Source organism: Arthrobacter sp. 05T47, assembly GCF_056395825.1.
Window position 1 is genome coordinate 1 of the sequence record NZ_JBFTKG010000041.1, and the last position, 57,671, is coordinate 57,671.

Annotated in this window: 45 protein-coding genes, 2 tRNA genes and 2 pseudogenes (1 of these 49 running past the window's edge); 41 read left to right on the forward strand and 8 right to left on the reverse strand. The window is 64.8% G+C overall.

Going from position 1 to position 57,671, the window contains the following annotated elements; genetic code table 11:
• Positions 1-261: pseudogene (locus tag AC1DEY_RS20000) on the reverse strand (hypothetical protein); the annotation flags it as partial.
• A 129-nt stretch (positions 262-390) separates the two neighbouring features.
• On the opposite strand from AC1DEY_RS20000, the gene AC1DEY_RS20005 reads away from it, so the two are divergent.
• From AC1DEY_RS20005 to AC1DEY_RS20080, 16 genes are all read left to right on the forward strand, one after another.
• Complete coding sequence (locus tag AC1DEY_RS20005) at positions 391-1,329, forward strand: LysR family transcriptional regulator (RefSeq protein WP_476869494.1); 939 nt, start codon at positions 391-393, stop codon at positions 1,327-1,329.
• Between the two features lie 129 nt (positions 1,330-1,458).
• Complete coding sequence (gene ilvD, locus AC1DEY_RS20010) at positions 1,459-3,180, forward strand: dihydroxy-acid dehydratase (protein ID WP_476869495.1); 1,722 nt, start codon at positions 1,459-1,461, stop codon at positions 3,178-3,180.
• Between the two features lie 454 nt (positions 3,181-3,634).
• Positions 3,635-5,533, forward strand: coding sequence for an acetolactate synthase large subunit (locus AC1DEY_RS20015; protein WP_476869496.1), 1,899 nt, complete (start codon positions 3,635-3,637; stop codon positions 5,531-5,533).
• Between the two features lie 2 nt (positions 5,534-5,535).
• Positions 5,536-6,048, forward strand: a complete 513-nt coding sequence (ilvN, locus tag AC1DEY_RS20020) for an acetolactate synthase small subunit (RefSeq protein ID WP_018773531.1) — start codon at positions 5,536-5,538, stop codon at positions 6,046-6,048.
• A 94-nt stretch (positions 6,049-6,142) separates the two neighbouring features.
• A complete protein-coding gene (gene ilvC / locus AC1DEY_RS20025) occupies positions 6,143-7,168 on the forward strand; it encodes a ketol-acid reductoisomerase (protein WP_441407575.1) in 1,026 nt (341 codons plus the stop codon).
• A 135-nt stretch (positions 7,169-7,303) separates the two neighbouring features.
• On the forward strand, positions 7,304-8,899 hold the full coding sequence (gene serA / locus AC1DEY_RS20030; protein WP_476869497.1) for a phosphoglycerate dehydrogenase: 1,596 nt from the start codon (positions 7,304-7,306) through the stop codon (positions 8,897-8,899).
• Positions 8,900-9,105: 206 nt separating this feature from the next.
• A complete protein-coding gene (locus tag AC1DEY_RS20035) occupies positions 9,106-11,892 on the forward strand; it encodes an ABC transporter permease (protein WP_476869498.1) in 2,787 nt (928 codons plus the stop codon).
• Positions 11,889-12,656 carry an ABC transporter ATP-binding protein gene (locus AC1DEY_RS20040; protein ID WP_414645550.1) on the forward strand — a complete coding sequence of 256 codons (768 nt, stop codon included), beginning with the start codon at positions 11,889-11,891 and terminating at the stop codon, positions 12,654-12,656. Before AC1DEY_RS20035 ends, AC1DEY_RS20040 begins: the two co-directional genes overlap by 4 nt.
• Positions 12,657-12,665: 9 nt before the next feature.
• Positions 12,666-14,225 (forward strand): methionine--tRNA ligase, encoded by a 1,560-nt coding sequence (gene metG, locus AC1DEY_RS20045; protein ID WP_476869499.1) that lies wholly within the window; start codon positions 12,666-12,668, stop codon positions 14,223-14,225.
• 137 nt (positions 14,226-14,362) lie between these two features.
• On the forward strand, positions 14,363-15,415 hold the full coding sequence (locus AC1DEY_RS20050) for a 3-isopropylmalate dehydrogenase (RefSeq protein ID WP_476869500.1): 1,053 nt from the start codon (positions 14,363-14,365) through the stop codon (positions 15,413-15,415).
• A gap of 164 nt (positions 15,416-15,579) precedes the next feature.
• Positions 15,580-16,692 carry a branched-chain amino acid aminotransferase gene (locus AC1DEY_RS20055; RefSeq protein WP_476869501.1) on the forward strand — a complete coding sequence of 371 codons (1,113 nt, stop codon included), beginning with the start codon at positions 15,580-15,582 and terminating at the stop codon, positions 16,690-16,692.
• 128 nt (positions 16,693-16,820) lie between these two features.
• Entirely contained in the window at positions 16,821-17,195 is a 375-nt protein-coding gene (locus tag AC1DEY_RS20060; protein WP_476869502.1) for a DUF1304 family protein, read from the forward strand.
• A 72-nt stretch (positions 17,196-17,267) separates the two neighbouring features.
• Positions 17,268-18,059 carry an MBL fold metallo-hydrolase gene (locus AC1DEY_RS20065; RefSeq protein WP_476869503.1) on the forward strand — a complete coding sequence of 264 codons (792 nt, stop codon included), beginning with the start codon at positions 17,268-17,270 and terminating at the stop codon, positions 18,057-18,059.
• A gap of 57 nt (positions 18,060-18,116) precedes the next feature.
• Positions 18,117-18,893 (forward strand): fumarylacetoacetate hydrolase family protein, encoded by a 777-nt coding sequence (locus AC1DEY_RS20070; RefSeq protein ID WP_476869504.1) that lies wholly within the window; start codon positions 18,117-18,119, stop codon positions 18,891-18,893.
• Between the two features lie 129 nt (positions 18,894-19,022).
• On the forward strand, positions 19,023-20,561 hold the full coding sequence (gene gltX, locus AC1DEY_RS20075) for a glutamate--tRNA ligase (protein ID WP_476869505.1): 1,539 nt from the start codon (positions 19,023-19,025) through the stop codon (positions 20,559-20,561).
• Positions 20,545-21,276, forward strand: coding sequence for an HAD family hydrolase (locus AC1DEY_RS20080; protein WP_476869506.1), 732 nt, complete (start codon positions 20,545-20,547; stop codon positions 21,274-21,276). The genes gltX and AC1DEY_RS20080 overlap by 17 nt, the downstream gene beginning before the upstream one ends.
• A gap of 28 nt (positions 21,277-21,304) precedes the next feature.
• On the opposite strand, the gene AC1DEY_RS20085 is transcribed toward AC1DEY_RS20080, so the two are convergent.
• Entirely contained in the window at positions 21,305-22,690 is a 1,386-nt protein-coding gene (locus AC1DEY_RS20085; RefSeq protein ID WP_476869507.1) for a hypothetical protein, read from the reverse strand.
• Positions 22,691-23,036: 346 nt separating this feature from the next.
• Here AC1DEY_RS20085 and AC1DEY_RS20090 point away from each other — a divergent pair.
• Positions 23,037-23,108: transfer RNA gene (locus AC1DEY_RS20090), tRNA-Gln, on the forward strand.
• A gap of 130 nt (positions 23,109-23,238) precedes the next feature.
• Positions 23,239-23,311, forward strand: a tRNA-Glu gene (locus tag AC1DEY_RS20095).
• A 92-nt stretch (positions 23,312-23,403) separates the two neighbouring features.
• Here AC1DEY_RS20095 and AC1DEY_RS20100 read toward each other — a convergent pair.
• Both AC1DEY_RS20100 and AC1DEY_RS20105 read right to left on the reverse strand, forming a co-directional pair.
• On the reverse strand, positions 23,404-23,940 hold the full coding sequence (locus AC1DEY_RS20100) for a DUF1697 domain-containing protein (protein ID WP_476869508.1): 537 nt from the start codon (positions 23,938-23,940) through the stop codon (positions 23,404-23,406).
• 47 nt (positions 23,941-23,987) lie between these two features.
• Positions 23,988-24,707, reverse strand: a complete 720-nt coding sequence (locus AC1DEY_RS20105; RefSeq protein WP_390204725.1) for an IclR family transcriptional regulator — start codon at positions 24,705-24,707, stop codon at positions 23,988-23,990.
• A gap of 133 nt (positions 24,708-24,840) precedes the next feature.
• Here AC1DEY_RS20105 and leuC point away from each other — a divergent pair, with 133 nt between their 5' ends.
• Both leuC and leuD read left to right on the forward strand, forming a co-directional pair.
• A complete protein-coding gene (leuC, locus tag AC1DEY_RS20110; protein ID WP_476869509.1) occupies positions 24,841-26,295 on the forward strand; it encodes a 3-isopropylmalate dehydratase large subunit in 1,455 nt (484 codons plus the stop codon).
• A 73-nt stretch (positions 26,296-26,368) separates the two neighbouring features.
• The gene (gene leuD / locus AC1DEY_RS20115; protein ID WP_476869510.1) at positions 26,369-26,971 is read left to right on the forward strand and encodes a 3-isopropylmalate dehydratase small subunit; all 603 of its coding nucleotides are present in this window, start codon (positions 26,369-26,371) and stop codon (positions 26,969-26,971) included.
• 139 nt (positions 26,972-27,110) lie between these two features.
• Here the strand turns inward: leuD and AC1DEY_RS20120 are convergent, their stop codons facing one another.
• On the reverse strand, positions 27,111-28,145 hold the full coding sequence (locus AC1DEY_RS20120) for an Lrp/AsnC family transcriptional regulator (protein ID WP_476869511.1): 1,035 nt from the start codon (positions 28,143-28,145) through the stop codon (positions 27,111-27,113).
• Positions 28,146-28,273: 128 nt separating this feature from the next.
• Between AC1DEY_RS20120 and AC1DEY_RS20125 the strand changes: the two genes are divergently transcribed.
• From AC1DEY_RS20125 to AC1DEY_RS20155, 7 genes and pseudogenes are all read left to right on the forward strand, one after another.
• Positions 28,274-29,218, forward strand: a complete 945-nt coding sequence (locus AC1DEY_RS20125) for an MFS transporter (protein ID WP_476869512.1) — start codon at positions 28,274-28,276, stop codon at positions 29,216-29,218.
• On the forward strand, positions 29,215-29,694 hold the full coding sequence (locus AC1DEY_RS20130; protein ID WP_476869513.1) for a hypothetical protein: 480 nt from the start codon (positions 29,215-29,217) through the stop codon (positions 29,692-29,694). The genes AC1DEY_RS20125 and AC1DEY_RS20130 overlap by 4 nt, the downstream gene beginning before the upstream one ends.
• Positions 29,695-29,904: 210 nt before the next feature.
• Positions 29,905-30,732 (forward strand): M20/M25/M40 family metallo-hydrolase, encoded by an 828-nt coding sequence (locus tag AC1DEY_RS20135; protein WP_476869514.1) that lies wholly within the window; start codon positions 29,905-29,907, stop codon positions 30,730-30,732.
• Positions 30,733-30,911: 179 nt separating this feature from the next.
• Entirely contained in the window at positions 30,912-32,237 is a 1,326-nt protein-coding gene (gene murA, locus AC1DEY_RS20140) for a UDP-N-acetylglucosamine 1-carboxyvinyltransferase (RefSeq protein WP_028278332.1), read from the forward strand.
• A 10-nt stretch (positions 32,238-32,247) separates the two neighbouring features.
• Positions 32,248-32,985 (forward strand): annotated as a pseudogene (locus AC1DEY_RS20145) (lysophospholipid acyltransferase family protein); the annotation flags it as partial.
• Between the two features lie 167 nt (positions 32,986-33,152).
• The gene (locus AC1DEY_RS20150; RefSeq protein WP_476869515.1) at positions 33,153-34,205 is read left to right on the forward strand and encodes an NAD(P)H-dependent glycerol-3-phosphate dehydrogenase; all 1,053 of its coding nucleotides are present in this window, start codon (positions 33,153-33,155) and stop codon (positions 34,203-34,205) included.
• 2 nt (positions 34,206-34,207) lie between these two features.
• On the forward strand, positions 34,208-35,353 hold the full coding sequence (locus tag AC1DEY_RS20155) for a D-alanine--D-alanine ligase family protein (RefSeq protein WP_476869516.1): 1,146 nt from the start codon (positions 34,208-34,210) through the stop codon (positions 35,351-35,353).
• Positions 35,354-35,360: 7 nt separating this feature from the next.
• Here AC1DEY_RS20155 and AC1DEY_RS20160 read toward each other — a convergent pair whose 3' ends face one another.
• Positions 35,361-35,861: a DUF3515 family protein gene (locus AC1DEY_RS20160; RefSeq protein ID WP_476869517.1), complete on the reverse strand. Its 501-nt coding sequence runs from the start codon at positions 35,859-35,861 to the stop codon at positions 35,361-35,363.
• 199 nt (positions 35,862-36,060) lie between these two features.
• Here AC1DEY_RS20160 and AC1DEY_RS20165 point away from each other — a divergent pair, with 199 nt between their 5' ends.
• The 14 genes from AC1DEY_RS20165 (at position 36,061) to AC1DEY_RS20230 (ending at position 55,271) form a co-directional block, all read left to right on the forward strand.
• Positions 36,061-36,711 carry a hypothetical protein gene (locus tag AC1DEY_RS20165; protein ID WP_476869518.1) on the forward strand — a complete coding sequence of 217 codons (651 nt, stop codon included), beginning with the start codon at positions 36,061-36,063 and terminating at the stop codon, positions 36,709-36,711.
• A gap of 5 nt (positions 36,712-36,716) precedes the next feature.
• Positions 36,717-37,976, forward strand: a complete 1,260-nt coding sequence (locus AC1DEY_RS20170; protein WP_476869519.1) for a glycosyltransferase family 4 protein — start codon at positions 36,717-36,719, stop codon at positions 37,974-37,976.
• Positions 37,976-39,712, forward strand: coding sequence for a glycosyltransferase family 4 protein (locus AC1DEY_RS20175; RefSeq protein WP_476869520.1), 1,737 nt, complete (start codon positions 37,976-37,978; stop codon positions 39,710-39,712). The genes AC1DEY_RS20170 and AC1DEY_RS20175 overlap by 1 nt, the downstream gene beginning before the upstream one ends.
• Positions 39,709-40,602 (forward strand): ABC transporter permease, encoded by an 894-nt coding sequence (locus tag AC1DEY_RS20180; RefSeq protein WP_476869521.1) that lies wholly within the window; start codon positions 39,709-39,711, stop codon positions 40,600-40,602. Before AC1DEY_RS20175 ends, AC1DEY_RS20180 begins: the two co-directional genes overlap by 4 nt.
• Complete coding sequence (locus AC1DEY_RS20185; protein ID WP_476869522.1) at positions 40,589-41,479, forward strand: ABC transporter ATP-binding protein; 891 nt, start codon at positions 40,589-40,591, stop codon at positions 41,477-41,479. Before AC1DEY_RS20180 ends, AC1DEY_RS20185 begins: the two co-directional genes overlap by 14 nt.
• Positions 41,480-41,545: 66 nt before the next feature.
• Positions 41,546-43,405, forward strand: coding sequence for a CgeB family protein (locus AC1DEY_RS20190; RefSeq protein ID WP_476869523.1), 1,860 nt, complete (start codon positions 41,546-41,548; stop codon positions 43,403-43,405).
• A 6-nt stretch (positions 43,406-43,411) separates the two neighbouring features.
• On the forward strand, positions 43,412-44,722 hold the full coding sequence (gene wecC / locus AC1DEY_RS20195; protein ID WP_476869524.1) for a UDP-N-acetyl-D-mannosamine dehydrogenase: 1,311 nt from the start codon (positions 43,412-43,414) through the stop codon (positions 44,720-44,722).
• A gap of 13 nt (positions 44,723-44,735) precedes the next feature.
• On the forward strand, positions 44,736-45,551 hold the full coding sequence (locus AC1DEY_RS20200; protein ID WP_476869525.1) for a hypothetical protein: 816 nt from the start codon (positions 44,736-44,738) through the stop codon (positions 45,549-45,551).
• A gap of 4 nt (positions 45,552-45,555) precedes the next feature.
• Positions 45,556-47,472: a glycosyltransferase family 2 protein gene (locus AC1DEY_RS20205; protein ID WP_476869526.1), complete on the forward strand. Its 1,917-nt coding sequence runs from the start codon at positions 45,556-45,558 to the stop codon at positions 47,470-47,472.
• A gap of 12 nt (positions 47,473-47,484) precedes the next feature.
• Entirely contained in the window at positions 47,485-49,779 is a 2,295-nt protein-coding gene (locus AC1DEY_RS20210) for a glycosyltransferase family 2 protein (RefSeq protein WP_476869527.1), read from the forward strand.
• Entirely contained in the window at positions 49,776-50,690 is a 915-nt protein-coding gene (locus AC1DEY_RS20215) for a hypothetical protein (RefSeq protein WP_476869528.1), read from the forward strand. The genes AC1DEY_RS20210 and AC1DEY_RS20215 overlap by 4 nt, the downstream gene beginning before the upstream one ends.
• A 658-nt stretch (positions 50,691-51,348) precedes the next feature.
• A complete protein-coding gene (locus AC1DEY_RS20220; protein ID WP_476869529.1) occupies positions 51,349-53,502 on the forward strand; it encodes a glycosyltransferase family 2 protein in 2,154 nt (717 codons plus the stop codon).
• A complete protein-coding gene (locus AC1DEY_RS20225) occupies positions 53,502-54,167 on the forward strand; it encodes a hypothetical protein (protein WP_476869530.1) in 666 nt (221 codons plus the stop codon). Before AC1DEY_RS20220 ends, AC1DEY_RS20225 begins: the two co-directional genes overlap by 1 nt.
• Positions 54,168-54,191: 24 nt before the next feature.
• Positions 54,192-55,271 carry a glycosyltransferase family 4 protein gene (locus AC1DEY_RS20230; RefSeq protein WP_476869531.1) on the forward strand — a complete coding sequence of 360 codons (1,080 nt, stop codon included), beginning with the start codon at positions 54,192-54,194 and terminating at the stop codon, positions 55,269-55,271.
• Between the two features lie 312 nt (positions 55,272-55,583).
• Here the strand turns inward: AC1DEY_RS20230 and AC1DEY_RS20235 are convergent, their stop codons facing one another.
• Positions 55,584-56,879 (reverse strand): glycosyltransferase family 4 protein, encoded by a 1,296-nt coding sequence (locus AC1DEY_RS20235; RefSeq protein ID WP_476869532.1) that lies wholly within the window; start codon positions 56,877-56,879, stop codon positions 55,584-55,586.
• 57 nt (positions 56,880-56,936) lie between these two features.
• A protein-coding gene (locus tag AC1DEY_RS20240) for a hypothetical protein (RefSeq protein ID WP_476869533.1) crosses the window boundary here: on the reverse strand, positions 56,937-57,671 show its 3' portion. It continues 171 nt past the right edge of the window; 735 of the gene's 906 nt are visible here — the last part of the coding sequence; its start codon lies off the right edge, out of view — the gene reads right to left on this strand; its stop codon occupies positions 56,937-56,939.

A 57,671-nucleotide genomic window follows, 5' to 3' on the forward strand; every position in this document is an offset into this window, starting at 1 on the left:
CTCCGGGGCAGCCGCAGCCGGCTCGGGCGCCTGCGCCGCAGCCGACGCCGCCATGGCAGCCGCGGGACCKGCCGCMGCCGTCGAACCGGCCACCGCTCCGGAATCGGCCGCCGCGGTCGGGCTGACCGCAGAGCCGGAAGCGGCACCGGTGCCTGCGGCGGATCCGGAGTCTGCGCCCGGGCGGCTCTTCTTGCGGTTCAACAGCCACCAAACCACAGCGACCACCACGATGATGACGACGAGCCAGACGATCCAGTCCATAGCAGAGCCTTTCAGTCCAAGTTCAGTCCGTATTCAGCCTATGAAGCATGGGTGCCGATGCTTGACGTTACGTCCGGGCGAAGCCGGCTGTCCAGCAATCAACCGTGCTCCGACGTGTAGCCTCGCCTCATGGATTTCAAGCGACTGCAGATTCTGCGCGAACTCGCAGACCGCGGCACGGTCGGGGCCACAGCGGAGGCCATGAAGGTCACGCCGTCGGCCGTATCGCAGCAGCTCAAGACCCTGCARGAAGAACTGGGTGTAGTYCTCGTGGAGAAGTCCGGCAGGGGAGTGCGGCTCACGGAGGCAGGACTGGCCATGGCGGGCGCCGCTGCCGACGTCTCGACGGCCATGGCGCGGGCCGAAGCGACGATCGACACGTACCGGCGCGGCTGGCAGACACGGGTGGTGGCGGCCTTCTTTCCCAGCGCCGCGGAGATGTTCCTTCCCGGCATGCTCCATCGGGTCAAGGAGGTCGAGGGGCTGAGGTTCGAAGCGCATTTCGAGGACCCSGGTGTTGCCGGATTCGCCGGGCTGACGGCTGACTACGACATCGTCCTGGCGCACAGTGTCGACGGTCCCGAAGTCTTCGGCGGCCAGGGCCTGACGGTGGTGCCGCTGCTGGACGAGCCGCTGGATGTGGCGTTGCCGGCCGGGCACGCTTTGGCCGGCAAGACCRCGCTGTGTGCCGAGGACGTCGTCGGCTTCCCGTGGATGGGTGTTCCCGAGGGCTTTCCCTTCGACACGGTGCTGCGCCAGATCGAGGTGCGGGCCGACTCGCAGGCCCTCCGTGCCCAGCAGTTCCCCGATCTGCGGGTGCTGGAAGCCCTGGTCAGCGCCGGCCACGGGCTGAGCCTGCTGCCGCGGTACACGGCGGTCAGCAACCAGGACCGGGGGTTCGTCCTGCGTCCGCTTGAAGGCGTGAAAGCGAGCCGCAGCATTGTTGCGCTGGCCCGTCCCGACGTCGCGGCCCGGACCACCATCCAGCAGGTCCTGGCGATGCTCCGGGCCGAAGCGCAGGGTGTCGCCGAAGCCCCTGAATTGCGTGACGCGGCTCACCAGGCCTGAGCCAACCGGCCCCCAAGGTTCATGATGTGAGACGAGAGTCCACTATTTGATCGACATATTCCCGGTTTTCCGCTTAACGCTCCCTTGCCGGGTCGTTTGCGTCTGTGGCGGAGCCCTAGACTTTGAGCCATGAGTCAGGACACCCAAAAAGCAACAGACACCAAGCCGGACATCAAGCCCCGCAGCCGGGTCGTTACCGATGGAATCCACGCCGCCCCCGCGCGCGGCATGTTCCGGGCGGTCGGCATGGGCGATGACGACTTYGCCAAGCCGCAGATCGGCGTCGCGAGCTCGTGGAACGAGATCACTCCCTGCAACCTTTCGCTGAACCGGCTCGCCCAGGGCGCCAAGGAAGGCGTCCACGCCGGCGGCGGGTTCCCCATGCAGTTCGGCACGATTTCCGTCTCCGACGGCATCTCCATGGGCCACGAGGGCATGCACTTCTCCCTGGTGTCCCGCGAAGTCATTGCCGACTCCGTCGAAACGGTCATGCAGGCCGAGCGGATCGACGGCTCGGTGCTCCTGGCCGGCTGCGACAAGTCCCTGCCCGGCATGCTGATGGCAGCCGCGCGCCTGGACCTCGCCAGCGTGTTCCTCTACGCCGGCTCCATCATGCCCGGCTGGGTCAAGCTTGAGGACGGCTCCGAAAAGGAAGTCACCCTCATCGACGCGTTCGAAGCCGTCGGTGCCTGCGCCGCCGGCAAGATGAGCCTCGAAGACCTGACCCGCATCGAAAAGGCCATCTGCCCCGGCGARGGYGCCTGCGGYGGCATGTACACCGCCAACACCATGGCCTGCATCGGCGAGGCGCTCGGCATGTCCCTGCCCGGCTCGGCCGCYCCGCCSTCGGCAGACCGCCGCCGCGATGAATTCGCCCGCAAGTCCGGCGARGCAGTGGTCAACCTGCTGCGCCTGGGCATCACCGCCCGCGACATCATGACCAAAAAGGCGTTCGAGAACGCCATCGCSGTGACCATGGCCTTCGGCGGYTCCACCAACGCCGTGCTGCACYTGCTCGCGATCGCCCGCGAAGCCGAAGTTGAGCTGACGCTCGATGACTTCAACCGGATCGGCGACAGGATCCCGCACCTGGGCGACCTGAAGCCCTTCGGCCGCTACGTCATGACCGACGTCGACAAGATCGGCGGCGTTCCGGTCATCATGCGCGCACTGCTCGACGCCGGCCTGCTGCACGGCGACTGCCTCACCGTCACGGGCAAGACGGTTGCCGAGAACCTCGCGGCGATCAACCCGCCGGATCTGGACGGCAAGATCCTGCGCGCGCTGGACAACCCGATCCACAAGACCGGCGGCATCACCATCCTCCACGGTTCCATGGCTCCCGAGGGCGCCGTCGTGAAGAGCGCAGGCTTCGACGCCGACGTCTTCGAAGGCACCGCCCGCGTCTTCGAACGCGAGCAGGGCGCCCTGGACGCGCTCGACAAGGGACAGATCAAGGCCGGCGACGTCGTCGTCATCCGCTACGAAGGGCCCAAGGGCGGCCCCGGCATGCGCGAGATGCTCGCCATCACCGGCGCCATCAAGGGCGCCGGCCTGGGCAAGGACGTCCTGCTGCTGACCGACGGACGGTTCTCCGGCGGAACCACCGGGCTGTGCATCGGCCACGTCGCGCCGGAAGCCGTCGACGGCGGACCCATCGCGTTCGTCAAGGACGGGGACCGGATCCGCGTGGACATCGCGGCCCGCACCTTCGACCTCCTGGTCGAKGAAGCCGAGCTCGAGGCCCGCAAGGTCGGCTGGGAGCCGCTCCCGGCCAAGTTCACCAAGGGCGTCCTGGCCAAGTACGCCAAGCTCGTCCACAGCGCCTCCACCGGCGCCTACTGCGGCTGATCCTCCGGCCTGGGTGACCAGGCTTAAYAAGGGAAGCTCCGAGGGSCCCCGAACGCACGGCGTCCGCGCCGGGCGTTCGGGGTAGGAGATTCCCGTCTGCCGCCAAGGCTGCAGGGCCAGGGGAAACCGGAGGACCAATCCGTGGACAACGCCGTCCAAATAGTGAGACAGTCGCCGGGCTCGTTGACACCTGTCTCACTCAGAGGGAAAACTGAACGCATGATCGAGATCGTTACCGCCGGCATCACTGAATGTGTCTCCGTCGTACTTACCAAGCGCGTGGCTCAATAGCCTCTCGGTAACGAACCGTCACGCGCAACCCCTCGAAGAGCCCTCCGGCTGAGGGGTTTTTTTATTTYCCGCAGCACCAGCAGTACCCAKCACCAGCAGTACCCAWYACCAGCAGTACCCAAGAAGTTCCACGATCACCGAAGATCCACAAAGGAAGAGTCCGATGAGCAAAGGATCGCCGATCAGCCCCTCGCTGATGGCCACCAAGTCCACTGGAGCCCACAAGGCTCCGGAACGCGTCGAKCGTCCGGCTGACGCCGGCGTCGACACTGCTGCCGTCTCTCCTGTCCTCGGACCGAACAACGTCGTACCCCCGACCGTTATGACCGGTTCGCAAGCAATTGTCCGCTCGCTCGAAGAACTCGGCGTCCAGGACATTTTCGGTTTGCCCGGTGGCGCGATCCTGCCCACCTATGACCCCTTGATGGCCTCCAAAATGAACCACGTTCTGGTCCGTCACGAACAGGGAGCCGGCCACGCCGCGCAAGGCTACGCCATGGTCACCGGACGGGTTGGCGTCTGCATCGCCACCTCGGGCCCGGGCGCCACCAACCTCGTTACCGCCATCATGGATGCCCACATGGACTCCGTGCCGATTGTGGCCATCACCGGCCAGGTCTCCAGCGGGGTGATCGGCACCGACGCMTTCCAGGAAGCGGACATCGTCGGRATCACCATGCCGATCACGAAGCACTCGTTCCTGGTCACMGACCCCAACGACATCCCGCACGTGATGGCCGAGGCCTTCCACCTGGCCTCCACCGGACGCCCGGGCCCGGTCCTCGTTGACGTCGCCAAGGACGCCCAGCAGGGCCAGATGACGTTCTCCTGGCCGCCGAAGGTCGACCTCCCGGGCTACCGGCCGGTGGTGCGCGGACACAGCAAGCAGGTCCGCGAGGCCGCCCGGCTCATTTCGGCCGCCAGCAAGCCCGTCCTGTACGTCGGCGGCGGAGTGGTCAAGGCGCACGCCTCGGCCGARCTGCGCGAACTGGCCGAGCTGACTGGCGCCCCCGTGGTGACCACCCTGATGGCCCGGGGCGTGTTCCCGGACTCGCACCCGCAGCACGTGGGCATGCCGGGCATGCACGGCACCGTTTCCGCCGTGACCGCCCTGCAGCAGTCCGACCTGCTGATCACCCTCGGCGCCCGGTTCGATGACCGCGTGACCGGCATCCTGAAGTCTTTCGCCCCGAACGCCAAGGTCATCCACGCGGACATCGACCCGGCGGAGATCTCCAAGAACCGCACGGCCGACGTTCCGATCGTCGGCTCGGTCAAGGAGATCATCCCCGAGCTGACCGAGGCCCTGCGCCTGCAGTTCGAAGCGTTCGGCACCCCGGACCTGACCCCCTGGTGGGCCTTCCTGAACAACCTCAAGGAAACCTACCCGCTTGGCTGGACCGAACCCGAAGACGGGCTCAGCGCCCCGCAGCGCGTCATCGAACGCATCGGCGCCCTGACCGGCCCCGAAGGCATTTACGTCGCCGGCGTCGGACAGCACCAGATGTGGGCTTCACAGTTCATCAAGTACGAACGCCCGCACGCCTGGCTCAACTCCGGCGGCGCCGGCACCATGGGCTACGCGGTCCCGGCGGCCATGGGCGCGAAGGTGGGCGAACCGGACCGCGTAGTCTGGGCGATCGACGGCGACGGCTGCTTCCAGATGACCAACCAGGAACTGGCGACCTGCGCGATCAACAAGATCCCCATCAAGGTCGCAATCATCAACAACTCCTCGCTGGGCATGGTCCGGCAGTGGCAGACCCTGTTCTACGAGGGCCGCTACTCCAATACCGACCTCAACACCGGGCACGACACCGTCCGCATCCCGGACTTCGTGAAGCTCGCGGACGCCTACGGCTGCGCTGCCTTCCGGTGCGAACGCGACGAGGACATTGACGCCACCATCCAGAAGGCACTGGAAATCAACGACCGCCCGGTGGTCATTGACTTCGTCGTGAGCCCGAACTCGATGGTGTGGCCGATGGTCCCCGCCGGGGTCAGCAACGACCAGATCCAGGTTGCCCGCAACATGACCCCGGAATGGGAAGAGGAGGACTGAACATGACCCGCCACACATTGTCCGTACTGGTCGAAGACAAGCCCGGTGTGCTGACCCGCGTTGCCAGCCTCTTCGCCCGCCGGGCCTTCAACATCAATTCCCTGGCCGTCGGCCCCACCGAGGTCCCGGGCATGTCCCGGATGACCGTGGTGGTCGACGCCGATGGCGAGCTGATCGAACAGGTCACGAAACAGCTGAACAAGCTGGTCAACGTGATCAAGATCGTCGAGCTCACCTCCGAATCTTCCGTACAGCGCGACCACATCCTGGTCAAGGTACGTGCGGATGCCGCGACACGTCTGCAGGTCACCCAGGCCGCAGACCTGTTCCGCGCTTCAGTGGTCGACGTCTCCACAGAGTCGGTGGTCATTGAGGCAACGGGCCACCCCGAGAAGCTCACGGCACTGCTCTCAGTGCTGGAGCCATTCGGCATCCGCGAAATCGTGCAGTCCGGCACCTTGGCCGTTGGACGGGGATCCCGCTCCATGAGTGACAGGGCCCTACGCTCCGCGTAAGCGGCGGCGTGAGGCGCGGGGCGGGACGCAAAACCCGCCCAGTACCGCAGCACCACAGACAACATCGAAAATCCACTCAAGAGGAGTTACGCAAGTGACTGAAATGTTTTACGACGACGACGCAGACCTGTCGATCATCCAGGGACGCAAGGTTGCCATTGTCGGCTACGGCTCCCAGGGCCACGCCCACGCGCTGAACCTGCGCGATTCCGGCGTCGAGGTTGCAATCGCGCTCAAGGAGGGCTCGAAGTCGATCGCCAAGGCCGAGGACGCCGGCTTCACCGTCAAGAACGTTGCCGACGCCGCCGAATGGGCCGACGTCATCATGATCCTCGCGCCGGACCAGTACCAGCGCTCGATCTACAACGACTCCATCAAGGACAAGCTGACCCCCGGCAAGGCCCTGGCCTTCGCCCACGGCTTCAACATCCGCTTCGGCTATATCGAGGCACCGGAGGGCGTTGACGTCATCCTGATCGCCCCGAAGGCTCCCGGCCACACCGTGCGCCGCGAGTTCGAGGCCGGCCGCGGCATCCCGGACATCATCGCCGTCGAGCAGGACGCTACCGGTTCCGCCTGGGAGCTGGCCAAGTCCTACGCCAAGGCCATTGGCGGCACCCGCGCCGGCGTCATCAAGACCACCTTCACCGAAGAGACCGAAACCGACCTCTTCGGCGAGCAGGCTGTCCTGTGCGGCGGCGTGTCCCAGCTGGTCCAGTACGGCTTCGAGACCCTGACCGAGGCCGGCTACCAGCCGCAGATCGCCTACTTCGAGGTGCTTCACGAGCTCAAGCTCATCGTTGACCTCATGTGGGAAGGCGGCATCGCCAAGCAGCGCTGGAGCGTCTCCGACACCGCAGAGTACGGCGACTACGTCTCCGGCCCGCGCGTCATCACCCCCGAGGTGAAGGAGAACATGCAGGCAGTCCTGAAGGACATCCAGGAGGGCGTCTTCGCCAAGCGCTTCATCGACGACCAGGACGCCGGCGCCCCCGAGTTCAAGGAACTGCGGGCCAAGGCAGAACAGCACCCCATCGAGGCCGTTGGCCGCGAGCTGCGGTCCCTGTTCGCCTGGCAGCAGCAGGACGTGGACTACGTCGAGGGCTCTGCAGCCCGCTAGTCAATGCCCGGCAGGGGAGCCGGACACCATTTCTGGGGTCCGGCTTCCCTGCTGTCCAGCACCACCCGCACCACCAGCATCACCCGATTCACCAAAATCCCCACCAGATACACAAGAGAGCTAAAGAGGTCACCGGTGACAAGCACCAAACCTGTCGTACTCCTCGCTGAGGAACTTTCGCCCGCCACCGTCGAGGCCCTCGGCCCGGACTTTGAAATCCGCCAGACAGACGGCTCCGACCGTTCCCAGCTGCTCTCCGCGATCGCCGACGTCGACGCGATCCTGGTCCGCTCCGCCACCCAGCTGGACGCCGAGGCCATCGCTGCCGCCAAGAACCTCAAGGTCATCGCCCGCGCCGGCGTGGGTCTGGACAACGTGGACATCAAGGCCGCCACGCAGGCCGGCGTCATGGTGGTCAACGCGCCGACCTCCAACATCGTCTCTGCCGCCGAACTGACCGTCGGACACATCCTGAGCCTCGCCCGCCACATCCCGCAGGCCAGCTCCGCCCTCAAGGACGGGGAGTGGAAGCGCTCCAAGTACACCGGCATCGAGCTCTTCGAGAAGAAGATCGGCATCATCGGACTCGGCCGGATCGGCGCCCTGGTCGCCGCCCGCCTCAAGGGCTTCGACACCAAGATCCTCGCGTACGATCCCTACATCACCTCCGCGCGGGCCGCCCAGCTCGGCGTCCAGCTGGTGACTCTCGACGAGCTCCTGGCACAGTCGGACTTCATCACCATCCACATGCCCAAGACCCCGGAAACCGTCGGCATGCTCGGCGCCGAGGCCTTCAAGAAGATGAAGAGCACGGCGTACGTCGTCAACGTCGCCCGCGGCGGCCTGGTGGACGAGGAAGCCCTTTACACCGCGCTGCAGGCCGGTGACATCGCCGGCGCCGGCATCGACGTGTTCCATAAGGAACCCAGCACCGACCTGCCGTTCTTCAAGCTCGACAACGTCGTGGTGACCCCGCACCTGGGCGCCTCCACCGACGAAGCCCAGGAGAAGGCCGGCGTTTCCGTCGCCAAGTCCGTCCGCCTGGCCCTGGCCGGCGAACTGGTCCCCGACGCCGTCAACGTCGCCGGCGGCGTCATCGCACCCGACGTCCGCCCCGGCATCCCGCTGATTGAAAAGCTGGGCCGCATCTTCACCGCATTGACCCACGCCTCTCTGACGCAGTTCGACGTCGAGGTGGCGGGCGAGATCTCCTCGCTCGATGTCAAGGTTCTGGAACTCGCGGCGCTCAAGGGGATTTTTGCCGACGTCGTGACCGAACAGGTCTCCTACGTCAACGCCCCGGTGATCGCAGAGCAGCGCGGCATCAACGTCCGGCTCATCACCACGCCGGACACCGAGTCCTACCGCAATGTCCTGACCCTGCGCGGAGCCCTCAGCGACGGCAGTCAGATCTCCGTCGCCGGCACCCTCACCGGCCCCAAGCAGATCCAGAAGCTCGTGGGCGTCAACGGCTACGAGGTGGAGATCCCGATCAGCGAACACCTCGTGGTGGTTGCCTACACGGACCGCCCCGGCGTGATCGGCACGATCGGCCACATCCTGGGCATGAACAACATCAACATCGCCGGCATGCAGGTGGCACGCCAGGCAGAGGGCGGCCAGGTGCTGGCCCTGCTGACCATCGACAGCTCCGTTCCGCAGCAGGTCCTTGACGCGATCAAGGCCGGGATCGGCGCTGACATGGTCCGCGAGGTTGACCTCGAGGACTAGAAGTCCTGCCCCCGGGGCCCCGGCGGCGGCATGACCGCCGCCGGCGGCCACGAGCGGGCGGCCGGTCTGCGTACAATGGCTAGGACCGAATTTCGGGTCTTGGCCGGCAGACCGGCCTTTACTTTTGCACGCCCGGCAGGGGACGCCTTCAATTCCGCAGGAAATGAACTGTGGCGTGCGCACGCAATCCAGCTTTCAGGAGCCCAATGAACGCCGTCCAGAGGTTCATCAGAAGCAGAGTGCTTTTGCTGACCGCGTCCATTTTGATCGTGGCCATGTGCCTGTCCGTGCTCGTCCAGGGTCAGTCCCAGGCGGCACTGAGCAGGACCGTGGACCAAAACTCCCGGGGGCTCTATGACGTCCTGGTCCAGGCCAAGGCGGGGGATAACGGCGGCCTGATGCAGCCGGACATCGCCACCGGCCAGGGCGGCATCAGCTTTGATCAGCTGGATTCGATCCGCAAGCTCTCCGGCACGTCGGTGGCCGCGCCCATCAGCCTGGTCTCGCGCGTGACGCAGAACCTTGAGTCGCCGCGCCTTGACGCCACCGACTACCTGGGCTTCAACGCCGGCCTCGCGGGCACCGCGGGCGACCCGACCGCCACCGACCCGAGCAAGTGGCCGGCCGCGGAATCGGTCCTGAGCGACACGCCGAAGAAATACCGCCTCACCGCCAGCGCCGTCAGCTCCGACGGCCACTCCGACCAGACGCTGTTCAAGACCACGGCTGAGGGCTCCCTCGGCAAGGCGAAGCTGGTCCAGGAACAGGTCGAGGGCGGCCAGAACGTCCGCATCCAGGGCCCCGAGGGCGAGACCGGCATCAAGTTCCCCACGCCGGCCGGCGGCTCCGAGCACAACCTCTTCAACCTTTCCGTATCCCTGCCCATGGCGCCGCAGGTCACCGAGTCCGTGGTCGCCGTCGACCCCGTCTCCGAACGCGCGCTGCTGGGCACGGCCGGTGACTTCCTGTCCCCGCTGGAGAAGGCCCCGCCCGCGGACGCCCGCAATGCCGGCGCGATCGGCCGGCACTTCGAAAGTCTCTTCACCAACGGCATCAGCATGGACGAACTCAAGGAAGGCCCGGACTTCCTTGGCGTCAAGCTCAAGTACTGGGCACCGCTGATGACCCAGTACCAGCAGGCCAAGCGCGACGGCCAGCTCACCGCCGATTCGCAGGCCATCCCGCTGATCGTCCGCTCCGGCACCGCCCTGGACCTGAAGTACTCGGTCAAGATCGAGGAAATCGACGACTCCGGCAACGTCACCAAGGACGTCGGCACGGTGTCCCGCTCGCTGGACAAGGACTACCTGCCCTTCGTTTCCAAATCCCCCTTTGCCCTCGCCTGGCCCGGGTCCAAGGACCTCTCCCAGCTCATGGGTGACACCGGATCCTTCAGCCAGGGCCTCTACAACCCGGCCACCTGGACCACCAACTTTGCCGCCGCCCCCGCGTACAAGGACGGCGACGCCGCCGCCAACGGCGCCGCGAACAAGAGCGCCACGCCCGGCGACTGGGTCACCGTGAACCGGCTGCCGGACAAGGCCGCCAACGGTGCCGCCGTCGACCAGACCCAGCGCAACCCCGTAGACGAGCGCTCCTACCGGCAGAACCTTGAAACCGGCAAGAAGCTGGCCACCCCGCTGGCCATGGTCTACGGCACCTTCGACCCCGCGGCCGTCAAGAACGCCGCCGGCGACGTCAACCGGCTGCCCCTGGGCGGCTACGACCCCGCGCCGTTCACGCTGACCAAGGACGCGTCCGGCACGGATGCCAACACCGAGCTCAAGCCCTCCCTGAGTGCCACGGGCCTGGTCAGCCAGTCCGCCGGCGCCATCACCGACTACTACGGCCTCGCCGCCGCCCGCGGCTACGAGAAGAACGCCTCCGTGATCGACGCCGTGCGCGTCCGCGCCAAGGTCCCCGGCAGCTGGAAGCAGGCGCAGCCCGAGGTGGAGAAGCTCGCCAACGAGATCCGCGACATGGGCCTGCAGGCCACCGTGGTGGCCGGTTCGGCCCGCGAGGACGCCAGCATCGCAGTTCCCGGTTACTCCAAGGACGACGCCGGCAAGGAATCGCCGCTGGGCACCGTGCAGCAGTCGTGGGTCCGGCAGGACGCCGCGGACGCCGTCTCCGGCTCCCTGACGGCCACGAACCTGACCCTGCTGTTCCTGACCCTGTGTGGCGCAGCCCTGCTGACCGGAGCCTCCACCGTCAGCTACATCCGGAAACGGCGCAGCGAGGCCGGCACCCTGCGTGCCATGGGCTGGACACAGCGCAAGATCCGCTCCTGGGTGCTGGCCGAATTTGGCGTCGGCGCCGCGCTGCTGGCTATCGCCGGCACTGCCCTGAGCCTGATCAGCTGGAGCACCGCCACCGCGGTCGTCTCGGCGTCGGTCCTTGTGTTGTACGTGGGTGCGGCGTTCGTCGCGGCCCAGCAGCTGCGCCACCGCGACGAAGTGGACCAGGAGCCGCAGCACGATGAACGGCTGATTGCGGTCGATTCCCCGCTGACCTTCGCCAACCGGCAGCTGAGCACCAACAAGTTCAACACCATCTCGCTCGCCGTGGCCGTCGGTGTCTTCGCCGCCGCCGTCGGCGGACTGGTCGCCCTGCTCATCGACATTCCCCGGGCCGCGGGCGCCAGTGCCCTCAGCGGGCTGGCCGCGGCCAGCATCGCGCTCCCGAGCATCATCCTCGCCGTGTCCGGAGTGGCCGTCGGCCTGCTCCTGACCATGGTCACCGGCCGCTTCGAGCTGCAGGCCAAGCGCCAGTACCTCGGCACGCTGCGGGCCATGGGCTGGAACCCGGACATGCTGGGCCAGGTCCGATTCTTTGAAAATGCCATGGTGGGAACCGTCGCGCTGCCGCTGGGCGTCGTGGGCGCCCTCGGCATCGGCCTTCTCCTCGCCCCCTATGCCGCACTGTGGGCCGCAATTGCTGGTCTCGTGGCTGTACTTTGCTGGATTCCGATTGCAACGAAAGTGGTCCAATGACTAACGAGCTGAACCTTGACCGGGAGGCACACGACCGGATGACCGCCAGCACCCGTCGCGGTGCGCACAAGACCCGCGCCAACACCATCGTGAAGGCCACGGACCACGCCACCCCGCTGGAACTGAGCAACATCACCATCCACTACGGCGGCGGCAAGGGCGGTGCCGAGGCCGTGAACGTCGTGGACGACTTCAACATGACGCTGCACGCCGGCGAAATGCACTGCGTCGCCGGCCGTTCCGGCTCGGGCAAGACCAGCATCCTGACCGTCGGCGCGGGACTGACCCTGCCGACGTCGGGCCGGGTGTTCTGGGAAGGCGACTCGCTCGAGACCATGGGCGACGACGAGATCGCCGACCGCCGCCGTGCCCTGATCGGCTACGTTGACCAGGGCGGTGCCCTGATCGACGGGATGAGCGCGCTCGAGAACGTGCTGCTTCCGGCGGTGCCCGACGGCGAGGTTGAGCAGCGCCGCGACATGGCCAAGGACCTCCTGGACCTGGTGGGCCTGGGCCGGCGGATGCGCCACCGCCCGGCCCAGCTGTCCGGCGGTGAGCGCCAGCGCGTGGCGATCGCCCGCGCCCTGATCCTCGGCACCCGGGTGCTGGTGGTCGACGAGCCCACGGCCAGCCTGGACCGGGCCGCGGCCAACCGCATCATCAGCATCCTCAAGGACACGACCTCGGACGGCATTGCCGTGCTGGTCGCTTCACATGACCACGAACTCGTCCGCCAGAGCGATACCCTCACAGAACTGATCTAGATTTAGACCGTGACTTCTTCTGAAAAAACCCCGTTCTACATCACCACGGCCATCACGTACCCCAACGGCGTGCCGCACATCGGCCACGCCTACGAGTACATCGCCACCGACGCGATGGCCCGCTTCAAGCGCCTGGACGGGTATGACGTTTTCTTCCTGACCGGAACCGATGAGCACGGCATGAAGATCGCCCAGGCCGCCGAGAAGGAAGGCGTCACGCCGAAGGAGCTGGTGGACCGGAACGCCGAGATCTACAAGGCGGCCCACGCTGCCCTGGGTGTCTCGTACGACCGCTTCATCCGCACCACCGACGCCGACCACTACGCGGCGTCGCAGGCCATCTGGAAGAAGATGGAGTCCAACGGGGACATCTACCTGTCCAAGTACGAGGGCTGGTATTCGGTCCGTGACGAGGCCTTCTACGTCGAGGACGAGACGGTCGTCAAGGACGACGGCGTCCGCTATTCCCGCGAATCGGACACCGAGGTGACGTGGACGGCCGAGGAAAGCTATTTCTTCCGGCTCTCCGCATACCAGGACAAACTGCTCGCACTCTACGAGGCCCACGCTGAGTTCGGCGCCCCGCAGTCGCGCTTCAACGAGGTCATCAGCTTCGTCCGGCGCGGGCTGGAGGACCTCTCCATCAGCCGCACCACGTTCGACTGGGGCGTCCCCGTGCCCGGCAATGACAAGCACGTCATGTACGTGTGGGTGGACGCGCTGACCAACTACCTGACCGGCGTCGGCTACCCGGACGTCGATTCGGAGTCCTTCAAGAAGTTCTGGCCGGCCGATGTCCACGTGATCGGCAAGGACATCTCCCGCTTCCACGCCATCTACTGGCCGGCGTTCCTCATGAGCGCCGGGCTGGAGCTGCCGAAGCGGATCATGATCCACGGCTTCCTGCAGAACAACGGCGTCAAGATGTCCAAGTCGCTGGGCAATGTGGTGGCGCCCGCGGACTTCGTGGCCCAGTACGGCCTGGACCAGGTGCGCTACTTCTTCCTGCGCGAGGTCCCCTTCGGCGCGGACGGCAACTACAATCACGAGGCAATCGTGGGCCGGATGAACTCGGACCTGGCCAACAACTTCGGCAACCTGGCCCAGCGGTCCCTGTCCATGGTGGCGAAGAACTGCGAGGGCCGCGTGCCGGCGCCCGGCACGTTCACCGCCGAGGACACCGCGCTGCTCGAGCAGGCCAACGGCCTGCTGGACGCCGCCCGGGCAGCGTTTGAGAAGCAGGAGTTCAGCCGCGCGCTGGAGGCCATCTGGACCGTCCTGGGGGACACCAACGCCTACTTCGCCGAGCAGGCCCCGTGGGTGCTGCGCAAGACCGACGTCGAACGCATGAACACCGTGCTCTACGTAACGCTCGAGGTGCTGCGGATCGTCGCGATCCTCGCCCAGCCGGTCATGCCGACGGCGACGGCGGCGATCCTGCACACGCTCGGCCAGCCCGAGGGCGGGGCACGCCAGTTCGCGGCCGTCGGCACGCCGATCGCCGCCGGCGCCGAACTACCGGCCCCGGCTCCGGTGTTCCCGAAGTACGAGGAACCCGCCGAGGCCTAAGCCCGCAAGCCACTGACGCTCCCGCACCCCTGAACCGGGTGCGGGAGCGTTTTTCGTCCCGAGCGTTTCGTCGGGACGGGCGTTCGAATAATGAGACGACTTGACCAGAATGTGGATGACTTAGCTACGCTGAAATCATGAGCGCATCCACGATTGATCTGGCAGTCATCCCGGGCGACGGCATCGGCCCGGAGGTCACGGCCGAAGCCCTGAAAGTCCTCGAGAAGGCCGCGGCCGCCGAGGGGATCGTGCTCCAGCAGACCCACTACAAGCTGGGTGCGGAGCACTGGCTCGAGACGGGGGAGACCCTGCCCGCGGCCACCCTCGCCGATTTGCGCACACGCGACGCCATCTTGTTCGGCGCCGTCGGGGCGGCCCCCGGCGATACCCGGATCCCCTCCGGCGTCATCGAGCGCGAACTGCTTCTGAAGCTGCGCTTCAGCCTGGACCACTTCGTCAACCTGCGGCCCTCGCGCCTGTACGCCAGCGTCGGCAGCCCGCTCGCCAACCCCGGCGAGATCGATTTCATCGTGGTCCGTGAAGGCACCGAGGGCCCCTACGTAGGCAACGGCGGCACCTTGCGTGCCGGCACCCCCCACGAGGTGGCCACCGAGGTGTCCCTGAACACCGCCCACGGCGTGGAGCGCGTGGTCCGCGACGCGTTCCGCCGGGCCAGCGAACGCCCCCGCAAGAAGCTCACCCTCGTGCACAAGCACAACGTCTTGGTCTTCGCCGGCCAGCTCTGGAAGCGCACCGTCGAAGCCGTGGCCCAGGAGTTCCCCGAGGTCACCCACGACTACCTCCACGTCGACGCCGCCACGATCTTCATGGTCACCGATCCGGCCCGCTTCGACGTGATCGTCACCGACAACCTGTTCGGCGACATCATCACCGACCTCGCGGCGGCCGTGACCGGCGGGATCGGCCTGGCCGCCTCCGGCAACCTCAACATGGACCGCACCGCGCCGTCCATGTTCGAACCCGTCCACGGTTCCGCCCCGGACATCGCCGGGCAGCAGAAGGCCGACCCCACAGCCGCCATCCTCTCCGCGGCACTGCTGCTGGACCACCTCGGCTTCACCGCCGCCGCCCGGAAGATCGAGGCCGCCGTAACGGCCGACGTCGAGGCCCGCGGCGGCGCCTTCCGCAGCACCAGCGAGGTCGGCGACGCCATCGCGGCGGCGCTGTAGGCGCTGCGTTCCAGGGTGCGGGGCGGGGTACGGTCCAGGGTGCTCTGCGGGGGCCGCAAAACCCCGCTGCCAACGGGCGTAAGCTTGTTTCGAATCACCAATATGCTGCCGTGGTCCGAGGGTGAACCACGTTCCCACACCAGGCAGCCGATCGTGGAGGAACCATGACTCAGACTGCCCATGGCGTCGAATTCACCCAGCACCCCTCGGAGACCCCGAAGTCTGCTGAAGAGCGTGCAGCCATCCTGGCGAACCCGGGATTCGGCGACTATTTCACCGACCACACCGCCATTGTCGACTACAGCGTCGACGCCGCAGGCAACGGTGGCTGGCACGACGCACGGGTTGAGCCCTACGGCCCGATTTCCCTGGACCCGTCCGCCGCAGTGCTGCACTACGGGCAGGAAATCTTCGAGGGCCTCAAGGCCTACCGCCACGCCGACGGCTCGATCTGGACGTTCCGGCCCGAGGCCAACGCCGCCCGGCTGAACCGGTCCGCCCGCCGCCTGGCCCTGCCCGAACTCCCGGAAGAATACTTCCTCGGCGCCATCCGCGAAATCGTGGCGGCCGACAAGGACTGGGTGCCCTCCGGCGACGGCGAAGCCCTGTACCTGCGGCCCTTCATGATCGCCACCGAGGCGTTCCTTGGCGTCCGGGCAGCGCGTGAGGTCTCCTTCCGCGTCATCGCCTCCCCGGCCGGCAACTACTTCGGCGGCGAGCTCAAGCCCGTMTCCATCTGGATCTCCCGCGAATACGCCCGCGCCGGCCGCGGCGGAACAGGCGCCGCTAAGTGCGGCGGCAACTACGCCGCCTCCCTGATCGCCCAGCAGGAGGCCGAGGCGCACGGCTGCAAGCAGGTCCTGTTCCTGGACCACTTCAACGACGACGCGGTCGAGGAACTCGGCGGCATGAACGTCTTCTTCGTCATGAAGGACGGCTCGCTGGTCACCCCCGCGCTGTCCGGAACCATCCTCGAAGGTGTTACCCGGATGTCCGTGATCCAGGTGGCCAAGGACATGGGCCGGGAAGTCACCGAGCGCAAGATCACCCTGGATGAGTGGCGCGACGGCGTCGCCTCCGGCGACATCGCTGAGGTCTTCGCCTGCGGGACCGCCGCGGTCATCACCCCTATCGGCGTGCTCAAGGACGCCACCGAGTTCATCGGCTCCGAGGACGCCACGGCGGGGGAGACCACCATGGCCATCCGCGCGCAGCTGCTCGGGATCCAGACCGGCACCGTGGAAGACACCCACGGCTGGCTGACCCGCCTCGCCTAGAGAGACTGAAATACGGCACGACGGCGGCCCCCACCTTCCGGTGACGGGCCGCCGTCGGCGTCTGCAGTCCCAGACCCGGCCCCCGTAGGGCCCTTCTCACCCGGCCGCCCGCAGTGCACAATGGGCACATGACGGGGCTGATCCAAGTTCTGGGCGTGGTCTTCGGCGTCCTGCTCATCAGTGTCGGCATCATGGAGTCCTTTTTCATCAGGGACCAGCGCCTGCACCGGGTGTTCCTCCTCCAACCGGATGACGTCGAAACAGTCCGGCTGTGGACGTTCAACCTCGGCTTCTACAACGTCATCTGGGGGATCGGTGCCATTGCCGGCGCGATTGCCCTTGGCGGAGCCGACGCCGCGGCCGGCCAGGCGCTCCTGATGTTCACGTGTGCGGCCCACGTGGGCCTGGGCCTGATCCTGTTCCTCTCCGAACGGCGGCTCTGGGGAAATGCCATTGCCGAGGCCGCCCTGCCGCTGGTCATCGGCGTCCTGCTGCTCGTCTAGGGGTGAGGGACCGTCGAGGACACCGGTGCAGGGTCTCTTCAGTGCAAGGTCGCTCAGTGCAAGGATGGTGGAGTGACTTCCCAGAACTCCAGTGGCATTGTCCGCAGCAGCGAGCTGACCCGGTTCCGGCTCGCCCCGAACCCGGGCCCCATGAGCCTGGCCGGAACCAACTCGTATCTCATTTCCGCCCCGGGGGCCGAGGGCAGGGTGGCCGTCGATCCCGGGCCCCTCGATGAGCCGCACCTGCAGGCGCTGGCCGGCGACGGGCCGGTCGAGCTGATCCTGATCACGCACCGGCACGCGGACCACACCGCTGCGGCGGCGAGGTTTTCTGAGCTGACCGGGGCGCCGATCCGGGCCGCGGATCCTGCCCACTGCCATGGCGCGGCCCGGCTGCTGGACGGCGAAACGATCCGGGCGGCCGGAACGGAGATCAGGGTGCTGGCGACCCCGGGCCACACTGGGGATTCGCTGTGCTTCCACCTGCCGAAGGACGGCCCGCACGGCTCGGTCCTGACCGGTGACACGATTCTGGGCTCGGGCACCACGGTGCTGGACTACCCCGACGGGACCCTCCGCGACTACCTGGAATCGCTGGACCGGCTTGAGCGTGTGGGCCCGGCCACGGTTCTGCCGGCGCACGGGCCGGTGCTGCCCGCGCTCGACGCCGTCGCCCGTGCCTACCGGGACCACCGGCAGGGCCGGCTCGACCAGGTCCGGGCAGCCCTCGTTGCGCTGGGCGCCGACGCAGGCGTCGCCGCCGTCACGGACGCTGTGTATGCCGACGTCGATCCCTCCGTCCGCCGCGCCGCGGAACTCTCCGTGGCTGCCCAGCTGGACTACCTGCGCAGCGGACGCCGCTAGACCCGGGGCTACTGTCGCAAAAGCCCCGGAGGCTGCCGGGACGGTAGGGTAGGAACCATGCGTATCGCCCGGTTTGTAGTCGATTCTGATCCCCTCTACGGCATCGTGGAAGGTGAACCCGGCAGTGAGGAAGTCACTGTCATCAAGGGTGACCCCTTCTTCCACGGCGTCGAACGAACCCCCACGAAGCACAAGCTGGAAGACGTCCGCCTGCTGGCACCGATCATTCCGCGCAGCAAGGTGATCGGCGTGGGCCGCAACTTCGCTGAGCATGCCAAGGAGCTGGGCAACGAGGTCCCGGAGCAGCCCCTGCTTTTCCTCAAGCCCAACACCTCCGTGATCGGGCCCAACGATCCCATCGTCCTGCCCGAGTTCTCCGAGGACGTCTCTTTCGAGGCCGAGCTGTGCGTCGTCATCGGCCGGATCTGCAAAGACGTGCCCGAGGACAGGGTGGAGGACGTCATCTTCGGCTACACCTGCGGCAACGACCTCACCGCCCGGGACGTCCAGAAAACGGACCTGCAGTGGGCCAGGGCCAAGGGCTTTGACACCTCGGCCCCGCTCGGCCCGTGGATCGAGACCGAACTGGACACCGAAGACCTGCAGATCCAGGGCCGGCTCAATGGCGAACTGCGCCAGGACGGCAGCACGAACCAGATGATCCGCGGCGTCCGGGAGCTCGTCTCCATCGTCTCGCAGGCCTTCACGCTGCTGCCCGGCGACGTCATCATGACCGGCACCCCGGCCGGCGTCGGCGCCATCCAGGCAGGGGACCGCTACGAGGTCGAAATCGAGGGCATCGGACGCCTCTCCAACCCGGCGGTCCGCCGCTAACTGCTCCGCCAGGAAGAAGCCGCACCGTTTTCCGGCAGCCGCACCGTGGATCCACGGTGCGGCTGTCCGTTTTCGTAGCGGTATTCCGGGCGAGTAGTGATGGCAGGGATTGGTAATGTTGGTACCACTATGACTACTGCTTCCGCGTCCGACGCCGTTTCCAGCTCCGCCCCGCTTGCCGCCCCCGCCGGTGAAGTCACCGCTGACACCCCGGTCCGGGTGCGGTTTTGCCCGTCGCCCACGGGCACCCCGCACGTCGGCCTGATCCGCACCGCCCTGTTCAACTGGGCCCACGCCCGGCACACCAAGGGCACCTTCGTGTTCCGGATCGAGGACACGGACGCGGCACGCGACTCGGAGGAGAGCTACCAGCAGCTGCTTGAGGCCCTCAAATGGCTCGGCATCACGTGGGAAGAAGGCGTGGAAGTCGGCGGTCCGCACGAGCCCTACCGCCAGTCGCAGCGGCTGGACCTCTACAAGGACGTCGTGGCCAAGCTGATCGACGCCGGCTACGCCTACGAGTGCTACTCCTCGCCGGAGGAAGTCGAGGCCCGCCACCGCGCCGCGGGACGCGACCCCAAGCTTGGCTACGACAACTTTGACCGGGAGCTCTCCGAAGAGCAGCTCGCCGCGTTCAAAGCCGAGGGCCGTCAGCCCGTGCTGCGCGTCCGCATGCCGGATACGGACGTCACCTTCACGGACATGGTCCGCGGCGAGATCACCTTCAAGGCCGGCAGCATCCCGGACTACGTCATTGTCCGTGCCGACGGATCCCCGCTGTACACCCTGGTCAACCCGGTGGATGACGCCCTCATGGGGATCACCCACGTGCTCCGGGGCGAGGACCTGCTCTCCTCGACACCCCGCCAGGTGGTGCTGATCCGTGCCCTCATGGACATCGGCGTGGCCAGCTACATGCCGGTCTTCGGCCACCTGCCGTACGTCATGGGCGAGGGCAACAAGAAGCTCTCCAAGCGCGACCCCCAGTCCAACCTGTTCCTGCTCCGGGACCGCGGCTTCATCCCCGAAGGCCTGCTCAACTACCTGTCCCTGCTCGGGTGGAGCCTCTCCGCGGACGAGGACATCTTCACCGTGGACCAGCTGATCGAGCACTTCGACGTCAACGACGTCCTGGCCAACCCCGCCCGCTTCGACATCAAGAAGGCCGAGGCCATCAACGGCACCCACATCCGGATGCTGGACCCCGAGGACTTCCGCGGCCGCCTGGTGCCCTACCTGCAGGCCGCCGGCCTGGTTGGGGAGAGCCTCACCGCCCGCGAGGAGGAGATCCTGGCCGAGGCCGCCCCGCTGATCCAGGAGCGCATTTCGCTGCTGGGCGAGGCCCCCGAGATGCTCGCGTTCCTGTTCAAGGCAGACGACGCGATCGACGTCGCCGACGACGCCCGCAAGGGGCTGCCGGAGAACCTCACCGAGGTGCTCGACGCCGCCTTGTCCGCGCTGGAGCCCGTTGCTGACTGGACGGCCGAGAACATCCAGGCCGCCCTGAAGGAGGCCCTCGTGGAAGGCCTGGGCGTCAAGCCGCGCCTGGCCTTCGGCCCGGTCCGCACGGCCGTCTCGGGCCGGCGGATCTCCCCGCCCCTGTTCGAATCCATGGTCATCCTGGGCAAGGATTCCTCCCTCGCCCGGCTGCGTGCCTTCCGCGGCTGACGTGCTGGCAGCACGGCTGGGCGCGGGAGTTGTCCAAGGGATCCTCTTTGACATCGACGACACCCTGGTGGACCTCGAATTCTCCATGACGTCCGCGCTCCGCGACGTCAGCGAGCACCTCCTGCCCGGCCTTGACGAGGCCGGGTGGGAGAAGTTCGGGCGGATCTTCACCCACGAGACAACCCACTTCTACGACCGGTACCTGGCCGGCGAGATCACATTCAACGAACAGCGGCTGCTCCGCGGCCGGGCAGCGCTGGGCTACTTCGGCGTCGAACTGGCCGACGGCGAGCAGGCCCACCATTGGGTGAGTTCCTACGCGAGCCGCCAGCACGGCTACATCCGGGCGTTCGACGACGTCGGCCCCCTGCTGGACGCCCTGGACGCCGCTGGCATTCCGTACGGTGCCGTGAGCAATAACGTCCATGATTACCAGCGCGTGAAACTGGACGCGGCCGGGCTGGAACGGATCACCGTCCTGGTGGGCACAGATACCGTCGGCGTCGCCAAGCCTGACCCTGCCATCTACCTCGAGGGTGTCCGGCGCATCGGTACCGGACCTGGCCAAACGCTGTACGTCGGGGACAACCGGCTGCTCGACGCGGAAGGCTCGACGGCGGCCGGCCTTCTGGGTGTCTGGCTGAACCGCGGCGGGGAGCCGGCCCCGGGCTTCGTTGGCCGCGAGGTCGGCTCCCTGCTGGAGCTGCTGGCGTAGCCGCTCCGCACGGAACTGGTGCCAGAACCTACGAGGCGCCGGACTGCTTCTTCCGCAGCGCCAGGAAGGCGCCCACGGAACCAAGGGCCAGCACAGCCACGAGTCCCAGTGCCGTGGCGGCGTCGGACTGCCGGATCATGCTGGTGGGCGATACCGCCGCGGCCCCGGAATACAGCGTTCCGGTGCCGTCAGCAATCCGGGCGTTGCCGTCGGCGAGCTTGTCCGCCCCGGTGGCCAGCTGCGAGGAGCCGGTCGCCAGCTTGGTGTTGCCGGCCGAGAGCTGGGAGGCCCCGGACGCCAGCGCCTGGGATCCGTCGAGCAGGCCCGGATTGGCCGGATCGCCGGGAACGCCCTTGATGCCGGAGTTCAGTGCCACGGTTCCGTCGGCAAGTCGGGAGGTGCCGTCGGTCATCCGKGCGGYGGCYTTSAGCAGGCCGGGGTGTTCGGGRTCGCCGGGGACGCCGTCCATCCCRACRCGGATCTTGGATGTGCCCTCGGCCAGGAGCCGCGTTCCCAGGACGACGCCCGGGCTTGCCGGGTCCTGGCTGTTGAGCTTTCCGGCCAGCGTGGCGAATCCCGCCGTGAGTTTGCCCGTTCCGGCGTGCAGCTGGCCCGCGCCGTCCCGCAGACGCTGCGCACCGGCCTGAAGCTGGCTGGCGCCGGCGTCCAGCTTGTGTGCGCCGGCGGTGATCTTGGCGATCTTGTCCTTCACCACGGACAGCGGCACGAGGCCCTGGACCGGATCATTCGCCGCTGCCTGCAGCAGTTCCATGGCCTGCGCCAGCGCCGCTGTCCCGGTTCCGGCCTCCGGGTTACCGTTGGCGCCCCGGTAGCCCTTGAGCTGGTCTGTTCCACCTGCCAGGGCAACTGTGCCCCCGGCCAGCTGGGCGGCGCCGCCGTCGAGCTGAGTGGCTCCGTCTGCGAGGTTGTTCTGGGCGTTGCCCGACGGCGTAGGGGTCAGCGCGGCGGACAGCTGCACGGCCCCCGCCGCGAGCTTCTGCGCGCCGTCGTCGACTTTGTAGACGCCCGGTGCCAGCTTGCTGTTCACATCCGTTTGGATCTTGACGGCACCTGCGGCCAGGTCGCCGGCACCGGCCTGGAGCTTGTCCGCTCCCGGTGCCAGTTTGGTGCTGATGCCCGAGTAGATCTTGTCCGCCCCCGCGGAGAGCTTGCCGGCCCCGGTATCGGCTTGGCTGGCGCCGTTGGCGAGTTTTCCGGCGCCGTCCTCTAGCTGGCCGGCTCCGGCTGAAGCTTGGGCGGCCCCGTCCTTGAGTTTCGCAGAACCGTCCGTTATCCGGCCTGTGACTAGGGTATAGAACCCCAGCAGGGCGATGAGCAGCAGCGCCAGGGTGGCGATGGCGAATTGCTGCGCACGGGTCCGGGTCTTGCTTGTGGCGGCACGACTCAGTGACACAGGTGATTCCTCTCGACGTTCTCGCCGGCAGCGGCTCTGCTGCCGGCCACCCCGGCCGGTGTGATGCAGCTAACACTGGAAATTGAGCGCAAAGCTGCCCTCGGTGGCGTGGGGGAGGGGTGGTTACTCGTTGGTAACTTACCGAGCGTAAACTTGTTTCGCCCGGCTTGGCAAGGGTGGACCGGGATTTTGCCGCGGCTAAAGCGGGGTTCGGCGTCCCCGGCCCGCCCGGCCCGCGGCCGCTCGCCCGATTTGTGCAAGTGAAAACTCTCGGGTAAAGTAATTACTCGTGCTGAGGCGCCGGGAGCGAGGGTTTAGACCCAAACATCCGGTCCTGAAGTGCCATTGGGATATGGTGTAATTGGCAACACTACGGTTTCTGGTACCGTCATTCTAGGTTCGAGTCCTGGTATCCCAGCTCTAAAAATTCGCGGATTTCCGCGGGTGTTTGGAAGTTTCAAAGCGGCTTGACCGATTTGAAACAACAGCCGATTGTATGAAACAATCATTTGGCTTGGATGGCAGGAATGCTGTTCTGGAGAGTATGCGGCCCCATCGTATAGCGGCCTAGTACGCTGCCCTCTCACGGCGGTAACGCGGGTTCGAATCCCGCTGGGGTCACAATGAAAACGGTCCCGGGCATTAGCCCGGGGCCGTTTTGTTTTGCCCGGATCCCGCGGCGCCTCCGTCCCCCGGCTAACGTCCGATCGCGGCTAAATCCCGGCAGCGGCGTCGCGGACCTTGATCATGGTGCGGAGATTGCGGGTGGTGGTGGTTGCCTTGTACTTGGCCTTCGAGGAGAGCTTGCTGATAGGGCTCTCCAGGGTTCCTCCGGTGGGGGCGAGCCATGCCAGGGCTTCCGGACCCAGCCGGGTGAGCTCGGCACCGTCCAGGGCGCTGCCCGATTCAAAGAGCTCCGAGAGTGCCGCCTCATCCGAGGCTAGTGTCAGGTAGGTGTGGGTGGACGCGTCGTCGGCCGGGTAGGGGCACGCCTCGACGAGTGCCGCCACGCGGTCCGAGGTCAGGACCACCACCCAGGCGTCGTAGCCGAAGGTTTCCCGTAGGCAGGCCTCAAACTCCCGCTTAACACCGGCGGGATCCAGCTCGCTGGCCAGCACCACATTCCCGCTGGCCAGCAGCGTCTTAACGTCCGAAAACGGCCGAGACTTCAGTGCGACTTTGAGGTCGGCCATCTTGATGTTGATGCCGCCCACATTGATGCCCCGGAGGAATACCGCATAGCTGTTCATGGGCACAGCATACTTAGTCTTTGTTCTTGCCTAGTCGTTGGTCTTGCTCAGTCGTTGGTCTTGCGCAGTGCCTCGGTCAGGATGCGGCCGGCGTTGCAGACCACTTCGGCGTGCAGCCGCCCCGGCTGGCGGGTCAGGCGCTCGATGGGGCCGGAAATGGACACTGCGGCAATCACGCGGCCGGACGGTCCTCGGACCGGGGCCGAAACGGAGGCGACCCCCGGCTCGCGTTCGCCCAGGCTCTGACCCCAGCCCCGGCGTCGTACTCCCGCCAGAACGGTGGGGGTGAAGCGGGCCGACTGGAGGCCTTCCAGGAGCCGGTCGTGGTCTTCCCACGCCAGCAGCACCTGGGCGGCCGAGCCGGCCTTCATGGACAGCTGGGTGCCAACGGGAATTGTGTCGCGCAGGCCGATGGGGCGCTCGGCGGAGGCAACGCAGACGCGCCAGTCGCCCTGGCGTCGGAAGATCTGCGCGCTCTCGCCGGTGGCGTCGCGCAGCTGCATCAGCACGGGGCCGGCGGAGGCGATGAGGCGGTCCTCGCCTGCGGCGGAAGCCAGTTCCACCAGGCGGCTCCCGAGCACGAACCGGCCCTGGATATCGCGGCTCACCAGCCGGTGGTGCACCAGGGCGAGAGCCAGCCGGTGCACGGTAGGCCGAGCCAGCCCCGTGGCCGCCACCAGCTGTGCCAAGGTGGTGGGGCCGGCCTCAAGTGCGTCAAGCACATGGGCCGCTTTATCGATGACACCGACTCCACTAGAATTGTCCATGTAATGATATTGACGTCTCATTATCTGAGATGCAAGTCAACGCGCTGGCGTATTACTTGGCTGTGCTGGTTCAGTGGAACTAACAGCCCGCGTAGGGACGCACATTTACTTACCGCAGTGAAGGGAGCAGGCCGTGGCAAAGACACTGGCCGAGAAAGTCTGGGACGCGCACGTAGTGCGCAAGGGGGACGGCGAAGGAGCCAACGCCCAGCCGGACCTCCTCTTCATCGACCTCCACCTGGTGCACGAGGTGACGTCGCCGCAGGCGTTTGAAGGCCTGCGGCTCGCCGGGCGCAAGCTGCGCCGGCCGGACCTCACCATAGCCACAGAGGATCACAACACTCCCACGCTGGACATCGACAAGCCAATTGCCGATCTCACGAGCCGGACCCAGATCCAGACCCTGCGCAACAACTGCCAGGAGTTCGGCGTCCGCCTGCACTCGCTCGGTGACGCCGAGCAGGGCATCGTCCACGTGGTCGGACCCCAGCTGGGCCTCACGCAGCCGGGCATGACCGTGGTCTGCGGCGACTCGCACACTTCAACCCACGGCGCCTTCGGAGCGCTCGCCATGGGCATCGGCACCTCCGAGGTGGAGCACGTCATGGCCACCCAGACGCTGTCCCTGAAGCCGTTCAAGACCATGGCCATCAATGTTGAGGGCACGCTGCGGCCCGGTGTGAGCGCCAAGGACATCATCCTGGCCGTCATCGCCAAGATCGGCACCGGCGGCGGGCAGGGCTACGTGCTGGAGTACCGTGGCTCGGCCATCCGTGCCCTGTCCATGGAAGCCCGGATGACCATCTGCAACATGTCGATCGAGGCCGGCGCCCGCGCCGGGCTGGTGGCCCCGGACCAGACCACGTACGACTACATGTACGGCCGCCCGCACGCGCCCCAGGGCGCCGAGTGGGATGCCGCCGTCGAATACTGGAACACGCTGAGCACCGACGGCGGCGCCGCGTTCGACGTCGAGGTGGACCTGGACGCCAACACCCTGGAACCCTTCGTGACCTGGGGGACCAACCCGGGCCAGGGCGTGTCCCTGTCCGCGAAGGTGCCCTCGCCGGAGGACTTCGGCGACGAGAACGCCAAGGCTGCCGCCGAACGCGCCCTGCAGTACATGGGCCTGGAGGCCGGCACGCCGATGAAGGAGATCCGGGTGGACACCGTGTTCCTGGGCTCCTGCACGAACTCCCGCATGGAGGACCTCCGGGCCGCCGCCGACATTGTCCGGGGACGGACCAAGGACCCGGCCGTGCGCATGCTGGTGGTGCCCGGATCCGCCCGTGTCCGGCTTGAGGCCGAAGCCGAGGGCCTGGACAAGGTCTTCAAGGACTTCGGTGCCGAGTGGCGCTTTGCCGGCTGCTCCATGTGCCTGGGCATGAACCCGGACCAGCTGGAGGTGGGGGAGCGCTGCGCCTCCACGTCCAACCGCAACTTTGAGGGACGCCAGGGCAAGGGCGGCCGCACGCACCTCGTCTCGCCTGTTGTCGCAGCGGCGACGGCGGTCCGCGGCACGCTGAGCTCGCCGTCGGATCTGGACCCCGCCCCGGAGTCCGCGGCGCTCCGGGTCGACGCCCTTTAACCCCGGCCGCGCAGCCTCCGCCGCACGGCCCGATCCACTTAGCCCTGATCCATACAGTCCCGAAGGATCCGCCATGGAAAAGTTCACCACCCACACCGGAATCGGTGTCCCTCTGCGCCAGAGCAACGTCGACACGGACCAGATCATCCCCGCCGTATACCTCAAGCGCATCACCCGCACCGGCTTTGAGGACGCGCTCTTCGCCGCCTGGCGCAAAGACCCGTCCTTCATCCTGAACCAGGCGCCGTTCAGCGCTGGATCCGTTCTGGTGGCGGGCCCCGACTTCGGCACCGGCTCGTCGCGCGAGCATGCCGTCTGGGCACTGAAGGATTACGGCTTCAAGACCGTCCTGTCCTCCCGCTTTGCCGACATCTTCCGCGGCAACTCCGGCAAGCAGGGCCTGCTCGCCGCCGAGGTCGCCCAGGACGACATCGAGCTCATCTGGAAGGAACTCGAGAACGCACCCGGCACCGAGGTTACGGTGGACCTCGTGTCCAAGACCGTGCAGTGCGGCAACATTGTGGCGCCGTTCGAGATTGACGATTACACACGGTGGCGCCTCCTCGAAGGCCTGGACGACATCGGGCTGACGCTGCAGCACGAACCCGATATCACCGCGTACGAGGCCACCCGGCCCTCCTTCAAGCCCAAGACGCTTCCTGCCCGGTTGTCCTGAGGCCCAGGGCTGAGCCGCCAGGGCTTCTGGCAGCAATCGCGTAGTGATGACGTGCCGCCGTCGAGTTGAAAGACTCGACGGCGGCACGCTCTTTTTGGGATGGGCTGGTGCTCCGCAGGTTATGGATTTGTGCGTCCGTTCAGGAGTCATCGTGGCGACGCAAGGCTTGCGTCGAGTCCTCCCGCCACAGTGGCAGGGGGACAACATCCTGGCTTCGCCCTGACTCATCCAACAGATGTCCGAGCCGTTTATACGTGCGAACCACCGCCTGCCGGGTGATTACCGTGCTTCCCGGCGCCCGGGCTGCCAGCTCCCGCTCGTGCCCCTGGACTTCTAGATAGTCGCGGACCCACAGTGTCACCAAAAGGTTCTGGGTACCTAGTACCTGCGCGCTCAAGCGGCAGCTTGGCAGTCCCGCGAAGTATCGGCCGATGGAGTCCACATGGGTCGCCGGAACGTTGAGGCTCAGGCTCACCTCCCGCAGGCCCTGCTGGCCGGCGACGGAAGTATCGCACCTCATCGTCATGTAGCCGGAGGCCAGAAACCGTTCCACCCGCCGTCGGGCCGTCTGGGGCGACACGCCGGAGGCGGCGCCCAGCTCTGCCCAACTGGCCCGACCATCGCGAGCAAGCTCCTCCAGCAGGGTGGCGTCCAGCCCGTCGGGGGCGTAGGCGGGCGGTGGCGGAGTAGAGTCCTTCGCCATGAGCCGCGCCCGCGCTGGTTCCAGGGTTCCGCTGCGCCACTCCGAGGCCTGCCGATAGAGCTGTGTAACGAAGACAACCTCCCTGCGCGTCACACCTGGCAGGTCCGCGAAGGCGCCCGTGACGATCGCCATGAGCTCCTCATGGCTTGATGCGAAACAGTCCACGAACAAGTCGTGGGCTCCTGACACAAGGGAAACTGTCCCGAAAGCGGGTTCCGCGCAGAGCCGCTGAATGAGGGCCTCGTGCTCGCCCGGCACCGAGGACAGAAAGATAAAAGCGGACCAGCCGGCACTGAGGTACCGCGGTCCTGGAGACGGGGTGATCCACGCGAGTCCCTGTTCCGCGAGTGCGTTCCAGCGCCGGGATACGGTGGGGCCGGAGAGGCCAAGGACGTCCCCCACGCGGGCCCAGTCGGCCCTCGGATTGATCTGCAGGGCGTTTACGATTTCGAGATCCAATTCAGAGATCATGGCTGATTCTTTCAAATTTCTCGATGCGTTGGGGATTTAGAGCAATATCGTGGGCGTAGATGGGGCCGAAGCTAACGTTGTGACTCGCATCACTCCAAGTCAGGTGTCCCGAGTCCCAAGGAAGCAATATGACAAGCAAGACAGTCCCACCGACGACGGCGGCGATCACCCGCCGAACGATCGCCGGCATGGTCGTGGCGATGGCCGTGATCGAATCACTCAGTGGCGTCACCCAGGGGTACTTGAACCCCATCCTGCCCGCCCTCGGGCCCGTCTTGTCCATCGATGATCCGACCATCAACGGCATCTTCCTGATCTCCAACGTCAGTTTCGCCGTGCTCACGCCCATCATCTCCCGGCTCGGAGACAGTTACGGCTACCGGCTGGTGCTCCGCTGCTCAACTGCGGTGGTCGCTGCGGGAGTGCTCATGATGGCACTCTGGCCGTCCCTGGCCACCGTGACCGTGGGCGTCGTCCTGCTCACCTGCGTCGTGGGCTTCATCCCCCTCATGATGGGAATCCTGCGGGTCAGCAGCCCAGCTCACACCCGTACCGGAGTCAGCGTGATGATAGGCATGCTCATGATCACGGTCGGTGCAGGTGGGCTGCTGGCGGGGATTGTGGGCGTCAGCGACCCCACGCTCGGATTTTGGGTGGCGGTTCCGTTCGCCGTCGCGGCACTGTTCTCTTCTTTCCTGTTGCCCGACGCCGGAACTCCCACCCGGGAGGGAATTGCCCTGGTGCCATTGATGGCCTGTTCCGTCGGCCTGATCGGCTTCGTCGTCGCCCTTTCGATGGGGCCGGACTGGGGCTGGCTCGATGCGCGGACGCTCGGATCCGGCCTGGTTGGACTGGCGCTGCTGGCCTTCTGGGCCCGGATAGATGCAAGGGGCCCTGAGCAGGGAAAGAAGTTCGTGGATCTGCGCATGCTTGCAAACCCGCGTATCGCGCAGTCTCGCTGGCCACCTTCTTCTTCGGCTTCGCGTCCATCAGCTACTTCGGCACCAACGGCATCTTCCTGCACGCCAACCCCGACAAGACCGGCTATGGATTCGCCCTCAGCCCACTCATGATCGCCATCGTCCTAGCCGCCGCATCCGTGCTCTCATTCGCGTCGTCGATGTTGACCGCGCGGGCGCTCAAGGCGTTCGGCGAGCGGGCCACGCTGGTCTTCGCCGGACTGCTGCTCGCGGGTGGTTTCGTGGTGATGATCTCTGCGCACGGCTCCCTGGCCGGGTACTGTGTCGGATTCGCCATGTTCAACTTGAGCCTCGGCATGTATCAGGCCGGGACCCGCTCGCTTTCCGTCGAGGGTGTCGCGCTGGAGGAGACCTCGACTGCGGCCGGACTCAACGAGCTGGCACTGTCGGTTGGCATTGCGGTGGGTGCCGCCGTCGTCAAGCTCCTCTCGTCATCGTCGGCGGAGTCCGGGCGCATCACCGAGGGTGGCCTCGTATCCATCTGGGGAGTGCTCGCAATGGCTGCATTGATCGCGGCGGCTGCCTCAGCACGCTATCCGCAGCGTCAGTCCGCGGAGGTCCTTCCGTGAACCCGGCTGCGCTGACGCAGGCAGGCCCTGCCCCCTCCTCCATTGCCTCCATGTCTGGGATCCACGGCCGCATCTCCGCGGCGTTGGACCGCTGGCAGCCCAAGATTCTTCGTCTGAGCCATGCGATCCACGCCGATCCGGAACTCAGCGGCGACGAGTTCCGGGCCGCCAAACGGGCCGCCGTGCTGTTGCGGGCCGCGGGCTTCAGCTTTGACGGAAGACGACCTTGGCATCACCGTCAAGGTGCTCGGCACCCCCGCCGAGGAGACGACTGGCGGAAAGGTGGATCTCATCGAGGAGGGCTTCTTCGACGACGTAGCTCTGGCGATGATGGCCCATGCGGGTGCCGAGGACGTCATCGGTGGTTCATCCTTGGCCATGTGCATGTGGGACGTGCTGTACGAGGGGCGTCCGGCCCATGCAGCAGCGGCGCCGGCCGAAGGTATCAACGCACTGGACGCACTGGTGGTCGCCCAAACGGCGATTGCCCTGGCCCGGCAACAGCTTCCGCCGGGATCCATCGTGTCGCTGATCGTCACGGAAGGCGGGAGCGCCGTCAACGTTATCCCTGAGCGTGCCCGGGCCAGCGTGGAAATGCGCTCGCCGAACCTTGCGTCACTCCGGGTGATCGAGGAAAAAGTCCGGCGCTGCCTGGAGGCCGGTGCTCTTGCCAGCGACGCGACGCTGAAGGTCACGCCGGCCGGGAACGCCTATGCCGAGCTGAGGCAGGACAGTTTCCTCTCCGAGGCCTACCGCGCAGCGATGGCCGTCCGGGGGAGGGACGTCACCTTCAACGCCAAGCCGGTGGCTTCCACGGACATGGGAAACGTCTCTCAGCTGGTGCCGAGCATCCACCCGCTGCTTGGCTACGACGTGGGCGGCGCGGCCCATCACACGGCGGAATTCGCCGCCTACGGGTCCTCCGCTTCTGCGGATCGGGCGGTGCTGGACGGTGCGTTCGGCCTGGCTGCGGCGGCCAGCGCCGCGGCAGGGGATCCCCGGCAACGTGCCCGCCTGCTTTGCGGCGACTCTCGCTGACACTGCGGTCCGTACGGCGCCGCGCATGCGGCGCCGTACGCCTCGCCATATCCGCTCAGCCGAACCCAACACGCGGCCCTTCGAACCGCTCTGTATTTCAGATCGGTAACGGATGCTCCTATGCTTAGCTGGAGCCTTTGTAAGGATTTGGGGGCGAGTAGTCGTGAGGAAACCGGTATATGAGTAGTGTTCTGACAATCCGCGGAGGCGTCCCGCTGACTGGCCGCGTCACCGTTCGCGGGGCCAAGAATCTTGTCCCCAAGGCCATGGTTGCCGCCCTTCTGGGCAACGAACCGTCGGTGTTGCGCAACGTGCCTGAAATTAAGGACGTCGAGGTTGTCACAAGCCTGCTCCAGCTCCACGGCGTCAGGGTCGACAAGGACCCCGTCACCGGCGACCTGACCCTTGACCCGAAGGGCGCCAAGACCGCCTCCAGCACGGCCATCGACGCCCACGCCGGCGATTCGCGCATCCCGATCCTGCTCTGCGGGCCGCTGATCCACGCGATCGGYGAGGCWTTYATCCCSGACCTKGGCGGCTGCAAGATCGGCGACCGCCCGATCGAYTACCACCTSAACGTCCTGCGCCAGTTCGGCGCCGTCGTKGAAAAGCGCCCCGGCGGMATCCACATCTCCGCKCCCAACGGSCTCAAGGGCGCSAAGATYGCCCTGCCCTATCCGTCCGTCGGCGCCACAGAGCAGGTCCTGCTGAGCGCCACCCGCGCCGAAGGCATCACCGAGCTCTCCGGCGCGGCCACCGAGCCGGAAATCGTTGACCTCATCGCCGTGCTGCAGAAGATGGGCGCGATCATCAGCGTCCAGACCGACCGCACCATCCGGATCGAAGGCGTCCGGGACCTCGGCGGATACAACCACCGTGCCCTCTCGGACCGCAATGAATCGGCTTCCTGGGCTTCTGCTGCCCTGGTCACCCGCGGCGACATCTTTGTCGAAGGCGCCACGCAGCGGGACATGATGACGTTCCTGAACACCTACCGCAAGGTTGGCGGCGGAATGGACATCGGCGACGACGGCATCCGCTTCTACCACCGCGGCGGCAAGCTCAACCCGCTGGTCCTCGAAACGGATGTTCACCCCGGCTTCATGACGGACTGGCAGCAGCCCCTCATCGTCGCCCTGACCCAGGCCGAGGGCGTATCGATCGTCCACGAGACGGTGTATGAGAACCGGTTCGGCTTCACCGATGCGCTGATCCGCATGGGCGCCAACATCCAGGTCCACCGCGAGTGCCTCGGGAGCGTGCCCTGCCGCTTCGGCCAGCGCAACTTCCTGCACTCCGCCGTCATCTCCGGACCCGCGCAGCTCAAGGGCACCGACATTGACGTCCCGGACCTGCGCGGCGGATTCAGCCACCTCATCGCTGCTCTGGCCGCCACCGGTACCTCGCGCGTCACGGGAATCGACATCATCAACCGCGGCTACGAGCGCTTCACCGAGAAGCTCGCGGGCCTCGGCGCCGATTTCGACATCACGTCAGCCAAGTAGCGGGGGCCTGGTGAAGGAATCGGCCAAGAGCCACGCCACGTTTGTGGCCGTCGCCGGGATCGTCCGGCCTGTGATGAACCTGTTGATGAACAAGAAGTGGGAAGGCCTTCAGAAGCTGCCCGCAGGGGGCTTCATCGCCGCGCCTAACCACTGCACGGAGATCGACCCACTGGTGGTGGGGCACATGCTCTACAACCAGAAGCGGATGCCGCACTTCCTCGCCAAGGCCGGCCTCTTCAAGGTGCCCGTTTTGGGCGCGGTGCTGCGGTCCACCAAGCAGATCCCGGTGGAACGCTCGACGACGGGGGCGAACCGTTCGCTGCAGCTCGCCAAAGAGATCGTCAACGAAGGCGGCGCGATCATTATCTACCCCGAGGGAACCCTGACCCGGGACCCGGCTCTGTGGCCGATGAAGGGTCACACCGGTGCCGCGCGCATGGCCCTGGAGAGCGGCATTCCCGTGGTGCCCATGGCCCATTGGGGCGCCCAGGAGGTCTTCCCGCGGTATGCGAAGCGTTTCTACATCTTTCCCCGCAAGACCTCCCGCCTGGTGGTGGGGGATCCCGTGGACTTGAGCGCCTTCGAAGGCCGCCCGCTGGACAGGCAGACGCTCACGGCAGCCACGAATGTCATCATGGACGCCATTACGGCCCTTCTGGCGGAACTGCGCGGCGAACAGCCGCCCGCGCAGCGCTGGGATCCCGCCGCGCACAACCAGTCCACGCACGGCCGCATGGTCGAGCTTGGCACAACGCCAGGAACAGCTAAGACGGCAAGCAAAGGTCCCGACGCCGGCGCTGATGTCGCGCCGGAAGCAGCCGCCGGGACAGGCGCCAACCCAGCCGAGGGCTCCGGCAAGAACTCGGATGCTGCAGGCACAACCGCCGCCACGGGAACTGACCCGGACGGCACCGCGTGACGGCGGCCAGCCGCGGATCCGATTCCGCCACCACCGTGGCCGTCCTGGGAGCGGGCTCCTGGGGCACCACGTTCGCCAAGGTCGTCGCCGACGCCGCCACCGCCTCCGGGGTCGAACGAAGCGTCCGCCTCTGGGGCCGGCGCCCGGAAGTCGTGGAGCAGATCAACACCGTGCACCGCAATGAGCAGTACCTGAAGGGCATCTCGCTGCCGTCCACCATCACCGCGTCCACGGACGTCGCCGAGGTCCTCGCCGGCGCGGAAGTGGTCATCCTGGCCGTTCCGGCGCAGACCCTGCGGCCCCAACTGCAGGCCTGGAAGCAGCATTTGGCGCCCGGCGCCGTCGTCGTGTCCCTCATGAAGGGCCTCGAGCTGCACACCGATGCCCGCATGAGCGAGGTCATCTGCGAGGAACTCGGTCTGCCAGCCAACCGGGTGGCCGTGGTTTCAGGTCCCAACCTGGCCATGGAGATCGCCCGGGAAGAGCCAACGGCGTCCGTTGTGGCCTGCACGGATCCGGTCGCGGCCGGCTGGATCGCCCGAACATGTACCGCACCCTACTTCCGCCCGTACACCACGAACGATGTGATCGGCGTAGAAATCGGGGGGATCGTCAAGAACGTCATCGCCCTTGCTGTGGGAATCTGCGAAGGCAAGAAGATGGGGGACAACACCAAGGCCTCGGTCATCACCCGCGGCCTCGCCGAGACCTCCCGGTTGACACTGGCCCTGGGCGGGGAGGCCCGCACCATGGCTGGGCTCGCCGGCCTGGGTGACCTCGTGGCCACTTGTTCGTCCCCACTGTCCCGAAACCACACGGCCGGCAGGCTGCTAGGCAAGGGGCTGACACTCGAGCAGGTCACCGCCGAAATGAAGCAAACGGCTGAAGGCATCAAGTCCAGCCAGGCGGTTCACGAACTCGCCGGGAAGCTCGGCGTCGACATGCCCATCACGGCAGCCGTCGTCGCCGTACTGGCCGGAAAATTGTCCGTAGATGAACTGGGTCCGCTGCTGCTGTCCCGGGACCTGAAACCCGAAGGCGACTACTGAGCGTGTCAGAGAAAAATGTGAGCACTGAAGGCCGTACGGGCCAGTCCAAACCCCGCGTCGCGGTGCTTTTTGGCGGCCGTTCCAGCGAGCACGCCGTCAGCTGCGTGACAGCCGCCGGTGTCCTGGGCGCCATCGACAAGGACAAGTACGACGTCATCCCCATCGGCATCGCCAAGACCGGCCAGTGGGTCTTGGCTTCCGGCGCCACCAGCGAGTGGTCGCTCTCGGCGTCGTCGCTGCCTGAAGTGGCGCCTTCGACGCAGACCGTAGCCCTGGCCGAGATCGGCGGCGAGCACCAGCTGATTGTGGCCTCCCCGAACGCGGTCCCGCAAGAGCTTGGCGCCGTCGACGTCGTCTTCCCGCTACTGCACGGGCCGTTCGGCGAAGACGGCACCGTCCAGGGCCTGCTGGAGCTGTCTGACACCCGCTACGTGGGTGCCGGCGTGCTGGCGTCCGCCGTCGGCATGGACAAGCACTTCATGAAAGTGGTCTTTGAATCGGCCGGTCTCCACGTGGGACCGTACATCGCCGTGACCGACCGCCAGTGGCGCAATGATCCGGAGTCCGTCCGCAAGCGCGTGGACCAGCTCGGCTTCCCGGTGTTCGTCAAGCCCGCCCGGGCGGGCTCTTCGATGGGCATCTCCAAGGTGGATTCCCTCGAGGGCCTCGACGCGGCAATCGCGGCGGCCCGCGAGCACGATCCCAAGCTGGTCATCGAGGCCGGCATCATGGGACGCGAAATTGAATGCGCCGTGCTGGAAGGCCGGGGGACCGATGCCCCCAGGACGTCCATGCCGGGCGAGATTTCCGTGGCCGGCGGCGGGCACGAATTCTACGACTTCAACGCCAAATACGTGGACGACGCCGCCGCGCTGAGCTGCCCGGCCGACCTCCCCGATGAAGCGATCACCCGGGTCCGGGAACTTGCCGCGGTCGCCTTCGACGCCGTCGGCGGTGAGGGACTGAGCCGGGTGGACTTCTTCTACACGCCTGAGGGCGAACTGATCATCAACGAGATCAACACGATGCCCGGGTTTACGCCCAAGAGCATGTACCCGCAGATGTGGAAGGCCTCAGGCCTGGGATATGCGGAGCTGATCGACGAGCTGATCCACCTGGCGCTGCACCGCAAGACCGGCCTGCGCTAGGCCCGGCCTATTTGCTGGAAGGCAGGTTCTGCAGGTCTTCCTGGCCCACGCAGTTCCGGGTTGCCTTGATCTTCTGCGCAGCGTTGGCGAGGTCTGCCAGTACGGTGGCCGAACTGATCTTGTCCGGATCCATCAGGATCTCCGTGGCCGGTTCGCGGCCGAACGTCGTCAGCGTCCACACCGGGTTGCCTTCCTTGATGACCCAGTCGACACCGTTGACGCTTACGCAGCGGTCCGTGGTGGGCCCCGGAACGTTGACCCCGCAGCGAAGGATCACCGCGGACGGATCACCCCACGCCGCCGTGGCCTGGGCGTTGGTCTTGCGCAGCTTGGCATCACCGATTGCGTCCGGAAGGGCCAGCATCATGGGTGCGCACGCCGCATTCGCGGCATCCTTGGCGGGCGTTACGTCCACCACCGGGGAACATGACGTCAAGGCCAGGCTGGCTGCGGCGGCCGCCGCAACCAGGGCCATGCGGGCGGAAATACGGCGGCTGAACTGGAGCATTCATCCAGCGTAACCCGGTCAGCGTGGCGCTCTGGACGCACTTTCGGATCGGCGGGTAGCATCGCTTTGAACAGCCTGACTCTTACCTTCGAGTAGACTGGGACCTCGTGCACCTCTGGGGCTCTGCCGACAAGGACGTTAGTGTTGGCCGCATAACGCACACCTGATTCAATCTCGCACTGTGGGGGAGGGACTGTCGATGACGTCGTGCAGCCGAAAGAAATCCATAAGCACCGGGCTGGGAGCGCTGCTCCTGGCCGCTTCGGTCATGGGCACGGCGACAGCCGCCAATGCCGATGACCTGGTGGTCCCTAGCCCGTTGCAAACGGCGGTTTCGCCGTCCCCGACGCCAACCGAACCGGGGCCGGCACCCACGCCGACTACACCGACCGAACCCGTCTTCACTCCACCTCCGGTGGAAACCCCGCCGCCGGCCGTTGAGACACCGCCCGCGCCGGTGGCAACCATCCCGGCGCCCGTGGTCCCGCCCGTAGCGCCGCCCGTTGTGGCCCCCGTAGTCCCGGCGCCCGTTGTCGAAACGCCGCCGGCGGTGGCCCCTGTAGTCCCGGCGCCCGTAGAAGTTCCCGTGCAGGAAGCGCCGGTGGAGACGCCGACTCCCTCGCCCACTCCGACAATGGCGCCATCCACGGCCCCCGCAATCATTGCTACGCCCACCGAACCCCCCGTGATGGTGAAGTCCGAGGTCCAGGCCGCGGTTGCCGTAGCTACCGGCAGCCCATTGGCCGTGCAGGCCATCACCGTGCTGGTCCTGCTGGGCCTGGGCTTTGCCTACTTCCGGTTCATAGGCTCCAAAAAAGCCACCGGCGTTCCCCGCACCGGTAAGTCCTGACCTCCATGCAGGATGAAGCCCTCGTGGAGTCAACTGCGCCGAAGTCCGTGAGAGAGAACCTGCAGATCACTCTCATCACGCACTCTTACTGGCCTGAACAGAGTCCGCCGCAGCGGCGCTGGACCGCCATGATTAAGGAGTTCGCCCACTCCGGCTGGGGCGTCGACGTCGTGACTCCGGTGGCGCACTACCCTTTCGGCCGACGAGCGCTCCCGCGCTGGATGGCAGGGAGGCCATTCCGCCTGCGCAACGGCCAGTTCACCGAGAAGATTCTCCACGTCCCTTACCTGCGCCACGGCAACTCCCGTGCCGCACGGCTGTTGGACCAGTGTTTTTCGGCCGTGTTGTCGATCCCCGCCGGAATGATGGTCCGCAAGCCCGACGTCGTCATCGTCACCGCCCCCGGCCTTCCTTCGCTTGCTGCCGGCTATGCTGTCGCCAGATTGCGCCACGTCCCGCTGATCGTTGAGATGCGGGATGCTTGGCCGGACCTGGCCCGCGATGCCCGCCTGGTCCAGGGCAGCGTCAAAAGCGTCGTGGAGCATGTGGTGGACTTCGTCCAGCACCGGGCGGACCTTGTAGTCACGGTGACGGAGGGATTCGCAGCCACGCTGCGATCACGCGGAGTCCGCAACGTGGCCACCGTCAGCAACGGCGTCCACCTGGACGCCATTCCGGTAGTGGGCCCCCCGGAACCGGAACGGGATGTCTTCGAGGCGCTGTATCTGGGAAACCACGGTGAGAGCCAGCGGCTTGATGTTGCCATCCGCGCCAGCGCCCTGGTCGGGGACTCCATGCACCTCCACATGGTCGGCCACGGCACCCAGCGCCCCGCACTGGAAAAGCTGGCACGCGAGCTGAACGCCCCTGTCACCTTCCACGCACCTCTCACCGGCGACGCCATGCTGGAACGCTACTCCTCGGCGGACACGTGCATCGTCTCCTTGCGGGACGACTGGAAATCCTTCGAGACCACCGTGCCGTCCAAGACCTACGAGGTTCTGGCGATCGGCCGGCACATCACCGCTGTGGTGAAGGGGGAAGCCGCGCGCATCGTCACTGACGCTGCGGCCGGAGACATCGTGGTGAGTGACCCGGAGGAACTCGCCGCACTGTGGCGCGAACTGGCTGCCGACCGCGGGCGCCTGGTCCGCAACGGTGACAGCCGCCAATGGGTCAAGGCGAATGCTGAGTACGAGCAACTCGCTGGCCGCTACATGGAAATCATCACCGAACTGCTCGCGGAAACCCGCACTAACCGATGATGCAAGTGATCAAAAACGTCCGGCTGGCCCAAAGCGTCGTGCGCCAGCACCTGACGGACGATCCCGTCATCCTGTTCCTGCAGCTTTCGCGCAGGCTGCCCTCGGCGGTGCTTCCGCTCGCCAAGCGCCTGTGCCAGCTGGCTCCGAAGAACTCCACGTCCGCGGCGGTGTTGTTCGCGGCACTCGCCGCCGGTGACGACGCCGACGTCGAACGTCGCCTCCGCGTCGCTGCCGACGGATCCGTCGACGGGGACAAAGCGCGGCGCCTTGCCGACATCGCCATCGCGGCAAACCTCCCAGCGGTCTCGGATGCCTTCCTCGCCAAGGCGGGTACGGCCCGGCACGCGAAGCAGGCCCGGGCACGGCGGCTTTGGTACGACGGCGACGTCAGCGACGCCGTCGAGGCGCTCGACGGCTCAGGACCCGCGGGACAGCGGCAGCGGGCCCGGCTGGCGGCCGAGGCGGCAATTCTGACCGACGCATCGCCGTCGCTCGCGCCCCGTCCCTATGAGCCTGTTCCCGGCCGGATCCTTCACCTCCTGACTAACTCCTTGCCACACACCGCGAGCGGCTACGCCCAGCGGTCCCACTCCACCCTGCTGGCTCAGCGGGCGGCCGGCTGGGATGTTCTGGCGGTCACCAGGATGGGCTATCCCGTGCAGGTCGGGAAACTCCTTGCCAAGACCACCGACACCGTGGATGGGATCCGGTACCGGCGGATCCTGCCTGCAAAGATGGCCCAAACCATTGACGCCCGGCTGCAGCAGCAGGCGGAGGAACTGCTCGCCGTGGCTCTGGAGTTCAAACCGAGCGTCCTGCACACCACTACGCACTACGTCAACGGGCTGGTGGTGCGCGCCGTGGCCCAGGCCCTGGGGATTCCCTGGATCTACGAGGTCCGCGGCCAACTGGCCGACACGTGGGCATCCACCCGCGGACCTGAGGCCCGGACCAGTGAGAAGTATCGGCTGTTTCAGAACCGCGAAGCCGAAGTCATGCAGGACGCTGACCTGGTGCTGACCCTCGGCAAGGCCATGAAAGCCAACATCGTCGCGGCCGGAATCCCGGTCAATAAGGTCCTCATTGCCCCCAACGCTGTTGGCGGTGACTTCCTCGCCGAGCCCCTGGACAAAGCCTCTGCCCGGCGTGAACTCGGTCTCCCGGAAAACGGCCAATTTATCGGCACCGTGAGCAGCTTGGTACCCTATGAAGGGATCGAGCACCTCCTGGCCGCGTTTGAATTGCTCGCGGCGGACATGCCTCAGCTCCGTCTCCTGATCGTCGGAGACGGTTCTTCCATGCCATCGCTGCAGATTCAGGCGCAGCGGAGCGGCTACGACGGCCGCATCATCTTCACGGGCCGTGTACCCCGGAGCCAGACGGCCTTGTACCATCAAGCGCTGGATGTATTCGTTGTGCCGCGCAAGGACCTGGAGGTGACCCGTTCTGTGACACCGCTCAAGCCCGTGGAAGCCATGGCGTGCGCCAGGCCGGTAGTGGCCAGCGACTTGCCGGCACTGGCAGAAATCGTCGACGACGGCGTGACCGGCCTCTTGGCGGCCGCCGGAGACCCTGAATCGTTCGCCACGGCGGTCCGGAATATGCTCTCCAACGTGCCGCTCGCAGCAGAGTTTGGAGCTGCCGGCAGGGAACGCGTGTTGCAAGAGAGAACATGGGCCGCCAACGCGGTTGCCCTGGCACGAGAGTTGGAAATGCTGGGAGTAACTAATAGATGAGCATCAAGGAACAGACCCAGGCGGAAGAGACCAAAGCGCCCACCGTCTCAGTGCCCGTCAACCTTGTCCGGCTGAGCAAGGTTGGGCAGCGGCCAGACTTTCTCGACTATCTGGTCCAACTGTGGGACCGGCGGAGCTTCATTTTCTTCGACGCCCGGGCACGGGTTCAGAGCAGCCACGACAAAACAAATTTGGGAACTGCCTGGCTGGTCTTGACACCTGTACTGAGCGGGCTCAGCTACTACCTGATCTTTGGTGTGTTCCTGAGCACCAGCAAAGGCATTGAGAACTTCATCGGCTACCTGATCATCGGTGTTTTTACCTTCCAGATGTCCACGCGCTCAATCCTGGGCGGGTCCAAGTCGCTCACCAGTAACACGTCCATGATCCGGGCCTTCCAGTTCCCCCGGGCGTCCCTGCCGATCGCCTTGAACGTGCGGGAACTCATCTCCAACATTCCCGTGACAATTGTCATGCTGCTCTTCGTCATCCTCACGCCACCGGCCGAGGAGATCACGTGGCGGTGGCTGCTGATCATTCCCGCGATTCTGCTCCAATTCCTGTTCAACCTGGGGATCGGCATGCTGCTGGCACCGGTGATCCTCAAAGTCCCGGACCTTAGCCACCTGCTCTCTTTCGTCATCCGTTTCTTGATGTACGCCTCCGCCGTCTTCTTTGCCGAGGACCGCTTTGGCAAGTACCCAGTCATGAAGACAATTATGGATTTCAACCCGGTGTTCCAGGTCATCAAGGTCATTCGCGACTCCGTGCTTTACGACACCACGCCGTCCTGGCGGTCGTGGGCCGTTTTGCTCTTGTGGGCGCTGGGATCGGTGGGCGCGGGGCTGTTTGTCTTCTGGCGCGGAGAGGAAAGCTATGGACGTGTCTGACATGACAAGCGGCCACATCGCAGAGCCAACAGTGGTGGTGGACGACATTTCGGTGGTCTACCGGACGAAGAACCAGACACCCGGGCGGACCAATGCCCGGACCTCCTTCATGAAGAAACTCCGCACGCCACGCCGTGGCGAWACCGTGGTACGCACCAAGGCGTTGAGCAAGATCTCCTTCGTGGCCAACCAAGGCGACTCGATCGGCATCATCGGCCGCAACGGCTCGGGCAAGAGCACCCTCATGAAGGTCCTTGCCGGGCTGATCATCCCCGACACTGGCAGTGTCTACGCCTCGAGCACCCCCATCCTGCTCGGCGTCAACGCAGCGCTGATCAGCTCCATTTCGGGTGCCCAGAATATTCGGCTTGGTTGCCTGGCCATGGGCATGAGCCACGCTGAAATCGATGCCAAATTCGATGACATTGTGGAGATGTCCGGCCTGGAGCACGAGGTCTACCACCCGATGAACTCCTATTCCTCGGGTATGGGCGCGCGCCTCCGCTTTGCCATCGCCGCGGCCGTGGACCCCGAGATCCTCCTCATCGACGAAGCGCTCAACACCGGCGATGCCCAGTTCAAAGACCGCTCGAAGGCGCGGATGGAGCGCGTGACCGAGCAGGCCGGAACCGTGTTCGTGGTCAGCCACAGCCTCGGTACCATTACGGGCATGTGCAACCGCGCCATCTGGATCGACAAGGGTGACTTCATCATGGACGGGACCCCTGACGAGGTTGCGAAAGAATACCGGAACTTCATTTGGCGCATGAACGAGGGCAACGCCGATTACGGCCGTCAGATCCGGGCCGAGCTGATGGCAAGCCTGCCCGAAATGCGGACCACGCTGCTCCCCAATGGCTGGAAGCGGTCCAGGTAAAGCATGGGTTTTCGAGACAAGACGGCGTATTGGCGCCGCGCGTTGTGGCACGCCCGTCAAGGCGGCATGGGACAGGTCAAGAGCTACCTGCACCGCAGCACGGCCGAGCGCGATGAGGCAAGCCTGGCCGGAGTCCGCGGCGCGGAAGGCGCCTGGCGCGGCTTGGGCCGCGGCCGGCACCTGATCTTCCGGGAAGCGGCCGTTGGCATCGCTGAGCCGCGTAATCCGCAGCTGCGTGTGGGCATCATCATGGATGATTTTTCCGCGGCCGCATTCTCCGCCGAGTGGTCGGTGGTCGCGCTCAGGCCTGACAGCTGGGAACAGCAGCTGCGCGATGAAGCCTTGGACTTCGTCGTCGTTGAATCCGCCTGGGCGGGCAACACCGGTCTCTGGCGGGGCAAGATCACCGGCCCGGCCGGCCCTTCGGCGGTGTTCCGTGAACTCGTTGAGGGATGCCGGGCCGCCGGCCTCCCGGCGATTTTCTGGAATAAGGAAGACCCGCCGCATTATGAAGACTTCCTGCCGGCCGCGAAACTGTTCGACCACGTCTTCACCACCGACGCCAACATGCTTCCCCGCTACCGGGAGGACCTGGGCCACGGCCGGATTTCCGTGCTGCCTTTTGCCGCACAGCCCCGCATCCACAACCCGGCCCGGCCACGGCACGGCTGGCACGCCCGCGAGATCGCCTTCGCGGGAATGTACTTCGCGCATAAGTACGAGGACCGCCGGCGGCAGATGGAGTACCTCCTGGGCGCTGCCGTGGACGCGACTGCAGGCAAACGCCCCGGCTTTGAGATCTTTTCGCGGCAACTGGGCAGGCAGCCGCAGTATCAGTTCCCCGGAATCCTGAAGAAGCACGTCGTGGGGTCCCTGTCCTACAAGCAGATGCTCACCGCGTACAAGGCCTACAAAGTCTTCCTCAACGTCAACTCCGTCACGGACTCGCCCTCGATGTGCGCCCGGCGGATTTTCGAGATTACCGCTGCTGGCACCTGCGTTGTCTCCACACCCAGTGAGGCCATCACGGAATTCTTCCCCGGCAACGAAATTCCCACGGCAGACAACCGTGACGATGCCGCCCACCTGCTTAGGGCGCTGACCGCCAACCCGGACTACGCCCAGCGACTCGTCCACAAGGCCCAGCGCAGGATCTGGTCCGAGCACACTTTCAGCCACCGGGCACAATCCATCGCGGCGGCGGCACGGCCTGCGTTGGCCGCCCCGGCGCCCACGGCTCAGGTGTCGGTCCTCGTTTCAAGTTTCCGTCCGCAACAACTGGAACATGTCATTGCCGGCGTGGCTGCCCAGCAGGGCGTGGACGTCCAGTTGGTGTACCTGGCCCACGGTTTTGAGATCGACAAAACCGCGTTCCGTCGAAAGTGCCTGGAAGCAGGGATTGCCGACGTCGTCGTTCTGCAGGAGCCACAGGAGACCCTGCTGGGGGAGTGCCTCAACGCCCTCGTGGCGCAGGCCGACGGCGGGTTCGCCACCAAATGGGACGACGACGACATCTACAGCCCGCTGTACCTGGGCGACCAGGTCCACGCCATGATGTATTCCGAGGCCGAGGTAGTGGGCAAGAGGGCGCATTACATGCACCTTGCCGGGGCTGGTGCTACGATCCTTCGCAACCCGCAATTGGAACACCGCTATGTGGAAGCAGTCTCCGGACCCACGATTTTTGCCTCCGTTGACACCTTCAGGCGCTTTCCCTTCCAGCAGCTGCAACGCGGGGAGGACTCGCGCTTCCTCAGCGACGTCATTGACGCTGGCGCCCGGATCTACTCGGCGGACCGTTTTAACTACTGCCAGATGCGCGGCGCCAATGTGTCCTCGCACACCTGGCCCATCACCAATGAAGAGCTTCTGGCTACTTCAAAGATCCAGTTCTTCGGCTCACCCGAAGACCACATTTTAGTTTAGGGAGACATGGACGAGACGATTTTTGATGTTGCCGTCATCGGACTTGGCTATATCGGCCTGCCCACCGCGGCCAGCTTTGCCGCCAAGGGCAAGCTCGTGGCCGGCGTCGATGTGAAGCAGTCGACGGTCGACGCCGTCAACCGGGGAGAGGTTCCCTTCGTGGAACCCGACATGGGTGTGGTGGTCTCAGGGGCGGTGAGTCTTGGGAACCTCGTCGCCATGACCACAGTGCCTTCGGCCGACGCGTTCATCATTGCCGTGCCCACCCCACTCGCGGAGGGCAACGGCGCAGACCTCTCCTACCTCCGCAGCGCCCTCGAAGCACTCGCGCCAAAACTTCGCGGCGGCGAACTCGTGGTCTTGGAATCGACGTCGCCTCCGGGCACCACTGAACGCCTGGGTGCCTACCTTATGGAACTCCGGCCGGACCTGTCGCTAGACGCTGCCCCCGGGCGGAACCATGTCCATATTGTGCACTCCCCGGAGCGCGTCCTGCCGGGCCGGATCATGGTCGAAATGGTCACCAACGACCGTGTGATCGGAGGCCTCACCGAGGAGGGCGCCCAGCTGGCCAAGCGGCTGTACGAGGTGATCTGCCAGGGCGAGATCCTGCTCACGGATGCCACCACCGCTGAGATGACTAAGCTCGTGGAAAACACCTTCCGCGACGTCAACATCGCCTTCGCCAACGAGCTCTCGCTGATTTGCGACACCCTGGGCATCGACGTCTGGCGGCTGATCGAGCTGGCGAACCACCACCCCCGCGTGAACGTCCTTCGCCCTGGCCCCGGCGTCGGTGGCCACTGCATCGCTGTGGATCCCTGGTTCATTGTGGACGCCGTCCCTGAGCACTCCGGCCTGATCCGGACCGCGCGTGAAGTCAATGACTCCAAGCCGCACCACGTGGTTCGTCAGGCAATTCAGACACTTGCCGGGCAGCCTGGCGCCACCGTGGCTGTCCTGGGCCTGGCCTTCAAAGCCAACATCGACGACGTCCGGGAGTCACCATCGGTGACGATCGTCCACGAACTGGTCCGGCAGCTGCCGGACAGMACCATCCTTGTGGTCGACCCGAACGTCGAGGAACTCCCCGGTGCGCTGGCGGCATCCGGCCTCACCCGGCTCCACGATATGGAAGAAGCGGTAGCCGCGGCGGACCTCGTCATGCTCCTGGTGGACCATGATGAATTTCTGACCCTTGATCCGGAGACCCTGGAAGGCAAACTGGTCATTGACACCAAGGGCCTGTGGAACCAGCAGGAGCCTGCCGATTCCACCCGGGCGCACATCCCCGTGGGGGCCAGCGTAATTGGATAGGGGAAGCCAAACAGTGTCAGCGTCCATTGAAGAAGAGCTGCGAGATGCCGGCTTTGCACTCAAGGCCTTGCACACGCCGCGGCGGAAAACCCCTCTTGTCCGGATCCTGATCGGGGCCGCGAAGGCTGCGGATCTGGAGATTGCCGGGACCGTCGCCTCGCTTTTGGGCTCCGCATGCCAGGACTTCGCCGTCGAAATTCTTGTAGAGGACGGCCGCCGGTCCAAGTTGGAGGAGTGGCTGGCCACTGACGGCCGTTTTTCGTTCGTCCCGACCGACGAACAACAGATTGCTGATGCCGCCTACACCCTGGTGCTCAGTGCCGGAACGGCCTTGGGCCTGCACTCGCTGGAGGCGATGATCGACAGCCTGCGCCAGACGCAGGCACTGGTCCTCAGGGCCCTGGTGGACGGCCAGCCCGGCGCGATCGAACTGTGGCAGACGGCCACGCTTCGGGAGCTGGCCGAAACCGGAGACCCCGAGAAGTCTGCGCGCAGCGCCGGCGGCGAACGGTGGGTCTCCGGCAGTGCTCTGGGCCTGCACGACTTTCGCCGCCCCAAGCCCAAGCTCCATCTGCGCAAGGGTGCAGCGGCAACCCTAGACCTGAATATCGTGGTCCGGGACCTCGCGGACAGCGCCACACGCCTGGACTATGAGCAGCAGATCCGGCAGCTTGAGGCACGGCTGAAGAAGTCCGAGATCGAACGCCGCCGCCTTGAACAGGGTCTTGCCCAGAACCGGGGCATCTCGCGTGCCCGGGCGATTGCCCGCAAGGGCCCGGCTTACATCCTGGGCCGGCTCAAGGCCCGCACCGGCCGGGCSGGGAGCTAGGAGCATGCAGATCAACAGCGTCCTGGTTAGCTCCACGGACCATTCCATGGCTCAGCTGGCCCTGGACCTTGGACTGGATTACGCCCGCACGGACTGGGAACGCCGTGATCCCCGGACCGGGGCCGACTGGGAGCACGCCGTCCCTGCGGACCAACTCTGGTGGGCCAACTACGTTGTGCAAGCGGAGTCGCTGGCCGAGGCCAGGTCAATTCTTCCCCTGTTCCGCAGCGAAGGACGGGCGCAGCGCTTTGTGATGGTCATCCGAGGGCTCTTCCCGGCCGCCGATTTCCCGGTCTGGACCCCGCGCAGCCTCCAGATCAAGGCCGGCGCAACGGCGCTCACCGTGCCCGGGCTTGGTTTTGCCGTGGTGGTTGAAGGCGGCAAGTGGGTGAACGTACATGCTGCGGCTCTCGCCGCATTGGGCACCTGCGCGCCTGTTGCGCCGCGGCCGGTGCTTGGCGGACTGCGGGTTGGCATCACCGAGCCCGCGGCCAGCGCCTGGCTCGCCGGGGACGCCCTGGGCAGCTTCATGACGGAGCAGCTCCTGCAGCCCGAGCCGGATGACATCTACTCCGTCGACGTGCTGATCGGGCGCGGCGAGCTCAAGCAGCAGCTCAGCGAGCAGGCAGCAGACAACCCCGGACGCGTTACCCCGGCGGTCTGGACACCGACGGGGACGTTACTGCCCCCGGTGGATACCGCCGTCGTCTCACCCATGGGCTTCCTGCCGTACCCGGAGAAGCCGGCGAGGGCGCTCGAGCCGGGCGAGCTCGGGTGTGGGGGAGAGCTGAGCGAAGCCGGTCTCGCAGCCCTGCGCCCGCACGGCTACCTTGAGGTTGACGGCACCCGCTTTGCCGGCTTGGACTGGCAGCTGGCACGGCGCCTCAGCCAGCTCGCCGTCGCCGGCGTGCCGCTGCTGGCGCGAGGTTTGGCTGCCCCCATGCGTGCCCTGCTCGGCGACCGGCTGGTGGACTGCATCCAGGCGTTCGACGCCGGCGACCCGCCGGTGCTGCGGGAATCGAAGTCGATCGAGCTCCGCCGCACGGCACTGGACCTCTACAGCCCCAAGGCCGTCTGGGATACCCTACTGGGCCAGCTCGGCAAGCCCCTGCTTCCCGTGCCTTCCGTGAGCGTGGTTCTGGCTACCCGCCGGCCCGAGAAGCTGGCATCCGCGCTGGGACAGCTGGCACGCCAGAGCTGGGACGCCCTGGAAGTGGTAGTGGTGCTGCACGGCTTCGACGCCGATCTGCCCGAGGTCCGGCACGCCGTCGAGGCCTATCCCGGCGAGCTGCAGCTGCGCTCCGTTCCCGCCGACATGATATTTGGCGACGTGCTCAACGCCGGTGTCCGCGCCGCCAGCGGCGATCTGGTCTGCAAGATGGACGACGATGACTGGTACGGCCCGCACCACCTGCGGGACCTCGTCCACGCCAAGGAGTTCAGCGGTGCCACCCTGGTAGGGGCACAAGTTGAATTCGTGTACCTGGAGAGCCTGGACATCACCACCCRCCGGCCGCCACTCGGCGAGCAGTACTCGGACCACGTTGCCGGCGGCACCATGATGATCGGCAGGGACGAGCTTCGGCAGCTGGGTGGATGGCGGCCCGTCCACCGCGCCGTCGACCGCTGCCTCCTGCAGGCCGTCCAGGCAGCCGAGGGGCTCATCTACCGCTCCCATGGCCAGAACTACATGATGCAACGTCACTCCGGCGCTGATTCACACGGCGGCCACACCTGGAACCCGGACGACAGCATCTTCCTGCAGAGCGTGGCCGAACAATGGGACGGTTTTGTCCCGCCACCGCAGATCGGCGCCGTTCCGGGCCCCCCGGCCGGAAAACGGCTTGACGCCGTGCGAAGCCACTTCGCCAGGGCGCCGGTTTCTTCCCACTCCGCTCACACCATCAAACCGCTCGTTTAGGATGCTCAGCGAATGAAATTTCAACAATCTCTCCGCAGAATTGCGCGCCTGTCCCCGAAGAAGAAGGCGGCCGCCGCTTGCTTCGCTGTCCTCTTCGCCCTGGTGGTGGTGGCTGCCTACGCGCGCAACCCGTGGTTCCTGGGGCTGGTGGTGGTGGTCTTCGCCGCCGCGCTGGCCGTCGGTGGGCTTTACGTCGACCGGCTTCTCAAGGCGTCCCGGCGAGCGACCAAACGCGCCATCGCCGCCCAAGCCACGCTGGCCGCAGCTCCTCCGGCCCCGCGCCCCGGGGCGCTCGTCGAGTGGGGTGCCCGCTCCCGGATCCCGGAGGCACGGCTTGCCCAGCGGCTAACCAAGCTGCATTCCGTTGATGGCCGCGACGTGCTGGTGAGCGCGGCGACCATGGGCCGGTGGGGCTGGCGGGACATGTCTGCTGCCCTGGAAATGTACCGGATCGGAGGGAAGAGCCGCCGCAGCGTTGAGCCCGTCTTCGACAAAGCCCCGCGTTCCGCACTCCTGCTTCTGGGCGATCTGTGCTTCCGGCAGAACATTCTCCAGGACGACATCCTGAACGCTGCCACGCTGTACAAGTACGCCTACCAGCGCCTCGGAGCAAAGCCCTTCGGCACGAAACGGCGCGGGGAGTTCTTCCTGGACGCGCTGGCCCGGACCGGGCAGGGCGGGGAAGTCATCAGGCTTCAAGGTCTCTACAAAGCCGACGAAGAGAATGCCAACGACCTTCACCTGTACCGTGCCAACGCTGCCAACCCGTTCAAAGACAATTCAGTCGACGCAGACCAGTGGCTCGCCGAGATCAACGACATCTATATGCGGGCAGGGCTGTCCCAGCTTTCGCTGGCTGAAGGGTCTGCCCCCGCATTTCTCCGCCTGAAAGCAGAGACGCCGACTCCCGTGACGGACGGACCCCTCGTCAGCATCGTCATGCCCGTTTACAAGCCGGACGATTACACGGATCTCGCTGTCCAGTCGGCCCTGAACCAGAGCTACCGGAACATCGAAATCATCATCGTTGACGACGGCTCCGGCGGGGATGCCGCTGAACGGCTCAACAAGTGGCTGGCTGTGGACAGCCGCGTCAAGGTGGTGCTCAACGAGCCCAACGCCGGTGCCTACACGTCCCGCAACATCGGTTACACCATGGCTCAGGGCGAGTTCATCACGATTTTCGACGGCGATGACTGGCAGCACCCGCAAAAGATCGAGCGACTCGTCCGGGGGGCCCAGCAGCAGAGCGATGGAAGGCTTGTTTCCGCACCCTGGACGCGCGCGGACGAGGACCTCTTCTTCCATTACCGCGGATGGCGCGGAGCCTTCATCACTCCGGCCCATGTATCCACCATGTTCCACACTGCCACCATCCGGAAGCACTTGGGCCACTGGGATTCCGTCCGTAAGGCCGCGGACACGGAGTTCATCCTCCGCTACATGGCCCTGGTCAATGACAACGAGCCCTTCGAAGTCTGCGAGGCTCCATTGACCCTGTCCCTCGTTGGATCCTCGAACCTTTCCATGGAGGATTTCCGTCTCGGTTACAGGTCGCCGGACCGTGTGTCCTACCGCGACTCGTACGAGCACTGGCATAAGAAGATCCAGGCTGGCGAGCACTCGGGCTACTTGGACTTCCCGCTTGCCGAACGGGCGTTCCCGGCACCGGCCCGGTTCCTGCCGTCCGGCGCTAATCAGCAGGACGTGGAACTTGATATCCTACTTGTCGGCGATTTCGGCGCTGACTCTTTGGCAGCCGTGCTGATGCTTGAGCATCTGGAAACTGCGGCCGCGAAGGGACAGCGGGTTGGGCTCATGCACTATCCGAGCCTTCTGCACACGAGTTCCATCGATACGTCGTACTCTGACGAACTCATGGAGGCCTTCCAAGACGGGCGTCTCGTTCGGGTCGAGATTACGGACCGCGTGCGGTCCGGGGACGTCAATGTCTACGACCCCACGGCGTTCCAGTACAGCCGCGAGCTGCGCAGCGGGCACACGGCAGACTCTGTGTCCGTTTGGACGGATGAGCCGCCATACAACTGGGAGACGGATGAACACAAATACGAGGTCGGGACGGTAGAACGCAACCTGTTGTCCGTGTTTGGCGGCCCCGTGAGGTGGTATCCGCTCAACGAACGGACCTTCCGGGTTATCGCCGAGTCCGGGCATGGACAAAAGTCCGTCGGTGACCATGTAGCGCAGCCGGAAACCCTAACGATTCCCAATACCCCGGCGGAGGAAGCTCCGCTTGCACTGACAGGCTCCAACGTGGGCGCCTTTGAACCAGGAGAGACTCCGTGAATTCGCAAGAAACAACCACCACCAGTACGGCCTGGGACGAGCGGAATGATGTAGAGATCCGCCGCATCGCCTCGGCCAGCGAGATCGACCACAAGGCGGCGGAGCCGTACGAGTACGTGGTGCCGTCCCCTTCAGGTGGACCGCTCGATACCGTCGCCTTGTACGTTCCCAGGGAGTCCAAGACGTTGATTGTGAGCTTCCATGGCTCGCTGGTGCGGTCCAAGTTCACGCTGCCGCGCTTTGAATGGCGCCGGACGCTCGGCAACCTGGATGCAGGCGTTCTTTTGATTGCTGACACCACCCTTGAACTGGGAGAGAAGATTCCCCTCGGCTGGTACATCGGCACGGCGGAGCAGGATCTCGCCGACGAGATCGCTGCTTTGGTCAAGCAGGTGGCTGCCGATGGCGGCTACGAGCGCATTGTCCTCACGGGGTCCAGCGGCGGGGGATATGCGGCGATGACCATTTCGCATCGCATCCCAGGATCGCTGGCTGTTAGTTTCTCGCCGCAGACCCGCGTGGGGGACTACATTCCTTGGGTTGGCAAAGTCCTGGTGCAGGCCGCGTTCCCGGGCTACGACACAATTGATGCTGTGGAAGCAGAATTTCCGGAGAGGGTCAACCTTCGCCGCCTCTACGCAGAGCCTGAGATCCCTAACTACGTGCGTTACGTCCAAAATTCGAATGACCTTGGTCATATGGAGGAACACTACGCACCCTTCGCCGAAGTGCGCTCAACGGATCCTGCAACGGCGGGGATGGATCCGACGGGACGGCTTCGTTTCGTGCTGGAGGAGATGTCCAAAGGCCACGAGCCGCCCGCGCGACACCGTTTCCTGCGGAATATCCAAGAGGCACACCAGGAGTTCTTCGGTGAAGAGCTCGGTGAATCAAAGATGGACAGTAAGTGAACTTTTCTCGGTGATCTCGCCGGGGATCCAGGGTTTGGCGATGGCGCTGCCAGACGTGGCTTGCACGTCTAACAGTGTCTAAAAGTCTGTCAGCGCCATCGTGCTAGGGTCGTTGACGACGACACGTGTGGGGGACATCCCGGTTAACATGCGGACTTGCATTTGGCCGAGCGCGGGATGCAGCGGAATCTACTATGACGAGGGACTACAGATTGACTGGCGATAATGAATGCCTGCACAGCTTCGAGATAAAGCTTCTCGTTCCGAGGAATTCCCTATCAATTGGAATTTATGCCTTGGCTGACGTGGATGCCGATAAGCAGTTCATGCTCACGTTGGAGGATGTCTCGACCGGTTCCGAACCACTGGATCCACGCGACATGAACTGGAATTACTCAAAGGCGCTTCAGCGGACTTTCGCCTATGTCCCAGCAATGAAGGCCGGATCAGTGGTAAGAATCCCACGCCTTCTCGCCTGCGACACCCCTTTCGATTCCCTGCGAATCGGCGTTCGAGCTTGGCACACAGAGTTGCCCCCCGAGCAAATCCCGACAGTCATTGGCAGGCTTTGGTATTCCCAACTGGACCTGCCGAGCGTGACTACCGACCCCGGCCCGGTTCACAGCATAGTTCGCACGAGTCCCCTAGGGAGTTTCAATTGAGCACGCCGGCGACTGTATCGGTCATAGTCAATGCCCCCACCTCGGGCGTTGAACGGATTTGGCTGTCCACGAAGACAATCGAAGCTGCACTGGTCGGGATGGACCACGAAATTATCCTGCTGGTCGACGGCGAGCGTGCCGACGATATCGAGTCGGAATTACGGTCGAGGACGGCGACCGGGCTGCAGATCATCGGATGTGATCCCGGGGACAGCGCTGGCGCCCGGCTGAACGCTGGTCTCTGCAGCTCTACGGGTGAGGTCATCCTGGCCTTGGATGACTGCATGATGTTTAGTCCAACTGGTTTGAAAGACGCTATCGAGTCTGTTCAGTCTGGATCGGCCAGCATCGCCCTCATCCCCGGGCGGGACCTGCCGGCTCATCTCGCCGCCGCAGCCCTGGCGGAATCTCTGGACTGGACAGATGCGGCCCGCGTCCCCGCTAGTCGATCGGTCTGGGCGCCAGGAAGTCCTTTACTCGTTGATCGAGTCTCACTGCTGCGGCTACGTGGGTTCGATGAGAAACAGAAGAAGACAGCACGCGCCTTCTGCGACCTGAAACTGCGAATGAAGCGCATGGGCGTGGTCTTTGATCAGCGCTCCGCCGAACCCATCCGCTGCTTCATCGTGCCGCCCGTCGATGACTCTGACACTATTGCGGCCCGTGCGGACTCGGCCGCTGACATTGCCGAGCGGCTCAGCCGTCTTGAGCAGGACGAGTCCTACATCCGTAATGTCACCAAATGGACGAACCGCCCAACTGACGCACCGCCGCTGGTTACAGTCTCCATTGCGACGTATAACCGTGCGGACTACCTGCGTGACAGCATTAACTCTGTACTTGCGCAGACGGTAGAAGACTTCGAAATCATAATCGTGGACGACGGGTCGACTGACGACACTCGGCTCGTCGTCGAGTCGTTCGACGACGAGCGGGTCAAATACGTCTATCAGGAGAACCGCGGGATCGCTGCGGCCAGGAACGCAATCGCGGACATCTCCCGTGGCACGTTCACTGCCGTCCACGACGACGACGACATCATGCTGCCCTGGCGGCTCGAAGTGAGCCTCGCCGGCATCAAGGCCGGCGTGCAAGCCAGCTACGGTTCCTGGGTCAATTTCGACGACGTCACCGGCGAGATGGTCCTCCATACCATCCGGGAACAGTTCTGCATGCCTGTGTCGTTGACCACAGGCCAGACACCTGGGCACGCCACCTGGCTCGTGGACACCCGCCTCATCCAGCAGTTCCGCTACAACGAGACAATCTCCAGCGCCGTTGATCACAATTTGGCGTTGCGCATGATGAGGTCTGGCGTGTCATGGGTCCACACCGGAAAGGTGCTCTTCCTGCGTCGCATGCACCCCACCCAGGTCAGCAACTCTGATGGTACCCGGCAGAAGTACGCGGCCGAACTTTCCAAATTCATGCTTCAGTTCGCCGGCTCGGAAGACGACATCGCGGCCCTGAAGGAAGAGAGCAAATTAATCTTCTGGCCCAAGATTGCGGAGAAGGGCAAGCTCGAAGAGAGTTTCGGGAAATACCTGCCTGACCACCTCGCTGTACGGTCACTGCATGTTCAGGGCAACGTTGCTAATAAGGCCAGCCGCCTGCAGAAACTCAAAAGCACCAGCTACATCCTGTGCGAGGAAGATGAAACGGGAAAGGTCGTCGGCGAATATGCCGACTTCCTCAACGTGACACTGGAGGATCTCGCAACCATGCGGTTGTTGGGCGTTGACGGCCGTTTGGAGGGAGAGCTTAATCCCTCAATGGAGCTACCGTGGGAGGCTCCTACGGAAATCCTGGACCGTGCCGTTCGTGGACGGCTCCAGGGTTTGACCGGAAGCCTGGCCAAGCCAGGCCGCGTTCCTGCAGCCATCGTGTGGACGAATTCCGGTACTGCCGAACCGCCGACCCTCATTGAGGAATCGGCTGACCTCAAGAGGCAGATCACGCTATCCGTCACACAGGATCATCGTTTTTCGTTCACGGTATATGTCTTTGACGACGAGCCAAAGGCACTTGAGGCCTTCGCGCGTGCGGTGGAAGGCCGGGACGACGCCGATCTGGCGCTGTACCGACGTTGCGCCGATGGGCTGGATACGGAAGTTACGGAATTGCGCATTCAGGAATTGGTGAGTCGATAATGAAGGTTTCTTGGATCAACGACAAGTCTGGGCGCGCCGGGCTCGTGGCACATGACCTCGAGTTTCTAGACGCTTTTCCAGTTGTCTCGGAATTCTGGATGGACGCCTCGCCGGCTACGAACTGGGCCGACAGGGCAGCGGTTGCCGCCACATTGGTCTTCGGCTCGCACATGGGGGGTCGGTTTCACGCACCGTTCGCTATGTCGTCAGATGTAGCGGCAGCCATCAGTCGGTTTTCCCGCAACGGGCAGATAGTTCCGACCAATGTTTCTTCTGGTGCCGGAACCCTTACTTGGCGCGGAGGGCTGGAACTCGCCCTTGAAACGGACCGTGCTATTGGGTCGGAGCGGATCAACTCGCTGGATGCGACCAGGCGAATCGGCCTGAACATAGTCCGTTCTGACTTGATGACCGGCAGGCTCTTTTCTTTCGACCGACTGACGCTGTCCAGCAATGCCTGGCTCCATGCGGAACGCCGTTCCGGAACTGAGCAACTGTATCCGTTCCTTGCCGTCGCGGTCCTGTTCGCCGCTGATCTGCAAATTTCCACGATCGTTTGTCAGCCGAGCAGCGAGATCCCTGCTGACCAGTTGGGAGCTCTCGTTGACCTCCTCGGTTCGGTCGGCTTGGGGCTCGATTTTGACCGCTCCGAGCYCAGCCAGTGACCCGTTGAGCGGAGGGGGAACCAAGTGAGGATTCTGATACCGGCCTATACCGTTGCCGAGTGGGGTGGGCTCCACGAATACGTCATAGGTGCCGCAACAACGCTTCTTGACCGTGGCCACGACGTAACGCTGGTTGTGAAAGACGGCCTCGTGGCCGAGAAGGGCGAGGAAATCGGCGCCCGAGTGATCCGCGTTGACTGGGCGGACTGGACCGAGGTGGCCTCGGAAGTCCGCAACGGGTCTCGATATGACTTGGTATTCGCGCAGCCGTTCGAGTCGCGGAAGTTTGCCCTCTACGTCAACGAGGTAATGAAGACCAAGGTCGTCGCGATGTTCCACGGCTTTCACCATGACTTCGTCTACACATGGCAGCACTTGGTTGACGGGTTCCTGGTGACCACGGAACAGATCGGCGACCTGCTCGTGGACCTATGCAGAATTGAGCCGGAGCGGGTCCGGGTCACTCCCAACGGCGTCGACATGGATCGATTCGAATATCCTCTTTTAGGTCTCAGCGAAAAGATCGCGGACGGACGAGGATCGATTGTTATGGCGTCGAGAATTGACAAGGATAAACGCAGTCAGGTTAGGGCTCTGAAACTCCTGATTAGTGGACTTGTCAATCAAGCTCGTAGTATCCATTGGGACATCCAGGTCCTTGGGGACGGTCCTGAACGAAATCGGGTTGAACGTGAACTAGCAAACTTCATTGAGGACTACTCCAATGTCTCAATTGAAATGTGCGGCTGGGTTCCCGCCAATACTGTCCCACGCCTAATGAATAGGGCAGTCTTCACTGTTTCGGCCGGAAGAGGGGCTATGCAGAGCCTGGCAGTGGGCACCCCGTGTTTGGCCGCTGGGGCACGGGGTATCGCCGGACTCCAGGTTGGGCCCAACCTTGACGTGGGCGTGTGGTCCAACTTTGCCGACTACCCGATAGTCGGACGCGAAATTGCCGATCTGGAATCTGACTTGGGACGGGTACTCGCTCCTGAGGCATATGCGGCTGCGCAGGTTGAAGGTCGTTCCCGGATATTTGCAGACCGGAGCCAACAGAACGCGGCAGCGCTGATGGTCGATGCGCTGACAGAATTCGCCTCCTAAAGCAGTACAGATTCCTGTCCAGTGATGCATTGGCGGAGGTTGAGTGAATGGGCTCCCCATCACGAAATGGCCGTGGAGATAAGTCGCAAAGGCTTCCGTCCGCCGGCGGTGACGAGGATTCGCAGCCGGTAGACCGCGAGATCATCCACGGATATCCTCGACCGGCCCGATGATGATGGACCTGTTACTGGTCGAGGCCACCCCTTCTACAACGGCGTGGTCTTTCTGCGCTACGAGATAAAGAAATAAGCGGAAAGTCCGCACTTTTGTGCACGATGCCAAAGCGCTGGTTCAGCCCAGGACCGGATTCGGCTACTCCGATGGCCGGGCGGAATCCGGTTCCGGTACTACGTCTAGTCTGTCCGAAAAATGATTCAGTACGGAGAAGAATTCATTCTCGAGGTCGGAGTATGCGAGATCCCAGGAAACTTCTCCTGATTTCTTGTTCCTTCCGAGTATCGGATTTTGGATCAGTTCGATTTCTCGGTTGGTGGTTGCCTCTGGCCCGCACAATTCCTGAGCGTGAACGGCTGCCTGCCGCGAGAGGCTGGCAAAAGTCTCAGGTGAATCGATCAGAACGTCCAAACAGGAGGCCAGGCCGTCGGGGTCCTCGGGCCCCGCTAGCAGGCCGCTCTTCCCGTGGGATACAAATTCAGGGATTGCTGAAATCGCCGTTGAGACTGGAACGAGCCCGGAACTCATGGCTTCGCCAATGGAGACCCCTTGGGAATCCCAGCGCGTGGGGCTCAGGAAAATACCGTGCTCAGCATGAAGTCGTGCAATTTCTTCTTGGCGTAGGAATGATTTCGTGACGTGGACGTTTGGCAGGCCTCGAAGCGGCTCGAGAGTCTCGTCGAAATAGGGGCCGTCACCATAGATGCTGAACTGGACTTTTTCAAAGGAAGGTGACTTGCGAAAAGAAAGAATGGCCTTCACAACCAGATCATTGGCATATTTGTACCCAGTGAAAGGTTTAATGACGAGGACCTTATGGCGCAGTTCCGGGTCCTTCGGAACATACGGGAATAGCTCCGTGTCAACCACATTCGGAATGACGCTTATATTTGAAACGAGGGCTCCCGCATCTGGCTCTATGCTGTGCTTTAGGAACCAATTGGAGACTGTGACAAACCTAATATCTTGATCCGTGGCCTGATAGAGCTGACGCAGAAAAGGGACCTTGTGGTTCTCGCCATGGGCCCGAAGTCTTTTGACTCTGTCCATGAATCCGGCGGCGTCAATACCGTCGTACCATCGCCGATGCCAGCTCAGGGTCTCGTAGCCATGCAGCCAGGCGATAATCGGTGTCGACGGCCTGTGAAGGTTTAGCGGGGCCAAAATGTAGTCCAGCGGAAAATGGACTAGAAAACTCGAGTGACTAGAGTTTGAAATATACTGTGTATAAACGTCCCTATTTCCCGTTGTGACCGTAACGCCATCGAAAACATAGGTTCTGAGTTCGGCTTCATTAGCGTCAATCCGAAATACGTCGACAATGAGACCGCCCTCGAGATACTTTTTTACGCGCCGGTGCAAAAATCCGTAGTTGTAGATATTTGAATCATCGGGATAAGCATTGGCTATGACCAAATATTTGTCTTCAGCCACTTGGCCTACTCCTATCATTGCGGTGGATCGGCAGCGAAACCAGTTGCGGCATGCTGATTACAGGGTCTTCCGAAGCCATCGCGCAGCATTATCCAGCTGTTCGTGAAATACGTTGGGCGCCGGGGGATTATGGGCTGCCGGCCCCTCGTAGATGAGGAAGCGCACATTCTCATTGTTAGGACCCGCTTCGATAACCTCCCTGAACGGTCGGTAGTGCTGTTCCACATGCGCGTAGTCGTTGTTGTTTTGAACGTAATAGACAAGGTTCGGCTGATGCTGGCTGTACCGCACTAGAGCTGAGGACCGTGAGCCGAGGGGCACCGACCAGTCTTCATCTGGAGTGAGCGACCATGGTCCATTCGGAGCCAAGTGGGGCATGACGGTTTCGACATACCTGCGCTGCGCTCCCATGAGGGTTCCGTTAATGAGGTAGTTCGCGATGCTCGTCTGGCAGCTGAAGGGCAAAGCCATGCTGCCGGGGACGTAAGTCGCCACCTGCAGCGCCGCCAGCCCGCCGCCCGAAGACCCCAGGAAGATGATGCCTTTCGCGCCGACCGCGTCTGCAGCCGAACATGCCCAATCTGCCAGAAGTGGGTACAAGTCGAGGTTTGCGGATCCCGTGTACCACGCCAACTCCAAATCTTCACGATGATGAAGTGTGGGATCTGAGAAGTACAGGCTGCTGAATTCGGTGGTCAGCAAGCTCCGGAGCCATTCGAATCGCGGCAGTTGGTACTTGCTGCGGTCGGTGGCGCCGTGGAGACTCACAACCAGCAGATCGGAGTCCTTGTT

What these genes read in the sequence shown, in the direction of transcription:
- ilvN (WP_018773531.1), top strand. Translation starts at nt 5,536, where the DNA reads ATGACCCGCCACACATTGTCCGTACTGGTCGAAGACAAGCCCGGTGTG.
- AC1DEY_RS20035 (WP_476869498.1), top strand. Translation starts at nt 9,106, where the DNA reads ATGAACGCCGTCCAGAGGTTCATCAGAAGCAGAGTGCTTTTGCTGACC.
- AC1DEY_RS20040 (WP_414645550.1), top strand. Translation starts at nt 11,889, where the DNA reads ATGACTAACGAGCTGAACCTTGACCGGGAGGCACACGACCGGATGACC.
- AC1DEY_RS20050 (WP_476869500.1), top strand. Translation starts at nt 14,363, where the DNA reads ATGAGCGCATCCACGATTGATCTGGCAGTCATCCCGGGCGACGGCATC.
- AC1DEY_RS20060 (WP_476869502.1), top strand. Translation starts at nt 16,821, where the DNA reads ATGACGGGGCTGATCCAAGTTCTGGGCGTGGTCTTCGGCGTCCTGCTC.
- AC1DEY_RS20070 (WP_476869504.1), top strand. Translation starts at nt 18,117, where the DNA reads ATGCGTATCGCCCGGTTTGTAGTCGATTCTGATCCCCTCTACGGCATC.
- gltX (WP_476869505.1), top strand. Translation starts at nt 19,023, where the DNA reads ATGACTACTGCTTCCGCGTCCGACGCCGTTTCCAGCTCCGCCCCGCTT.
- AC1DEY_RS20100 (WP_476869508.1), bottom strand. Translation starts at nt 23,940, where the DNA reads ATGAACAGCTATGCGGTATTCCTCCGGGGCATCAATGTGGGCGGCATC.
- AC1DEY_RS20105 (WP_390204725.1), bottom strand. Translation starts at nt 24,707, where the DNA reads ATGGACAATTCTAGTGGAGTCGGTGTCATCGATAAAGCGGCCCATGTG.
- leuD (WP_476869510.1), top strand. Translation starts at nt 26,369, where the DNA reads ATGGAAAAGTTCACCACCCACACCGGAATCGGTGTCCCTCTGCGCCAG.
- AC1DEY_RS20120 (WP_476869511.1), bottom strand. Translation starts at nt 28,145, where the DNA reads ATGATCTCTGAATTGGATCTCGAAATCGTAAACGCCCTGCAGATCAAT.
- AC1DEY_RS20125 (WP_476869512.1), top strand. Translation starts at nt 28,274, where the DNA reads ATGACAAGCAAGACAGTCCCACCGACGACGGCGGCGATCACCCGCCGA.
- AC1DEY_RS20130 (WP_476869513.1), top strand. Translation starts at nt 29,215, where the DNA reads ATGATCGCCATCGTCCTAGCCGCCGCATCCGTGCTCTCATTCGCGTCG.
- AC1DEY_RS20160 (WP_476869517.1), bottom strand. Translation starts at nt 35,861, where the DNA reads ATGCTCCAGTTCAGCCGCCGTATTTCCGCCCGCATGGCCCTGGTTGCG.
- AC1DEY_RS20165 (WP_476869518.1), top strand. Translation starts at nt 36,061, where the DNA reads ATGACGTCGTGCAGCCGAAAGAAATCCATAAGCACCGGGCTGGGAGCG.
- AC1DEY_RS20170 (WP_476869519.1), top strand. Translation starts at nt 36,717, where the DNA reads ATGCAGGATGAAGCCCTCGTGGAGTCAACTGCGCCGAAGTCCGTGAGA.
- AC1DEY_RS20175 (WP_476869520.1), top strand. Translation starts at nt 37,976, where the DNA reads ATGCAAGTGATCAAAAACGTCCGGCTGGCCCAAAGCGTCGTGCGCCAG.
- AC1DEY_RS20180 (WP_476869521.1), top strand. Translation starts at nt 39,709, where the DNA reads ATGAGCATCAAGGAACAGACCCAGGCGGAAGAGACCAAAGCGCCCACC.
- AC1DEY_RS20190 (WP_476869523.1), top strand. Translation starts at nt 41,546, where the DNA reads ATGGGACAGGTCAAGAGCTACCTGCACCGCAGCACGGCCGAGCGCGAT.
- AC1DEY_RS20210 (WP_476869527.1), top strand. Translation starts at nt 47,485, where the DNA reads ATGAAATTTCAACAATCTCTCCGCAGAATTGCGCGCCTGTCCCCGAAG.